Source organism: Candidatus Phytoplasma meliae, assembly GCF_016876135.2.
Window position 1 is genome coordinate 1 of sequence record NZ_JACAOD020000006.1, and the last position, 57,671, is coordinate 57,671.

43 protein-coding genes, 2 tRNA genes and 1 pseudogene (1 of these 46 running past the window's edge) are annotated in these 57,671 nt (G+C 26.7%); 12 read left to right on the top strand and 34 right to left on the bottom strand.

Features of this window, described 5'->3' with window-relative positions; all coding sequences use genetic code 11:
• The 4 genes and pseudogenes from CHTY_RS01530 to CHTY_RS01545 all read right to left on the bottom strand — a co-directional run.
• Positions 1-576, bottom strand: a pseudogene (locus CHTY_RS01530) (hypothetical protein); the annotation flags it as partial.
• Between the two features lie 1,287 nt (positions 577-1,863).
• On the bottom strand, positions 1,864-3,147 hold the full coding sequence (locus CHTY_RS01535) for a glucose-6-phosphate isomerase (protein ID WP_203552169.1): 1,284 nt from the start codon (positions 3,145-3,147) through the stop codon (positions 1,864-1,866).
• A 161-nt stretch (positions 3,148-3,308) separates the two neighbouring features.
• A complete protein-coding gene (locus tag CHTY_RS01540; protein ID WP_203552170.1) occupies positions 3,309-4,766 on the bottom strand; it encodes an MATE family efflux transporter in 1,458 nt (485 codons plus the stop codon).
• Between the two features lie 84 nt (positions 4,767-4,850).
• Positions 4,851-5,831 carry an ATP-dependent 6-phosphofructokinase gene (locus CHTY_RS01545; RefSeq protein WP_203552171.1) on the bottom strand — a complete coding sequence of 327 codons (981 nt, stop codon included), beginning with the start codon at positions 5,829-5,831 and terminating at the stop codon, positions 4,851-4,853.
• A 1,354-nt stretch (positions 5,832-7,185) separates the two neighbouring features.
• Between CHTY_RS01545 and nusA the strand changes: the two genes are divergently transcribed.
• From nusA to pth, 5 genes are all read left to right on the top strand, one after another.
• Positions 7,186-8,259, top strand: coding sequence for a transcription termination factor NusA (nusA, locus tag CHTY_RS01550; RefSeq protein WP_203552172.1), 1,074 nt, complete (start codon positions 7,186-7,188; stop codon positions 8,257-8,259).
• 9 nt (positions 8,260-8,268) lie between these two features.
• Positions 8,269-8,526, top strand: coding sequence for a YlxR family protein (locus CHTY_RS01555; protein WP_203552173.1), 258 nt, complete (start codon positions 8,269-8,271; stop codon positions 8,524-8,526).
• Positions 8,527-8,564: 38 nt separating this feature from the next.
• On the top strand, positions 8,565-10,406 hold the full coding sequence (infB, locus tag CHTY_RS01560) for a translation initiation factor IF-2 (protein WP_203552174.1): 1,842 nt from the start codon (positions 8,565-8,567) through the stop codon (positions 10,404-10,406).
• A 3-nt stretch (positions 10,407-10,409) separates the two neighbouring features.
• Positions 10,410-10,754 carry a 30S ribosome-binding factor RbfA gene (gene rbfA, locus CHTY_RS01565; RefSeq protein WP_203552175.1) on the top strand — a complete coding sequence of 115 codons (345 nt, stop codon included), beginning with the start codon at positions 10,410-10,412 and terminating at the stop codon, positions 10,752-10,754.
• A gap of 199 nt (positions 10,755-10,953) precedes the next feature.
• Positions 10,954-11,520 carry an aminoacyl-tRNA hydrolase gene (gene pth / locus CHTY_RS01570; protein WP_203552176.1) on the top strand — a complete coding sequence of 189 codons (567 nt, stop codon included), beginning with the start codon at positions 10,954-10,956 and terminating at the stop codon, positions 11,518-11,520.
• 85 nt (positions 11,521-11,605) lie between these two features.
• Here pth and CHTY_RS01575 read toward each other — a convergent pair whose 3' ends face one another.
• Together CHTY_RS01575 and priA are read right to left on the bottom strand one after the other, a co-directional pair.
• Positions 11,606-12,919, bottom strand: coding sequence for a hemolysin family protein (locus tag CHTY_RS01575; RefSeq protein ID WP_203552177.1), 1,314 nt, complete (start codon positions 12,917-12,919; stop codon positions 11,606-11,608).
• A 327-nt stretch (positions 12,920-13,246) separates the two neighbouring features.
• Positions 13,247-15,631, bottom strand: coding sequence for a replication restart helicase PriA (priA, locus tag CHTY_RS01580; protein ID WP_203552178.1), 2,385 nt, complete (start codon positions 15,629-15,631; stop codon positions 13,247-13,249).
• 513 nt (positions 15,632-16,144) lie between these two features.
• On the opposite strand from priA, the gene CHTY_RS01585 reads away from it, so the two are divergent.
• A complete protein-coding gene (locus tag CHTY_RS01585) occupies positions 16,145-16,351 on the top strand; it encodes a hypothetical protein (RefSeq protein WP_203552179.1) in 207 nt (68 codons plus the stop codon).
• 160 nt (positions 16,352-16,511) lie between these two features.
• Here CHTY_RS01585 and CHTY_RS01590 read toward each other — a convergent pair.
• From CHTY_RS01590 to glnS, 6 genes are all read right to left on the bottom strand, one after another.
• Positions 16,512-16,600: transfer RNA gene (locus tag CHTY_RS01590), tRNA-Ser, on the bottom strand.
• A gap of 47 nt (positions 16,601-16,647) precedes the next feature.
• Positions 16,648-17,871 (bottom strand): acetate kinase, encoded by a 1,224-nt coding sequence (locus CHTY_RS01595; protein WP_203552180.1) that lies wholly within the window; start codon positions 17,869-17,871, stop codon positions 16,648-16,650.
• 197 nt (positions 17,872-18,068) lie between these two features.
• A complete protein-coding gene (gene trhA, locus CHTY_RS01600; protein ID WP_203552181.1) occupies positions 18,069-18,758 on the bottom strand; it encodes a PAQR family membrane homeostasis protein TrhA in 690 nt (229 codons plus the stop codon).
• Positions 18,759-19,174: 416 nt separating this feature from the next.
• A complete protein-coding gene (locus CHTY_RS01605; RefSeq protein WP_203552182.1) occupies positions 19,175-19,405 on the bottom strand; it encodes a hypothetical protein in 231 nt (76 codons plus the stop codon).
• Positions 19,406-19,434: 29 nt separating this feature from the next.
• Positions 19,435-21,633, bottom strand: a complete 2,199-nt coding sequence (locus CHTY_RS01610) for an ATP-dependent helicase (protein ID WP_203552183.1) — start codon at positions 21,631-21,633, stop codon at positions 19,435-19,437.
• A 57-nt stretch (positions 21,634-21,690) separates the two neighbouring features.
• The gene (glnS, locus tag CHTY_RS01615; protein WP_203552217.1) at positions 21,691-23,292 is read right to left on the bottom strand and encodes a glutamine--tRNA ligase; all 1,602 of its coding nucleotides are present in this window, start codon (positions 23,290-23,292) and stop codon (positions 21,691-21,693) included.
• Between the two features lie 845 nt (positions 23,293-24,137).
• On the opposite strand from glnS, the gene argS reads away from it, so the two are divergent.
• From argS to trpS, 4 genes are all read left to right on the top strand, one after another.
• The gene (gene argS, locus CHTY_RS01620; RefSeq protein WP_203552184.1) at positions 24,138-25,811 is read left to right on the top strand and encodes an arginine--tRNA ligase; all 1,674 of its coding nucleotides are present in this window, start codon (positions 24,138-24,140) and stop codon (positions 25,809-25,811) included.
• A gap of 129 nt (positions 25,812-25,940) precedes the next feature.
• Positions 25,941-26,025, top strand: a tRNA-Leu gene (locus CHTY_RS01625).
• A gap of 161 nt (positions 26,026-26,186) precedes the next feature.
• Positions 26,187-30,827, top strand: a complete 4,641-nt coding sequence (locus tag CHTY_RS01630; RefSeq protein ID WP_203552185.1) for a PolC-type DNA polymerase III — start codon at positions 26,187-26,189, stop codon at positions 30,825-30,827.
• Between the two features lie 114 nt (positions 30,828-30,941).
• Entirely contained in the window at positions 30,942-31,949 is a 1,008-nt protein-coding gene (gene trpS / locus CHTY_RS01635) for a tryptophan--tRNA ligase (protein WP_203552186.1), read from the top strand.
• A gap of 29 nt (positions 31,950-31,978) precedes the next feature.
• On the opposite strand, the gene sufU is transcribed toward trpS, so the two are convergent.
• From sufU to CHTY_RS01695, 12 genes are all read right to left on the bottom strand, one after another.
• Entirely contained in the window at positions 31,979-32,437 is a 459-nt protein-coding gene (sufU, locus tag CHTY_RS01640) for a Fe-S cluster assembly sulfur transfer protein SufU (RefSeq protein WP_203552187.1), read from the bottom strand.
• 11 nt (positions 32,438-32,448) lie between these two features.
• Positions 32,449-33,654: an aminotransferase class V-fold PLP-dependent enzyme gene (locus CHTY_RS01645; RefSeq protein WP_203552188.1), complete on the bottom strand. Its 1,206-nt coding sequence runs from the start codon at positions 33,652-33,654 to the stop codon at positions 32,449-32,451.
• Between the two features lie 33 nt (positions 33,655-33,687).
• Positions 33,688-34,932, bottom strand: a complete 1,245-nt coding sequence (tyrS, locus tag CHTY_RS01650; RefSeq protein ID WP_203552189.1) for a tyrosine--tRNA ligase — start codon at positions 34,930-34,932, stop codon at positions 33,688-33,690.
• A gap of 78 nt (positions 34,933-35,010) precedes the next feature.
• Positions 35,011-35,367, bottom strand: a complete 357-nt coding sequence (gene rplS / locus CHTY_RS01655) for a 50S ribosomal protein L19 (protein WP_203552190.1) — start codon at positions 35,365-35,367, stop codon at positions 35,011-35,013.
• 23 nt (positions 35,368-35,390) lie between these two features.
• Complete coding sequence (gene trmD / locus CHTY_RS01660) at positions 35,391-36,119, bottom strand: tRNA (guanosine(37)-N1)-methyltransferase TrmD (RefSeq protein ID WP_203552191.1); 729 nt, start codon at positions 36,117-36,119, stop codon at positions 35,391-35,393.
• Between the two features lie 71 nt (positions 36,120-36,190).
• Positions 36,191-36,475 carry a 30S ribosomal protein S16 gene (gene rpsP / locus CHTY_RS01665; RefSeq protein ID WP_203552192.1) on the bottom strand — a complete coding sequence of 95 codons (285 nt, stop codon included), beginning with the start codon at positions 36,473-36,475 and terminating at the stop codon, positions 36,191-36,193.
• 179 nt (positions 36,476-36,654) lie between these two features.
• Positions 36,655-37,767: a peptide chain release factor 2 gene (gene prfB, locus CHTY_RS01670; protein WP_203552193.1), complete on the bottom strand. Its 1,113-nt coding sequence runs from the start codon at positions 37,765-37,767 to the stop codon at positions 36,655-36,657.
• A 3-nt stretch (positions 37,768-37,770) separates the two neighbouring features.
• Positions 37,771-40,281, bottom strand: a complete 2,511-nt coding sequence (secA, locus tag CHTY_RS01675; protein ID WP_203552194.1) for a preprotein translocase subunit SecA — start codon at positions 40,279-40,281, stop codon at positions 37,771-37,773.
• Between the two features lie 482 nt (positions 40,282-40,763).
• On the bottom strand, positions 40,764-42,425 hold the full coding sequence (locus tag CHTY_RS01680; RefSeq protein WP_203552195.1) for a hypothetical protein: 1,662 nt from the start codon (positions 42,423-42,425) through the stop codon (positions 40,764-40,766).
• A 368-nt stretch (positions 42,426-42,793) separates the two neighbouring features.
• The gene (locus CHTY_RS01685; RefSeq protein ID WP_203552196.1) at positions 42,794-43,177 is read right to left on the bottom strand and encodes a hypothetical protein; all 384 of its coding nucleotides are present in this window, start codon (positions 43,175-43,177) and stop codon (positions 42,794-42,796) included.
• Complete coding sequence (locus tag CHTY_RS01690) at positions 43,137-43,739, bottom strand: hypothetical protein (RefSeq protein WP_203552197.1); 603 nt, start codon at positions 43,737-43,739, stop codon at positions 43,137-43,139. The genes CHTY_RS01685 and CHTY_RS01690 overlap by 41 nt, the downstream gene beginning before the upstream one ends.
• 344 nt (positions 43,740-44,083) lie before the next feature.
• The gene (locus tag CHTY_RS01695; RefSeq protein ID WP_203552198.1) at positions 44,084-45,316 is read right to left on the bottom strand and encodes a hypothetical protein; all 1,233 of its coding nucleotides are present in this window, start codon (positions 45,314-45,316) and stop codon (positions 44,084-44,086) included.
• Between the two features lie 488 nt (positions 45,317-45,804).
• Between CHTY_RS01695 and uvrA the strand changes: the two genes are divergently transcribed.
• Together uvrA and CHTY_RS01705 are read left to right on the top strand one after the other, a co-directional pair.
• Positions 45,805-48,744 (top strand): excinuclease ABC subunit UvrA, encoded by a 2,940-nt coding sequence (uvrA, locus tag CHTY_RS01700; RefSeq protein ID WP_203552199.1) that lies wholly within the window; start codon positions 45,805-45,807, stop codon positions 48,742-48,744.
• Between the two features lie 128 nt (positions 48,745-48,872).
• Positions 48,873-49,265, top strand: a complete 393-nt coding sequence (locus tag CHTY_RS01705) for a hypothetical protein (RefSeq protein ID WP_203552200.1) — start codon at positions 48,873-48,875, stop codon at positions 49,263-49,265.
• Between the two features lie 136 nt (positions 49,266-49,401).
• Here the strand turns inward: CHTY_RS01705 and CHTY_RS01710 are convergent, their stop codons facing one another.
• The 10 genes from CHTY_RS01710 to CHTY_RS01755 form a co-directional block, all read right to left on the bottom strand.
• A complete protein-coding gene (locus CHTY_RS01710) occupies positions 49,402-50,994 on the bottom strand; it encodes an ABC transporter substrate-binding protein/permease (protein ID WP_203552201.1) in 1,593 nt (530 codons plus the stop codon).
• A gap of 433 nt (positions 50,995-51,427) precedes the next feature.
• Positions 51,428-52,039, bottom strand: coding sequence for a nitroreductase family protein (locus CHTY_RS01715; protein WP_203552202.1), 612 nt, complete (start codon positions 52,037-52,039; stop codon positions 51,428-51,430).
• A gap of 64 nt (positions 52,040-52,103) precedes the next feature.
• Positions 52,104-53,420: a cysteine--tRNA ligase gene (gene cysS / locus CHTY_RS01720; RefSeq protein WP_203552203.1), complete on the bottom strand. Its 1,317-nt coding sequence runs from the start codon at positions 53,418-53,420 to the stop codon at positions 52,104-52,106.
• A 96-nt stretch (positions 53,421-53,516) separates the two neighbouring features.
• Positions 53,517-54,854: a glutamate--tRNA ligase gene (gene gltX, locus CHTY_RS01725; protein ID WP_203552204.1), complete on the bottom strand. Its 1,338-nt coding sequence runs from the start codon at positions 54,852-54,854 to the stop codon at positions 53,517-53,519.
• A gap of 106 nt (positions 54,855-54,960) precedes the next feature.
• The gene (gene rpsI, locus CHTY_RS01730; RefSeq protein ID WP_203552205.1) at positions 54,961-55,353 is read right to left on the bottom strand and encodes a 30S ribosomal protein S9; all 393 of its coding nucleotides are present in this window, start codon (positions 55,351-55,353) and stop codon (positions 54,961-54,963) included.
• A 4-nt stretch (positions 55,354-55,357) separates the two neighbouring features.
• The gene (rplM, locus tag CHTY_RS01735) at positions 55,358-55,825 is read right to left on the bottom strand and encodes a 50S ribosomal protein L13 (protein WP_203552206.1); all 468 of its coding nucleotides are present in this window, start codon (positions 55,823-55,825) and stop codon (positions 55,358-55,360) included.
• Between the two features lie 347 nt (positions 55,826-56,172).
• A complete protein-coding gene (locus tag CHTY_RS01740; RefSeq protein ID WP_203552207.1) occupies positions 56,173-56,724 on the bottom strand; it encodes a DJ-1 family glyoxalase III in 552 nt (183 codons plus the stop codon).
• A gap of 152 nt (positions 56,725-56,876) precedes the next feature.
• On the bottom strand, positions 56,877-57,095 hold the full coding sequence (gene rpsO, locus CHTY_RS01745; RefSeq protein ID WP_203552208.1) for a 30S ribosomal protein S15: 219 nt from the start codon (positions 57,093-57,095) through the stop codon (positions 56,877-56,879).
• A gap of 67 nt (positions 57,096-57,162) precedes the next feature.
• On the bottom strand, positions 57,163-57,486 hold the full coding sequence (locus CHTY_RS01750) for a cyclic-di-AMP receptor (protein WP_203552218.1): 324 nt from the start codon (positions 57,484-57,486) through the stop codon (positions 57,163-57,165).
• 137 nt (positions 57,487-57,623) lie between these two features.
• A protein-coding gene (locus CHTY_RS01755) for an ABC transporter permease subunit (protein WP_203552209.1) crosses the window boundary here: on the bottom strand, positions 57,624-57,671 show its 3' portion. It continues 675 nt past the right edge of the window; 48 of the gene's 723 nt are visible here — the last part of the coding sequence; its start codon lies beyond the right edge, outside the window; it ends in the stop codon at positions 57,624-57,626.

The window sequence follows — 57,671 nt, forward strand, 5'->3', positions numbered from 1 at the left end:
GATTTGCGATTCTTGGTTTAATATTTCTTCACTTTGAGTTTTGATCACATCTGCTTGTTTTTGAAGTTTGTGAGCTTGTTCTAAAATTTGTTTTTCTAGTTTTTTATATTCTTGTTGCAAACTTTGATGTTGGTTGTTTGCGTTTATATTGATTTTTGAATTATTGATTTCTTGTTCTTTTTCTTGTAAAATTGCAAAATTATCAATTAAAAACTGAACATAAGTTTTAGAAACAAAAGAAAAATTAGAAGGGGACCACATGCTCCATGAAAATTCTTTCGGACTGGAAAAATTATTTGCTTTTGCTTGTAAATAATGTTTATAATTTTTGAAATCTGTTGGATTACCAGGAAAAGCAAAAATATATTCATGTGCGTTAAAAACAGTTTGTTGAATAGAACCCTTGAATTCATCTATGATATTGTGAGATTCCATCAATTCTAAATTATATAACAAATCATCTTTCTTTTGGTTATCAAAATCATCGAAATTGCTGATAAATTCTTGAGAAATTAAATTTATGATTTTAATTAATAATTTATCATTGCTTTTTAATTTATTAGGAAAATTATGCATTAATGTGTCGACAACTTTGAATTTTTTTATGATATCTTGATTTTTTGTTATATCTAAAGCAAAAATATTAATTGTGCATGTAGATAAAAATATAAAAAGTATAAAAAAAATAAAAGTATGTTTTACTTTGGTGTTCATTGTGTGTTTATTTGCGAAAACACCTTTCTAATACGAGAAAAATTTAATAGTTTAATGTGAAATATAAAAAATTTAAATATTGTATTTTATAAAAATTAAAATCGAGATAGAATTACTGTGATTGTGTTTAATGTTTATCAGAAGATTTTTAAACTACTGTGTAAGTGATTGTCTGAGATACAGTACTTTGCTTACCTTGATTGGACAAATAATAAGTTAAACAAAAGGGGTGTTATTATTGCTAACTAATTCAAATTATTTATCAAAAAAACTTGTATCTTTTAAAAAAGAATAAAAATCAAGAAAAATAGGGATAACAAAGAAGGGGTGATTATAATAATTGCATAAATTTAAATTAGGTTACATCAAAATGTATGTATGTAATAGTTTATGATAACTTATCAAGGGAAATTGTGCAAAAAAATGTGCATATAAGGAACAAAAAAAGAACAAAATTAACCAGTCAAATGTGAACCATTTCAAAAATACTGCAAGAGTTGCCAATGGCAATTTTGTAAAAAATTTATAAGAATTGTCGTTAATTGCAAACAACTGTCTCCCTTTTTTATTCTAGATGAAAGCCATAACATTTAAATTATTTTTTTGAATTTGAGTTAGAAATTATTTCAAAGAAACGGGATTGATTTGGTGATTATACTTTTCTTTATTATTCTTTTGTGTTATATATTTTTTTTATTATTAAAATTAAAAATGAAGCATATCATTAATTACTGTATGTGTAAATTAAGTTGATTAGTTAGTTAGTTATCAAGGAACTTATTCGCCCTAAATAATTTTATAAAAAAATAATTTTATTGTTTATAAATCGCTAATTAATTATATCATAAATAATTTTATTATTGATGTTTTTTTGAATAATTTTTTCAAATTTGAAAAAATAGAAACAATTTAAGAATTGAATAATTAAAAGTTCAATATTGTTTACTACAAGTAAAACAAAAAAAGAAGCTTAGAAAAGCTTCTTTAAATTTGTTATATTTATTAAATTTTGTATTTTTGGCGTGTTTTAGTTTTTATATGTATTAAAAGTTCGCTTAAAATCAAAAGAAAAGATAAATATGTCTAATATTAAGAACTGTAAAATGTTGGATAAAATTATTGGTAAAAAAATTGAATTGTGTTTTTTAACTATTTTTTAAGCAAAGAAAACATTTTTTGTTTATATATTTCTACACCTGGTTGATTAAAAGGATTAATCCCTAGTAAATAACCAGACATGGCACAAGCTTTTTTAAAGAAATAAACTAAGTATCCAAAATGAAATTCATCCAAAGTAGGAATAATAATTTCTAAATTAGGAACATCTCCTTCAATATGAGCTTGTTTAGTTGCTTGAAGAATTTTTTGATTGATTTCGGAATAAGATTTATTAGCTATATAATTTAAATTATCTAATTCATTTGAAATTTCAGGAATGATGCAATCATCTTTCATAGTTTCTACATTTAAAATAGTTTCAAATAAGATTTTAGAACCTTCTTGAATAAATTGCCCTAAAGAATGAAGGTCAGTAGAATTGTTGATAGCGCCCACAAATAAGCCTTTATCTTCTTTTCCTTCAGATTCTGCAAACAATTGTTTCCACCAATCTGAAAAAGCAAGTAAATGCGGTTCATAAGTTACTAATAATTCCATTTTTTTGTTTAATTTTGTATGCAACAAATTTCTAATTAAAGCATATTGATAAGCTTGATTTTGGTCAATGTCGTCTGAAGAAGCATCATTAAAAGCTTTTAATGCGCCTTGTAACATGGCGTCAACATTTAAATTAGCAAATACAAAAGGGAGCATGCCTACGCTAGTAAAAACACTAAATCTTCCACCAATAGAGTCGGGAATCACAAACATTTGATATCCTTCTTTTTTAGCTAAATGAAACAAAGTTCCTTTTTGTTTATCTGTGGTTGCAAAAATAAAGTTTTTGGAATTATCTTTTCCGTATTTGATTTCTATTTCTTTTTTAAGAATACGAAAAGCTAAAGCGGGTTCTAAAGTGGTTCCTGATTTAGAAATTACATTAATAGCCCAATTTTTATCTTTTAAATATTTTAAAAGATTGGTTAAATAATTACCTGAGACTTGGTGTCCTGCAAAAATTATTTCAGGTTTAGTTTTTTGAAATGGTGTTTGAAGAAATTCTATTCCAGCTTTGGCCCCTAAATAAGAACCGCCGATGCCAATAACTACTAAAACATCTAAATTAGTATGTTTTTGTTTTAATTGTTTAATTTTATCCAATTCTTGGCGGTCATAATGCAACGGCCATTCTAACCAACCTAAAAATTGATTTTTAATGGTTTGATCATGATGTAATTTTTGATGAATGGTTTTTATTTGAGAGATAAAAGTTTTTTTTTGTTCATCCCAATTTAAAAAATTTTCGATTCCATTAAAATTTAGCTTTAAACTCATTTTTGAGCTCCTTAATTTTTTTCATAACTAGAATATAAATTCCTAGTTCTTTATGTTTTAAAATGTATTAAAAAAAGAAATTATAATTGGTTTTGATGATAAAAATTTATATAAATCTTTATTTAAAAAACTTGCGCAAAAATATTTTATTGCGTTTTTATTTAGTTTTCGTTAATTGTATCTTTTTGAGTTTTTGAAATACGTTTGTTTTTTCGTAAAAAAGCAATAAAGATAATGGTAGTTATTGTTAAAACAATTGTATTGCTACCGAAAGTACTTAATCCGAATTGATGAGCAAAGGAAAGAGGATCGCCTTTTGGAGCAAGTTCGTGTAATACAAAAAGAATAGTTCCTCTTGCAAGTACTCTTATAAGGTTCATCCAAAAAATAAGATTAGCTTTCTTTTTATAAGATAAGATATAACCCATCATAATAGAAGCCCAAATGGAAGTAAATAAAGAAGTTCCTTCCCAAAACAAAATGATATTAAAATTATCTTTTTCTGTGTCACTGAAAGTTTTGTTAGGTTTTAACAAGTGAAGGAGTTTTTCTCCTAAAAAATAATTTGATAATAAACCTAAGGTACCAATAATTAAAGTGGCGTAAAAAACAGTTTTAAAAATTTTAAAAGTTTTGCGGTTGCTTTCAACAGCAACACTTCGTGAAACCATTGCAGATTGTGGATCTTCTAAAGATTGAGAAATGGCGTAAAAAATGCCATTAACAACTGCAACTAATCCAGAAATAGCTACTAAATCTGAATAATAATCGGTAACCATATCAAGAATGAATTTTTTACCAATTTCATAAGTTACTTTTCCTATAATTAAAACCCCCGCTAACTTCAACATTGTTTTAACTATATTTTTAGAAAAAGTCAAGTTTTTAAATCTTAATTGAAAAGGATTTTTAGGACTAAGCATGCAATAAAAAGCAATACAAGTAATTAATAAATTAGATAGTAAATCAGCCAAAGCCAAATCAGTTACTTGAACTGTTCCTGGAGCTTTTGAAAATTTATAAATAAAGGAAATAAGGATTCTAACAGTAATTAATAAAATATTTAGAAACAAAATAAATTTATTTTTATTTTTAGCAAGTTCTAAGCCGATAAAAACAGCATTAATGGTGATAAAAACAAAAGTAATCAAAGAATAATGATAATATAGCAATCCACCATCAGAACGATATTCACGTTTTAGAAATATATCTCCTAAAAAACCAGGCAATAAAGCGCCTAATTCTAAAAAAAGTAAACATAAGAAAGAAATGGAAGCAGCCAATAAAAAAGCTAAAGTAGCATATTGTTTTGCTTGTTTCATGTTTTGTTTTTTATATTCGCGCGCTACTAAAACTACTCCAGCTCCTCCTAAAGAAACAGCAATACTTTGAAGGATTTTTTTAATTTGCTTCATGTAAGTAATGGTGCTATCTACATTTTTTGCTTTGCCAGTATCACCAATAATAGCAAAATCAATAGAAGTTCCTAAATGTTGGAACATCAAATAAATAGCAATAGGAATGGTAAGAATAATTAAATTTCTCAAAATAGAACCTTTAAAAATAGTTTCCTGTTTTGCAGGAAGGTTCTCCCCTATATTTATATTGTTGGTAGTCATAAAATAATAAAGAGACCTCTTTAGCTTTCATTTTTTTATTTATATCAAAATAAGCTGTTTGTGATCTGAAAATTAATTGAAAAATTAATTAGGTAATAATTTTGATATTGCATTATACAATCTATATTGTTCTTCTTGATGATGACAAATTTTTTCAAAATCTACATGAACTAAGTGCAGTCCTTGTAGGCCAACTCCACAATTAGAAACATCTTTTTGCAACAATTCAACAGCATAACTACCCATGCGAGTAGCTAATACTAAATCTTCAGAAGTAGGTTTGCCACCTCTTTGAATATGTCCCAAAATTTGAGCTCTCGTTTCAAAATTACTGTGTTGTTCAATTTCTTTAGCCAAAGCATTAATATCAAAAATATGTTCAGTCACCACAATAACGGCACATCTTTGTTTAGCTTCTTTTAAAGATTTAATTTTAGCAAAAATAGCTTCTTTATTTAAAAGATGTTCGCGAGTTACAATTAAATCAGCACTAGTAGCAATTCCGCCATATAAAGCTAAATCACCCTTATCGCGGCCCATAACTTCAATAATACTACATCTATTATGAGAAATCGAAGTATCACGCAATTTTAAAACAGCATCAACTACGTTACTTAAAGCAGTGCTAAAACCAATTGTAAAATCAGTATAATCAATGTCATTATCAATGGTAGCAGGCAATCCCACACATTGAATACCCACTTCTTGTAATTTCATAGCCCCTTTATAAGAACCATCGCCGCCAATAACAATTAATTTATTAATCCCTAATTTTTGCAAATTACGTGCACATTGTTCTCTAATTTCTAAATTTTGTTGAAAAGGAATGAAACGAGAAGTCCCTAAAAAAGTTCCTGATACATTAATATTGTATGGAAGTGTTTTTGGTTCTAAAAGTTCTATTTCATTACGATATAAACCCAAGTATCCATCGCGAACACCATAAACTTGTAACCCTTGTTTACTCCCTTCTAAAACAACAGACCTGATGGCAGCATTCATCCCAGGAGCATCACCACCTGAAGTTAAAACAGCAATTTTTTTACATTCTTTTAAGTTTTTCATTGTTATATATTCAAACCTCTTTTTTATATATTTTTTATAATTTGGCAATTTTGGCAATTATTTGTTAGGATTTAATTCTTCTTTAATTCAAAATAATTTAATTTATTGTTTGCGTTTGCTTATTTAGTTTTCTTATTTATTAATTGCATGTACACAAAATATGTAACAATTATGCAAGAAAAGCGATGCGATATAGAAGTAGGAAATAGGAGGATGGGGGGAATATAAAACAAAAGAAACAAAGGGGATGGAGGAAATAAATAATAAAAATAAATCAACATTATTTCTTAGGGTTTAAAAAATATTGGGATCAAAAAAAGCAAAAACTATTAAAACCTTAAGAAAATGATAAGTTTATTAAAATTTTAAAAAGATAAAAACAAAAAATACAAATAATTAAAAAACATCACAGAAATTATAATAACTATCATATTTTAAAAAACATATGTTTGTTTGAACCTTTCTTAGTCTTAGTTAAATTTAAAGAGGTTATAAATATAACAAAAATATTTTAATTATTGCAGTTATTTTTAAATAATTTCTCCCAATATAATAGTAAATATCTTCAATAATCGTTTATTTTAATAAAACATCATCATAATCATAAAGTTTTATAACTTCACAAAATATTAACGTTTTACCAAAAATTAAAAACTAAATATCAAATATTTGGGAATATTTGAAATTATTTTAATACTAATTATATAAACTGTGATTATTTTAATTTTTCTCATTAACTACATTTTTATTTTATAAAAAAAAGATCAATATTGCAATCAAAATGTATGAAATTATGTTAATTTTGCATAAAAAGATCATTTTACATTCGAAAATTTGATTTTTATCAAACAAACATCTTCATAAAGTATTTATAAAAAACGAATAACCTTTCAATAGTTTAATAGTTTTAAATTATTCATAATTAAGATCTTAAATATCGATCATAATTAAAAAATTAAAAAAGCAAACAAATTACATTTTCCATCTTTAATTATATACAATATTTTAACATCTTTTCCATTATTTTAAATATCAAAATAATTTATTTACTCAGTTAGACCAATAAGGTTAGACTTTTTTTAAAAAATGTCAAAAAAACAGAACACCCCATTAATTGTATAAAATTCTATTTTTCATTATTTTTTGTTCTTTTTAAATGATATAATAAAGTTATGAGTTGTTTTATTTTTCGAAAATAGAAGTGGTACTTATTCAAGTTACTACTTTTTTAATTTTAATATCTCATTTTATTTCAATTTACATTTCAAAGTTATGCTAAGTTTTATATTTTTGTTAAATTATTTCTATAAAGATAAAAAGCATTGGCTATATGATATATTAGGAGGTTTGACATTTGATTAGTAAAAATTTTTTTAAATTTTTGAATAAAATAGTTCAGGAAAGAGATTTACCAAAAAACGATGTTGTTGATGCTTTTATTAAAGGTTTAACTTCTGGTTGCAAAAAAAACCATCGTGTTAAAAGTTGTCGTGTGCATTTAAAAGAAGATAAAAGCGAAATTCTTTTGTATAAACAATTTTTAGTAACCGATGAAACAAACATTCACACCATTAATTTAAAAGAATGGACTCCGATTGATTTAAACGAAGCTCAAAAAATTAAACCACATGCTAAAGTGGGGCAAATAATCGATATTAAAATTGATCCCAAAGATTTTAATTTATACGCCATTAAGGAATTCAAAAATCAATTTAACGAAGAGTTAACCAAGAAAAAAAGAGAAAATATTTATCACTTTTTTAAAACACAAGAGGGAAAATTAATCAGCGCTAAAATTATTTCCGAAAATGAAAAATTTTATAATTTAGAATTGGAAAAAGAAATAACTACTTTGCTGCCTAAAAAAGAAGTTTCTGCTAACAATCTTTTGCATGTTGGCGAAAGAATTCAAGTTTTTTTATCAGAAGTAAGAAAAACAACAAAATGGCCTAAAATTTTTGTAAGTCATAATCACGTAGGTTTAGTTGTAAAAGTATTTGAAGAAAATATTGCAGAAATTCAAGAAGGAATTGTTAAAATAATGGCAATCGCTCGTATTTCTGGAGAACGCACTAAAATAGGATTATCTTCTGAGGATCCTCAAGTAGATCCAATTGGTTCTTGTATTGGTCCTAATAGCAAACGTATTAAACATATTATTAAAATATTAAAAGGAGAAAAAATCGATTTATTTAAATGGAGCAAAGACCCTGAAGAATTAATTAGCAACGCTCTTAAACCTGCTCAATGCATCAACGTTATCATTAAAAACAATATTAATAAATATGCTTTAGCTATTATTCCAGATGACCAATTTTCTTTAGCTATCGGGAAATTAGGAAAAAATGTTAAATTAGCTGTTGAAGTAACTAAGTGGAATATTGATATTAAAACTTTGTCTCAAGCTCAAGAAGAAGGGATTATATAAAATTTATCAATGAAAATTTTAAGAACATGTATAGTTTCTAAAAAACTTCATAACCCGCGCGACATGATTAGAATTAACGCTTCTAAAGACGGCCAGGTTACAATCGATTATCAACAAAAGCTCAAAGGAAGAGGAGCGTATTTGAGTTTTCAAAGTCAATATGTTCTTGTGGCTCAAAAAAGAAAACTTTTGGACCAAAAATTAAAAACTTCAGTTCCTCAAGAAATTTATCAAATACTTTTTCATTTTATGACATCAAAAAATTAATAATTTATCTCAAATACCAATAAAAGGAGGGGCGTTAAATGAATTTAAATGACAAAAAAAATAAATCTGATTCTTCCGAAAATAAATCTACAGTTTCCCAAAAAGAAACTATTTTGCAAAACAATACGACCACAAAAAAATATTTTTTTAACCCTCAAGATACTGTTGCTCAAATTGCTAAATCTTTTAATATTTCTAGCGCTGTTTTAATTAAAAAATTATTAAAATTAGGGGTAGCAACCAATATTAACCAAACTTTAGACAAAGAAATTATCCAAAATTTAGCTAAAGAATGTAATATTCAATTTTTAGATCAAACTGCGCTTAAACCAAATTCTACTATTACAAAAAAAACAACCCCAATTGATGCTAATTTAGAAAAAACACCCCCTATTGTAACTATTATGGGTCATGTTGACCACGGTAAAACAACTTTATTAGATGCTATTCGTAAAACACGTGTTGTTGACCAAGAATATGGCGGAATTACCCAACATATAGGGGCTTATCAAGTTGAATATCAAAAACATAAAATTACTTTTATCGACACTCCCGGTCATGAAGCTTTTGATAAAATGAGAGCTAGAGGAGCTAAAATAACTAATATTTGTATTTTAGTTGTAGCCGCAGATGATTGTGTTAAACCTCAAACTGTTGAAGCTTTAAAGCACGCTCAAAAAGCTAAAATTCCTATTATTGTAGCCCTTAACAAAATAGATAAGCCTCATAATAACAGTAAGCAGATCATGACTGAATTATCTAGTTTTGATTTATTGCCTGAAGAATGGGGTGGAACAACTCCTTATATACCTATTTCTGCTCTTAAAAAAGAAGGGCTTAATAAATTATTAGAGATGATTTTACTTTTAAGCGAATTTCAAGATTTAAAATCTAATTCCCAAAAACAAGCTCAAGGAACAGTTATTGAAGCTAGTTTAGATAAATCTTTAGGTCCTGTCGCTACGTTTATTGTAAGTGATGGTAACTTGAAAATAGGAGATATTGTAGTTGTTGGCAGCACTTATGCTAAAATCCGTTCTATGGAAGATGAATCCAAAAAGCCATTAAAAAAAGTTTTCCCTTCTCAACCTGTTAAAATTTCAGGTTTAAAAGAAGTGCCACAGGCAGGAGATGTTTTTTATGTTGTATCAAATGAAAAACAAGCCCGTCAAATAGTAAACGAAGTAAAAGCTCAAAAAAAAGAATCCTTAATAAAAACAATTATTCCGCAAGATTTAGAAAGTATTTTACAAAATCTAGAAAATGATAAACCTAAAGAGCTAAACATTGTTTTAAAAACCGATACTCAAGGAAGTTTAGAAGCAATTCAGGGCATGATTCAAAAAATTAAAATATCTAATTTGAAAGTTAATCTTTTGCGTGCTTCAGTAGGGTTAATTACCGAAAAAGATATTGCTTTAGCCCAAACATCAGAAAGTCTTTTAATAGGTTTTAACATTAAAACAACAACTTCAATCTTGAAATTAGCACAAATCCAAAAAATTAAAATAACTATTCATAATGTAATTTATCGTATTATTGAAGACATCGAAAACCAATTAAAACAAATGGTGCAACCGACTTTTAAAGAAGTTATCACAGGAAAAGCAGAAGTAAGAAAAATTTTTAGCATTAGCAAAATTGGTAATATTGCTGGTTGTTATGTTATTCAAGGAATTATCAATCATAATGATTTAGCTAAAGTGATTCGCAATGGTGAAACAATATTTCAAGGAAAAATCGCTTCTTTAAAACATTTAAAAGATAACATTAAAGTTTCAAAACAAGGTTATGAATGTGGTATTTTGCTTAATGATTTTAATGATTTTGAAGTTGATGATATCATAGAAACATCTAAGTTAAGTAAAATGGAGGAATAAAAGATGGTTGTAACAACAGCTGAAAGAATGGCTAGTATTATTAAAAAAGAATTAGTTTTAATCAACGAAATTATTCGAGAAGAACAAATAGGTTATATTAATTTAACCGATGTTCAAGTAACTAAAGATTTATCTTTTGCTAATGTTTATTACACTATTTTAAACGATGCTCCAGATGTTTTAAAATTAGCTCAAGAAACCATTAACCAAAATAAAGTTATTATTAGAATGGAATTGGCTAAAAAAATTAAAAATTTTAGAAAAATACCTGATTTAGTATTTAAATATGATCAATCTTTATCTTATGGTCGTCATATAGACAACATTTTAAAAGATATCAATAAATAATTTTGTTATGTTAAAAACGTTTTCAATTGTTGACATCAAATGTAAAAACTTTTCTTATGAGATATTATTTTTTTCATTTTTCTTGCTATTTACATATTATTTGGCCATATGTGTTATTACTAATTTTGTTTACCAAAAAAATGATATTTATGTTAAATTAAAGGTGTTTTCATATAAATTAATATAAAAAAGGTCAAAAATGAAAATTATTATCGGTTTAGGGAATCCAGGAGAAAAATTTAAAAATACGCGTCATAATGTAGGTTTTGATATTTTAGATTTTTTTTTACAACGCAACGAGTATTCTGTTATTCAAAAAAACAATGAATCACATATTTTTCAAACTATCATAGGGACTCAAAAATCTCTTTTAATAAAACCACAAATGTATATGAATTTATCTGGAATAGTAGTTCGCACTATTTTAAAAAAATATTCTATTAAAATAGAAGATATTTTAGTAATTGTTGATGATATTTATTTATCCGAAGGGGAAATCAAATTAAAACCTCAAGGAGGCCATGGAGGACACAATGGCTTAAGAAATATTATTAACTATTGTAACACTAAACAATTTAAAAGGTTAAAAATAGGTGTTGATTATGATCAAAGTATTGCTTTGGATAAATATCTTTTAACTCCGTTGAAATTTTCAAGTCAAAATCATATTTATAAAAAGATTGATAGAATTCTTGATATCATTAAACAATTCATTAAAGGGGTTGATTTTAATATTTTAATGAATTGTTATAATTCTAAAAATTAATATTTACAATTTTAATCATTAAAACAATATATAATATAAACAAAAAGCAAATATTTGTACAAATATTTGCTTTTTGTTTTTTATTTTAATTTGTTGTCTCTGTTTTTGGTAAAAGATTATTTTTACTAATTTTTATTTTAGAAATCACTTTATCCTTATACTGTAAAGTTTCAAATTGATAACCTTTATAATTAATTTTAATTTTTTCATCTTTTTGTGGGAACCTCCCTAATTGTCCTATTAAAAAACCACTTAAAGTATCATAATTTTCAGTATCGAAATCAATTTTAATAACTTCTGCTATTTCTTCTAAATTAGAAAAGCCATTAGCAATATATTCATTTGAAGAGATTTCTTTAATCATCATTTCTTCATCTTTGTCGTATTCATCTGAAATCTCTCCCAATATTTCTTCAATTAAATCTTCAAAAGTAACAATTCCAGCTGTTCCACCATATTCATCAATTACTATTGCCATATGTGTTTTCATTAATTGCATTTCTCGAAATAATTCACTAGTGTTTTTTGATTCAGGAACAAAATAAGGTTTTTGAATAAAATTTTTGATATTAAAAACTTGACTTTTATTAGAAAACATTAAATATTTAAAAACATCTTTAACATGAATTATTCCTATAATATTATCAATATTGTTTTCATAAACAGGAAATCTAGTGTACTTTTCTGTTTTAATGATTTCAAGCATTTCGTCTTTGTTGACTTTCACATTAAGAGCAATCACTTCTGTACGATGTCGCATAACTTCTGAGATAATAGTATGATCAAATTCAAAAATATTTTGAATCATTTTGTTTTCGTTTTTATCAATAACACCTTTGCGATAACTTGATGCCAAGATCAAACGAAGTTCGTCTTCTGACAATTGCACATTATTTTTATGAGGATTTATTCTAAACATCATTAAAAAAAGATTACTTATTTGGGTTAAAATCCAAACCAAAGGAGTAATAATCCAAGCAATAAATGATATCGGAGTAGCAAAAAAATAAGCAGTTTTAGCAGGAGAATGCATAGCTAAACGTTTAGGAATTAATTCTCCAAAAATAATAGAAATTATTATTATTAATATCTCCATTAATGCATATTGTATTTCAGGAGAAACCGTAATAATTCCTAATTGCAATGGATTAACTTTTTTCAAAAAATCCGATGTTACAACATTTCCTTGGAAAAAAGTAATAATATGAATCATTATTTGAATAACAGATAAAAAAGTAGTTGGGTTTTCTTTAATTTTTTTAACTCTTAAAGCTTTTTTATCACCTTTTTTAATATCTAACTCAATTTTGCTTTCATTCGTAGAAATAAAAGATATTTCACTAGCAGCAAAAAAAGAGTTCAATAAAATTAAAATAATCAATAATAATACTATAGGCATATTAAACAAATAACCTTTTTAATCTGCTTTATAATTACCAACAATTTTTGTAAATGAATGCCCCTTTTCAGCAACTTTATATTATCGCTATCGTCCATTTGTTTTAAAAAAACCTCACTTTTTCTTATAATTATATTATAATAACTATTTTAAGTATAGCATAAATAAAGAAAAATGTCAATTGCGTTAAAAAACAACTGCTCGTTGTTTACAAATATAAAAAAATAGTTGTTGTTTTGTGGTTTGAACTTTTTGATTTTTACACCTTTTTATCATCTGTTATGTTTATTTGCGGTTACCAAAGAAATGTTTTTAAAAAATTGATTTTTATAATAAAACAGCAAAACGATCAAAAAAAATAAAAGCGTCTTGATGTATTTTGCGAGATGTAATAAAATTTAAATTTAAAGGCCATTTTTGATATTTAAGAGTTAGCAAACAACGATAATAATTATTTTTTTTAGGTATTAACGATAAAAGAGGTCCTAAAACTTTTATTTTTTGTTGGAAATTGTGTTCTAAAATTTTTTTAATGCGAAACGCTATCTTAAAAGTTTTTTGAAAATTAGAATGAGCAATTAAAATCTTACTAAGATAACCGAAAGGAAAATTTTGTGTGATCTTTCTTTCTTCTAACAGTTGTTTTATAAAGTTGTTTTCATCATAAAGAGCTGCTCTTTTAATTGCAAAGTGCTCTAAATTATAACTTTGAATAATTACTTTTCCTTCTTTTTTCCTAGCACAACGACCAGCGGCTTGAATTAATAATTGAAATGTTTTTTCAGAAGCTTTAAAATTTGGTATTTTTAAAAGAGCATCAGCCATTAAAACACCTACTAAAGTTACTTGATGAAAATCTAAACCTTTAGCTATCATTTGTGTTCCCAGTAAAATATCAGATTTTCTTAATTGGAAATCGCTCCATAATCGCTCATATTGAGAAATTTTTGTTATGTTATCTGAATCAAATTTAATCATTTTGGCTTGAGGAAAGTTCTTTTGCAAATAATGTTCAATATATTCAATCCCTATTCCTACAGCTTTAATTGTATTTTTTTGGCAACAAGAACATTCGGTTGTAAAAAGTGTTTTATAACCACAATAACTACATTTTAACATATTATTTTTGTGATAAAAAGTAAGACTATAATTGCAATTATAACATTTAGGAACATGACCGCAAAAACGACACAAAACAAAAGGAGAAAATCCTTTAGTATTGATAAACAAAATAGCTTGTTCTTTTTTGGCTAATGTTTGTTCTAAAGCTTTTTTTAAAGAATGTGAAAATGGCTCTAAATTACCTTTTTTTAATTCTTCTTTCATGTCGATTAATTGAATTGGTGGAAAAGTTTTAATTAAAGCTCTTTGGGTTAATTTTAAAAGTTGATATTTTTTTTGAGAAACTTGATGGTAACTTTCTAAAGATGGCGTGGCACTTCCTAATATTAAAGGAATTTGATGATATTTAGCTCTAATTTGCGCCAATTCTTTGGCATCATAAGGAGACTTTTCTTTTTCTAACAAAGAATCATCATGTTCTTCGTCAACAATAATGATTCCTAAATAATTAAGAGGGGCGAAAATAGCACTTCTAGTTCCTAAAACAATTTGTACTTTTTGATTTTTAATTTTAGTGAATTGTTCTTGTCTTTGCAAGGGGGTTAAATAACTATGCAAAACGGCAATTTCTGTCATAGTAAATTTACTTTTTAAACGTTGCATTAAAGGAGCTATCAACATAACTTCAGGAACTAAAAATAATACTTGCTGTTTTTGTTTCAAAATTTTAGCTATTAAATTTAAGTAAATTTCTGTCTTTCCGGAACCAGTTTTACCATGCAAAAGATAAGTTTGATGTTTTTTTAAATTAATTTGTTGTAATAATTTTATTTGTTCTTCATTTAAGATAATTTTTTTATTTTCTCCTAAAGGTTCAAAATGATGTTTCAAAACTATATCTATTTTTTGAGCTCCTTTTAAAAGAATTTCTTGTTGAAGTAACTTATTAATAATACTTGGTGAAGTTAAAAGGAGCGCTTCTTTTCTTAATATTGTTATTTTATGTAATGGATCAGATTGATTATAGTCTAAATATTGTTGCAAGGAAAATAATTTAAGAATAAAATCTTTTTGCTTAGGAGTCAAATTTAATTGGCTTAATGATTTTATTTTTGGATTTAAACTATAACAAATAGTTGTTCTCTCTTTTTTAGTTGTTTTTAAAATATTTTGGATTTTAAGAATCCCTTTTTGTGATAATTTTTGCAATTCTTGTAAAATTTTATTATTAGCATTTAACAAAAATTTATCTTGTTGAGGAATCAAAAATTGGATGTTTTCAGGAATCAAAGCTCTTTTAATGATGACAATTTCTTTTAAATAGGTTATTAAAAATTCTTTGGGAATAACTGTATTATAAACTAAAGTTTTCAGGACAAAAGGGGTTTTTAACATTTCTTCTGCCAATAAAAATAATTCTTCATTAAAATAAGGTTGTTCATCTAAAACACTAATCAAATATTTATTAGCAAAATCACTTTTATTTATTATATTAACGATATAACCTAAATGTTGTGAATTGTTGTTTCCAAAAGGAACGATTACTCTCACTCCTTTTTTCGCTAAAGGGATGAATTTTTCAGGGATTAAATAATCAAAGCAGCGATTTAAAGCAGAAGTTGGGAGATCTATAATAACTTGAGCTATCAATTTTAATGGCCCTTCACTTTCTTTTTTTGAAAGTTAATTTCAAAATTGAAATTTATAATAAAAAAAATAAAACTTATCAATTCGCTTCATTGTGTTAAAAACTATTTTTATTTTGTTGTTTTTTCTATGAATTTCTTTTTATAATAAGGGATATATTAAAAATTCTCTCTTATTGCTAAAGAGAGTTTATGACTAATTATAAAAAGATTAAAGTTATTTAAAGAAATTATAATCAATATAAAATCATTTTATTTGCATTTTACATAATTAAATTGATAATAAATTTGTTTACTAAAACTAATTATTAAATTAAATTGGGATTGGTTAAAATATCAAAATAATTTTAATTAAATGGGATTTTCAATATATCAGTTCATGATTGATTAATTGATATATTCATAAATTAATTTTCAAAAACAAATATAAAGTATTTATTATAAATAAGTTTTAATAAAAAAATATATAATAATTTTATAGAGATTTTTTATAAAAAATAAGCAAAGGTTGGAATCAATGTTAAAAAGACAAGTTAAAAAACAAAAAATTCGTAGAATGTTAAAAAAAGTTAATCTACGAAAATTAAAAATTGTAGTTTTAAAAAATTGTAGTAAAAAAACTCATTTTGAAGATAAAAATCATATTCTTTTTGTTAATCCTCAAGTAAAAGTAATTGTAGACCAAATTTTAAAAGAATTGGGGCAAAAAGATATCTTAAAATGATATATTCATCCTTTTGGTGATTAATTAAGATCAAAAAAGTTAAATATTATTTTTGAGAAAAACTTTAAAGGATATTTGTTTGAGTGCTTGATTATTTTTTTGAAAGTTAATGGTGTTTTTTTTGGTTTGATTAATAAATATTATTTAATTATTTTAGTTTTGGCGGAGGAAAAGGGATTCGAACCCTCGCATCTGTTTAGATCTACACGCTTTCCAAGCGTGCCTCTTCAGCCACTTGAGTATTCCTCCAAAAAAGTCTTTGAAAGACTTTAAGACTTAATTTTATTAACAAAAAATTAACAACAATAAGGGCAATCATCACTTTTTTTATCATTATTTAAACTTTTTTGTAATCGCAAAACATCTTGAGCAATTGCAAGTTCTTCGTTAGTAGGGATTACAAAAACTTTAATAAGAGATGCAGGAGTTGTAATAAGGGTTTCTTTTCCTTGGATTTTATTCTTTTCTTCATCTAATTTAATTCCTAAAACTTCTAAACGATTAATTACTTCTGATCTAAAAAACACAGAATTTTCACCGATACCAGCAGTAAAAACTAAAGCATCAATTCCTTTTAATAAAACATAATAACTAGCAATATAATCAACTATACGCTTTACTTGAATATCATGAGATAAACGAGCTTGAGGATTCCCTTTTTGGATTTCTGCTAAAATATCTCTAGAATCATTTGAAATCCCTGAAACACCAAGATAACCAGACTTTTTATTTAAATCATCGATAATATCGTCAATGCTTTTATTTTCTTTATCTGCGATAAATTTAATCACTGCAGGATCAATATTACCACTTCTAGTACCCATTGGAACCCCTTCTAAAGGAGTGAAACCCATAGAAGTATCCAAAGATTTCCCAGCATTAACGGCACACAAAGAAACTCCATTACCAACATGACAAATAATTATTTTGGCATCTTTTTTACCTAAAATAGACTGCATTTTGGCAGTTACATATTTATAAGATGTTCCATGAGCCCCATATTTTCTAACTTGATATTTTTGATACCAATAATAAGGAGTGGCATATAAAAAATTAACTGCGGGAATAGTTTGATGAAAAGTTGTATCAAAAACTCCAACTTGTAAAACTTGAGGTAATACTTTTTTAAAAGCTTTAATGCTGATGACATTAGATGGATTATGCAAAGGAGCTAAATCATTAAGGCTTTCAACTTGAGCAATCGTTTTATCAGTTAAAATAGTTGCATCTGTAAATAATTCTCCCCCTTGAACAATGCGATGCCCAACTCCTTCAATTTCTTCTAATTGACTAATAATTTTTTTTTGAATTAAAATATTTAACAATAATTCAACTGCTTTTTGATGATCAGGAATAGGTAATTTTTGAGTTTCTTTATGAATATTTGTTTTAATAGTTAAAGAAGCATTTGTAGAGCCAATTTTTTCGATTACACCTAAAACAATAACTTGCTCTTCTGGCATTTCTAATAATTGAAATTTTAAAGACGAACTACCTGAATTTACCGACATAATTTTCATATATTTTTTCTCTTTTCTGTTTTTTTCTGTTTTGGTGCTTTAATTTTCTATTTTAAAACTTATTATTTTTTTATGTATTGGTTTTTAAATTTGATTCATAAATTCTAATTCATTAAAATTGTTGTAATAAGGGTTAAATTGTGAAATATTGAATTTAAATCATATTATTGTGTATTTGGGGATTTTATCAAACATCTTCATTTAATGCTATTTAATAAAAAATATATTCCCAAAGCATGAAATAAAGTTCCTAACATAACAAAAATATGCCAAATGAAATGAAAATATTTTTTATTATCTTTGACATAAAAAAAGACGCCTAAGCTATAAAAAGCTCCTCCTAAAAGAATAAAAAGCAAAATTTGTTTATTATGTGGTTTCATTAATTCTGGTAAAAAAAGTAGTCCGCTCCACCCTAATAAAACATAAAATACAACGTGAAGATGCTTTCCTTTGTTAAACCAAAATATTTTTCCAAGAATGCCGCAAAATACTAAAATGCATTGGGAAATAAAAAAAAATTGTCCTTTTGTAATAGATAAATCAAAAAACGGTTGTTGCAATTCTTTTAAAAGCAATAAAATAGGAGCAAAAGTTCCCCAAATCAATAAATAAATACTGATATGATCGGTTTTTTGAAAAAATTTTTGTGCTTTGGTAAAGGCTAAAGCGTGAAATAAAGTGCTCATTAAATAAAGAATAATCATTGATATACTAAAAATTAACACAATAAAATTAGTCGTGAGCGCCCCTTGTTTAGTAGAGGCTTTAATGCTAAAAAAAACAAGGATAAAAATCCCTAAAGGGATCATTAAACCGTGAGAAATAGTATTAGCAATTTCCTCACCTAATGTTTGTTGATCGCTTGATTTGGTAGGCCATTTCAAAATAATTTATCAACCTCCTTACCTAATAATTTTTAATTATATTGACTGAATTAATAATGAATCAATAATTGTTTGAATTTGAATATATCATTTCAAAAAAAATAAAATGTAAAAAACAAAACTCTCCTATATTTTAGCATATAATAAAACTTTAAGATAACATTTTTTAATATAAAAAAATAAAAAATATATTGATTTTCAAAGTTAATACAACAAAATCAAAGGAAATGAAATGAAAAATATCACAAATATGATGATTAATAACAAAAGAGCCTCTCTGAGACTCTTGTTAGAATAAAACAAAAATTGAAAAAAGAAAAATATCAAATAATCAAATAAAAGGTTTCTTTTTTGTTTTTTATTTTGTACAAGATAATAAAAAGAATCAATCTAATTTAATCTTTTTTATAGTATGATTATGCCGCAAGATGATACTTATTATAAAAGGAAATCCCAAAATAAGCAATTGTTAAAAGAGTCAGCATACAACTTAAAAAAAAATGTTCTCCTTTAATTTTACGACTTTGGTTTGTTCCAAAAGAACTGCTTGAAAAAGAAACCGAATCATTACTATCGGATAAAAACAAAATACTTAAAATAATTAAAATAGAAATAATTATCATTGCTGATGTTTGTAGTGTATTCATAAATTATATTCTCCTTTTTTTAATATGTTTTAAAACGATATTTTTTGTAAATATTTGTTAGAATTTTCAAATTTTTTAATATTCCATGGTTTTAAAAATTGAACAATTATTATTTTTTCTTGTAATGAAGTAACAACACCTAAACCAAAAAGATAATGTTTTACTTGGTCGCCTTTTTGAAATGGATATCGAACGTTAGAATTATTTTTGGTAAAACAAAAACCCATTTCTTTCAAAAAGATAGATGGTAAATGATCTAAATTTTTACCATATAAGTTTCTTTGATAAGCTCCTGTTAAAAATAATTTCTCTCGCGCTCTTGTAATAGCCACATAAACTAATCGCCTTGATTCTTCTAATTCTTCTAACTTATGAAAATCAAAAATATTATTTTCTAAACCCGCAAGAAAAACAACTTTAAATTCTAATCCTTTAACTTTGTGAATAGTAGCTAATTTCACATAATTATTGATTTGCTTATTTTGAGTAATTTCTTCATTTGTTTCGTTATATAAAGAGATTTGTTCTAAAAAATTAGTTAATTTTTCAAAATGATTACCTTTTGCATTTTGCTCAAATTGTTCTAAAACATTTTTTAATTCTTCAATATAAAAAACAGATGAATTATCTGCTTTTAGTTTTCCATCAATATCTTGATCTTTTGCTTGAGTTTGGTTTAAATTAGAAGAGTAACAAATTATTTGATCAACATAAGTAATTATATCACTAAGACTATGAAATTGATTTTTAATTAATTTAATGTTGCTTTCTTTAATCAATTCTTGGAACTGCTTTAATTGTTTTTTAGCCCCTTGAGTAATCTTAATTTGTTCTAAATGCTGTAAAGTTTCAAAAAAAGATAAATTTTGAGTTTTAGCAAATGTTTCTAAATGCTGTAAAGCTACTTTTCCAATTTGTCTTTTAGGGACATTAATAATCCTTTTGAAATAAAAATCTTGAAAGGGATTGATAATCATTTGCAAATAAGCTAAAAAATCTTTGATGATTTTACTTTGATAAAAAGATAAATTGCCAAAAACAATATAAGGGATATTAGCAGCCAGAAAGGCTTTTTCTAAAGTTTTACCGATGGCATTATTGCGGTATAAAATAGCAAAATCTTGATAACAATATTTTTTGTTTTTCACTAAAGCTTGAATTTTGTCAACTATATATTGCATTTCTAGATAATAATTTTCAAAAAATTGAGCAACAACTTGTATCTCTTCTTTTTGTTCGTGTTGTGTGCTGGTTAAAATTTTTTTAAAAGGATGTTCTTGATTAAAACTAATTAAAAGATTTGCTTTGGTTAAAATATTGGGTAAAGAACGATAATTTTGTTCTAAAAAAGATATTTGTGGGTCAAAATGTTTTAAAAATAACTGACTATTTTCGAAACAAGCTCCTCTAAAAGAATAAATATTTTGATCAGGATCACCAACTACAAAAATACAACGATGCTTTTCTGCCAAAAAAGTTAAAATTTGATATTGAAAAAAATCAGTATCTTGAAATTCATCTACCAAAAGGTATTGAAATTGTAATTGATAAAATTGCTTTACTTGTGGATAATCTTTCAATAAATTATAAGTATGTAAAATTAAATCGTCAAAATCAATTAAATTATGACTTTGTAAATGTTTTTGATATTTATCTTTAATTTTTTCGTCTAAATTAGGCTTAAAAGTAAGATCAAGGGGATTAGCAGATTCGGTTTGAAAAGGTTTTTTAAAAAAAGATTCTGCATCTTTTGGTTGAACTTTTCTTTTAATAAGTGAAATACGTCGTCTTAATTGAGAAATATCATAAAGTTTAAGATCTAACTTAAGCTCTTTTAAAATAATTTTAAGAATTTTATTGCTATCGTGGTGATCTATAATAATGAAATTTTTTTGATATCCAAAAGGTAAAAGATGAATAAATTTCCTTAAAACTTGATGTCCTAAAGCATGAAAGGTACAAATATTAATTTCTTGATTAGGGCAATTAATTATTTGTAATATTTTGTTTTGCATTTGATTAGCCGCTTTGTTAGTAAAAGTAAGAGCTAAAATATTTTTTCCAGGAACATTTTCTTTCTTAATTAAATAAGCTATTTTCATGATTAAAGTAGTAGTTTTTCCGGTTCCTGCTCCAGCTACTAAATAAAAACTTGGCTCTTTTGAAGTTACTGCTTGCATTTGCTTTTGATTTAATTTTTTTAACCAATTATCTATTTGAGAAAACATATTTATCCCTTTGATTTTTTGTTAACATAAAAAAATATAAAAACTAATTGCTAACTATTATTTTTTTAAACTAACTATTTCATTAAAAATAAGTTTTTGTTCTTTTGCTTGCGTCAACATAAAAAAACCTTGTCTTAAAAATTGTAATTTAATATCTAAAACCATTTTTTGTAAGCTTTTTTCGACAAAACCTTGCTTGATTTGCCAAGAGTTATCATTAAAATCACCATTTTCTGTTAAAAGAGGAGTAAAAAAATTAAAAGTACTTGGAAAAGCAGTAGTTGCTTCTACAAAATGAATAGTACCATTAGGTTTTCTTTCTTTAAAGCCGCTACCACTTTGAGTTTTGAAATCATATGTTGCCAAAACTTCAATCACTTCTCCTTGATCATTTTTAATAACATCACAAGCTTTAATAAAATAAGCATGAAAAAGACGAACTTCTTCTCCTAAAGTTAATTTTTTATATTTTAAATCAGGTTTAACAACCGCAAAATCATCTTTTTCAATATATAAATGACGAGAAAAATAAATAATTCTTGTTTGAAGATGATTGGAATTTTTAGGATAAAAAGGGGCTTTTAATTTTTCTATTTTATTTTCAGGATAATTGATAATTGTTACTTTTAAAGGGTTAATAACTGCCATTCTTGGTAAAGCTTGAGAATATAAATCATTGCGAATAAAAGATTCTAACATTTCCTTTTTCATTTGTGAATTAACTTTGGATAATCCTGTTTCTAAAACAAAATTTTTAATTGCTTGAGGAGGATAACCTCTTTTGCTAATCCCCGATAAAGTAGGCATTCTAGGATCATCCCAACCAGTAACTATTTCCTTGTCCACCAATTCTTTTAAGTATCTTTTACTCATTAAAGTTTGGGTTAAATTAAGACGTCCGAATTCAATTTGACGTGGAACATGCTTTACTTGCGTTTCTTTGATAACCCAATCATATAAAGGACGATGATCTTCAAATTCTAAAGAACACAAAGAATGAGAAATATTTTCAAAAGAATCTTCTAAAGGGTGAGCATAATCGTAAGTAGGGAAAATATGCCAACGTTCTTGTTTCAAAGTAACAGCTGAAAGAATGCGGTAAAGGACTGGATCTCTTAAATTAAGATTTGGGCTTCCCATATCAATTTTAGCTCGCAAAACTTTACTACCATCGTAAAATTGCCCTGCTACCATTTTTTCAAAAAGAGTTATATTTTCTTCAATGCTACGATTACGATAAGGGGAATCGGTTCCTTTTTCCAACAAAGTACCTCTTGATTTGGTAATTTGTTCAGCAGTAAGGTCATCAACATAAGCCTTACCTTGTTTAATCAAAAAAAGAGCTTTTTGATACATTAACGCAAAATAATCAGAAGCAAAGGAAATACGATCAGGTTGATACCCTAACCATTGAATATCTTTTAAAATAGCATCTACATAAATTTGTTTTTCTTTAGAGGGGTTAGTATCATCATAACGTAAAAGGGTTTTGCCTTGAAAATATTTGGCTAATTCGAAATTAATAATAATGGCGCGCGCATGTCCTAAATGTAAAAATCCATTTGGTTCAGGAGGAAAACGGGTAATAATTTTAGTATATTTCCTTTGTTCCAAATCTTTTTGAATAATGGTCTTGATAAAATTAGAAGTTTGTTTCATTTTTGCTGTCTTTAACATTGCTTTTGTATCCTTATCTTATTTTTTAATTTGATATTATTTGATATTGTTTCTTATCAACATATATGAACATAATATATGTACATATATTTAGCTATTTTAATGTTTTTATTATTATTGCTTATTATTTTATTTCATTTTATTTCATTTACAAATAAACTTTTTGGCTGTAAATCAACTTGGCTTTTTTGATAAATGAACTTCATACACTTCACTTTGGAAGTAAAAAGCACAACAATTACAACAAATTACACCAAAACATGAAATAAATTTTAATTATTTGATTATTTAACCATTGAATTGTTTCTTAATTATTAACTTTTATTAATTTTGTACAGTTCATTTTTGTATACATGAACCATCAACTTTTATGTGCTTTTCAAATATGCGATAAAGAGTTTTTATTTTACTTTTTTTACTAATTGCATAATTTTAAACAATTGCGCTCATATAACAGCAAAATCAAAAATTTAAAATCACTCTAATAAAGATTTTATCAAAAGAACCAAACGAAAGTAAAAAATTATCTAATTATTGAAAAAAATAAACGAAAAAACCTCACTCAGTTAGGCCAAAAAGTTAGACTTTTAGACAAGTTAATTAGACAAGTTAAAGAAAAAGCAAAGAAAATGAAAAAAGCCAAACCGTTTTTAGCAGTTTGGCTTATTTTTTTAAAGTTTAAAATTAATTGTATGTTTTTTATCGTTCTCTTTAACTTTCATATTAAAAAACAAAAAACAATCTTAAAAACATTAAAAAAATGCTATAATACTTTTATAATCTTTTAAAAGGTTAAACAAAAAAACAAAATAAGGAGAACTATCAAATTGTTTTTGGAAGCTATCAAAATTAAAATAGAAAATGTTATTGAAACAACTTTAAACCAAAAAGTTAATTTAAAAGAGCAAATCGAGAATTTGGACTTTGATTTCTCCCTTCCTTTATTTATGTATGCCAAAAAACAACAAACTAATCTTTTTCTTATTTTTCAAAATATTAAAAAAACATTAACTACTATTTTAGAAATAGAAAAAATAATGTTTTTAAATGGGTTTTTAAATATTAAACTTCAAAGAATGCTTTTATCACAAAAGATTTTATTACATATTAACCAATTAAAACATAATTATGGTAATCAAAAAACTAATCATCAAACAGTAGTTATTGATTATTCTTCTCCCAATATTGCTAAAAATTTTTCTGTTGGTCACCTTCGTTCTACTGTTATCGGTAATGCTTTAAAAAATCTTTATCAAAAATTAGGTTTTAAAGTAATAGGGGTTAATCATTTAGGAGATTGGGGAACTCAATTTGGAAAAATGATTGTAGCATATCAGCTATGGGGAGATAAAAAAAAAATCACCAAAGACCCCATTAATGAATTGCAAAAACTTTATGTTTTATTTCACGAAAAAGCCCAAGAAGATAAAACTTTAAATGATCAAGCCAATGATGCTTTTTTACAATTGGAAAAACAAAATCCCAAGTATTTAGCATTATGGAGTTGGTTTCGCAAAGTTTCTTTGCAAGAATTTTATAAAATATATAATATTTTAGGTATTTCTTTTGATTTTTGCTTAGGAGAATCATTTTATAATGATAAAATTGATGATCTTTTCAAAGAGTTGCAACAAAAAAAACTTTTAAAACAAGAAGATCAAGTACTTTTAATAGAATTAGACCGATTACCTCCTGGATTAGTTAAAAAAACTAATGGTAGTACTTTATATTTAACCCGCGACTTAACTGCTTTTAAATATCGTTATGATGTTTATAATTGTCAAAGTATTTTATATGTTGTAGGAAATGAACAAAAACTTTATTTTAAACAATTGGATCAAGTTATTAAAAAAATGGGATATCGAGATATTGCAATTGAAAATATTAATTTTGGTTTAGTTTTGATGAATGGTAAAAAAATTTCAACTAGACATCATCAATTTACTCCTTTAATTAAGGTCATTCAAGAAGCAACTATTTTAGCTAAAAAAATTATTCAAGAAAAAAATCCTAATTTAGTTAATATTGATGAAATTGCTCAAAAAATAGCTGTTGGAGCCATTATTTTTAATGATCTTAAAAATGATCGTCATTTAGATATTGATTTTAATCTTCAAAATATTTTACAATTTAAGGGACAAACAGGGCCTTATTTACAATATACAGCTACTCGTTTAAATTCACTTTTGCAAAAAGAAACCATTGATCTTAATCTAATTAATCCAAGTATCTATCAACAAGATCATTATTTTATATTAATTAAGTTATTAGATCATTTCCCTATTATTTTGAAAAAAAGTCAACAAGAAAAAATGCCTAGTATTTTAGCAAGGTATATTATTAAATTAACTCAAAATGTTAATTTTTTATATTCGCAAGAAAAAATTTTAACTACTAACGAAAATATTAAAAATACTAACCTTTTATTAATTAGGGATGTTTTAGTTGTTATTCAAGAAAGTTTAAATATTTTAGGAGTTCCTTTTTTAGAAAACATGTAGTTATTATATTAGATAATATCGCTTTGTTTCTAAAAAAGCAAAAAATATTTTTTTATTTAAATAAAAAAATATTCTATAAATTAAAATTCTTGATATAATATATGAGTATGATTTTTTATTATTTTTGAAGCTGATGTGGCGGAATGGTAGACGCACTTGACTCAAAATCAAGCGAGTAACCCTCATGTCGGTTCAAGTCCGACCATCAGTACCATAATTTTAATTATTATCTCTATATATCCCTATAAAATAACAAATAAAAAACCACGTGAGGTTTCCATGTGGTTTTTTATTTGTTTTATTTCTTTTAAAACAAATATTCTTTTAACTTTATCTTTAACATTTTTTTATCCAATTAATTAGGTGGTATTTGATATGTTTATCAACGCATTCGAACAATTTATAAAAGAAAAAGGATTTGATAAAAATTATTTTCAAAAACCTCAATTAAAAAAAGTTTTCATCTTGGCTAATGAAAATACATGGAGATTACACATTACTTTTCAACATTTACTTTTAATTTCTGATTTATCAACTTTTTTAGAAAAATTAACTCAATTTTTACAAACAAAATATCAAAAAAAAGCACAAGAAATAGTTGGTGTTAAAAGCATTGATATTAAAAATATTAATATTGAATATTATCTAAATTTTGAAAAATTAGATTATTTAACATCTTTAGGACCTAGTTATTATCGTTATATGATATCACAAGCTAAATTAAAAGAAAAATATTTAGATTTAGATTTTTTTGATTATGACAATTATCAAATTAGTTTTTGTGATGAACAGTTTATCATTACTGTTGATTCTGAGTCTTTTTGGGTTGCCAAAGAAAAAATACCTTTTTTAAAAGATTTTTTGGCGCGTTTTTACGGATTAAAAAATAAGGTGGTAATAAAAAAAAATGATCAAATTACACCAATTTCTAAAAATCAATTATCATATCATATCAATAAACTAAAAGATAATCAGCAAGAAACTTTTGCATCACCAAAAGAAGCAAAAAATGAATTTAACATGGAATCACCAAATAAATATCAAAAATCTTTTAATAATGCTAAAAATTATCAAATCAAAGACCTTCCTAAAAATGAACAAGAATTGAAAGAATTTAAAGAACAAAATCCTAATACTAATATTATTTTGCAAGGATATTTATCACAAGATATTAAAGAAATTAATTTTCGTAAATATTCTAAATACAAAGAAAATCAATATTTTTTTTTCAGTTGTGTTTTAGAAGAAAATCACGGCTTTTCAATAGAAGATAGAGATGCTATTTTAGTTAAAAAAATAGTTACGAAACCAGAAAAAGAGCATTTGCTTCATCAAAATTTACAAACTGGACAATTATTTAAAATAAAAGCTAAAATGAAACATAGTGTTTGGGATGATGTTCATTTAATGATTCAAGAATATGAAATTTTATCTTCCAATAAAACTTTATTCCCTATTAGACAAGATCATGGCATCCAAGGCGAAAAAAGAATTGAATTTCACGTTCACACTAAGATGTCTAATCTAGATGCTATTAATAGCGCTAAAGAATATTTACAAATAGCTGAATCATGGGGCCATAAGGCTATTGCTTTTACAGATCATAGTGGTATTTATGCTTATCCTGAGATTTATAAATTTTCAAAAAATAAAAAAATAAAACCTGTTTATGGTTTAGAAATTGATTTTATCGAAGAAAAACCCCTTTATATCACTAATCAAGTAGAAGATAATTTAACTTATGATTTTAATTTACAAGAAGCTACTTATGTGGTGTTTGACTTGGAAACAACTGGTTTTTCTAGTATTCGTGATAAAATAATTGAGATCGCTGGAGTCAAAATACATCGAGGACAAAAAATAGCAGAATTCGAAGCTTTTATTGATCCACAAGAAAAATTAACTCCTACTATTATCAATATCACCAATATTACAGACGAAATGTTAGCAGGGCAACAAACTATTGATCAAGTGCTCCCTAATTTTTTAAAATTCATTGAAAATTGTGTTTTAGTTGCTCATAATAGTAAGTTTGATATGACTTTTTTAAAAGAAAAAATGAAAGAATTGAATTTAGCATTTAAACCTCAGCCAGTAATTGATACTATGGGGTTATCACAAAGCTATTTTAGTAAATTTTTAAAATATTTTACTTTAAAAAGATTAGCTCAAGTTTTCAAAGTTAAAATGGAAAGTCATCACCGAGCTTTGTCTGATGCTAAAGCTACGGCTGAAGTTTTTATTAAAATGATTGACCAATTGAGCGATCCTAAAAAAGACCCTCAAAATTTAGTAATTACTAATTTTTTTGATTTACAAGATCCTGTTGATCCTAAATATGAAAGACCTTATCATATTAATATTTTAGTAGCTAATCAAAAAGGTTATCGCCATTTATTTGAATTGTTAAGCAATGCTTTAACTGATAATTTTCATAAAATCCCTCGCGTTTCAAAGTCTGTTTTAGCAAAATATCGTGAAGGGCTTTTAGTAGGTAGTGGTTGTTATAATAGTAATATTTTCGAAATTGCTTTAAATTCTAATATTGATAATTTAAAACAAGCTATTTCTTTTTATGATTATATCGAAGTGCAACCTCCGCAAGCCTATAAACATTTAATTCATGAATTAGGCCTTAAAGGTCAACAAATTATCGAAACAACTTTAATTAAAATTATTGAAGAAACTAAAAAACAAGGAAAATTAATTATTGCCACAGGAGATGTTCATTATCTTCATCCTTGGGAAAAAGATTATCGCGAAATTTATATTAGTGCTAAATTAGTAGGTGGCGGTTTACACAAATTATCTAAATATAGTAATCATTATTTGCCCGACAATCACCTTTTAACTACTGCTGAAATGTTTGATGCTTTTAAGTTTTTGCAAAATAATGATTTAGCTTATGAAATTACTATTGGCAATACTCATTTGCTTAACGATAAAATTGAAAGAGTTGAAGCCTTTAATGACAAGCTTCTTTCTTTGCAAGATAACACTTTTGAGCACACTTTAAAAATACCAAGCATTAAAAAAGAAATTAAAAAGTTAGTAATGGCAAAAGTTAAACAATTATACGGTCGCAAACCTCATCCTTTGATTAAAAAAAGATTACAACAAGAATTAAAAAGTATTTTAGGAGATGATAATAATCCTACAAGTAATCAAAAAATTGCTCCAATTTACTATTTGTCTCATTTATTAGTGAAGAAATCTTTAGAAGATGGTTATTTAGTAGGATCTCGAGGTTCTATTGGCTCTTCTTTAGTAGCAACTATGTTAGAAATAACCGAAATTAACCCCTTAAAGCCTCATTATCGTTGTCCTCGATGTTGTTATACCATTATGAAAATGAAACCAGAAGAAAAAACCAAATATGGAAACCCTAAAGATCAAAGTTATTATGAATCTTTAGACAAAGTTTTTTCAGGATATGATTTAGAAAACAGAGAATGCCCTGAATGCCAAACCGTGTTTCAAAAAGATGGCCATGATATCCCTTTTGAAACCTTTTTAGGTTTTGAAGGAAATAAAACTCCTGATATTGATCTAAATTTTGCAGGAGATTATCAAAGCCAAGCTCATAATTATATTAAATATTTAATTGGCGAAAATTATGCTTTCCGAGCTGGAACAATCCAAACTATTGCTAATCGAAATGCTTATGGTTATGTAATGGGATTTTTAGAAAATAAATCTTTTAAATGGCGTAAACATAAAATATCTCAAATTGCTAATAAAATTGAAGGTGTAAAACGCTCAACAGGACAACATCCAGGGGGGATAGTGATTGTGCCACCTGGACATAGCATTTATGAAATTACACCAATCCAGTATCCAGCTAATGATACTTCTTCCCAATGGAAAACTACTCATTTTGATTATCATTCTTTTGAACAAAATCTTTTTAAATTAGATATTTTAGGACACGATGATCCTATGATGATTAAATTTTTAATGGATTATGTCAAACAAGATCCCAACGATTTCCCCTTTCGAAAAGCCCAAGATATTCCTTTAGATGATCCTCAAGTATATGAATTATTTTCTAATGATTTTAAAGACAACAACATTATTGTTGATTCTTTAGGGATTCCTGAATTTGGAACTTTTTTTGTTAAGCAGATGTTAAAAGATATCAAAAGCATCAAAAACAATGACGAGACACCTATTAAAATTAATTTTGCTGCTTTAGTTAAAATTTCAGGACTTTCTCATGGAACTGATGTTTGGCATCAAAATGCAAAAGATGCTATCAATAAAACAGGTGATTTTAAGAAATACCAAGATGAAAATATTTCCTTTAATGATATTATTGGTTGTCGTGATGATATTATGTTGCAATTACAAGAAAAAGGGATCAAACCTTTAAAAGCTTTTAATATTATGGAATTTATCCGCAAAGGACAACCACAAAATGATTTTAAAACATGGCAAATTTATCAAAAAGAAATGCAAGGTATCATTGAAGATTGGTATATGGAATCAGCTTTTAGAATTAAATATTTATTCCCTAAAGCTCACGCCACCGCTTATGTGATTATGGCCTTAAGAATTGCTTGGTTTAAAGTTCATAAACCTTTGCTTTTTTATAGTGGCTATTTTTCTAAACGCACTGAACACTTTGATCATCAAACCATGGTTAGCAATGATGTTTCCTTAATTGAAGAAGAAATAGAAAAATTAAATAAATTAAAAACTAGCAAAAAAATAAAAGCTAAAGATGAAATTTTAATCAATACATTAAAAATAACTAAAGAAATGTTACAACGCGGTTTTAAATTTTTAAGTGTTGATTTTAATAAATCCGATATTAGTATTTTTAAAATAGAAAATAATAACTATTTAAGAATGCCTTTGCTTGCCCTTGATGGTTTAGGGAAGATCGCAGCTAATAAAATTATCGAAGCGCGAAAAGAAAAGCCTTTTACCAAAGATGATTTCCGCATTCGTTCTAAAATCAATAAAACTATTTTTGAACAAATCACTAAAGAGCATCTTTTAGATTCCTTGTAATATGGTAGTTCAAAAAAGGGCTGCTCTTGTTGATTTATTTAATGAAAAAACGAAAAATTCCAGATGAAAAAACATCATAACATTTTTTCAAAAACCTTAAAAGGAGAATAAAAGTTGACCCTAAAAAAAAGATTAGTTACAGGGATTAAACCAACAGGAGATTTAACTTTAGGTAATTATATTGGCGTGTTACAACCTTTGCTTGATTTGCAAAAAAATTTAAAAAATTTTGATTTTTATCTTTTTATAGCTGATTTACACGCTCTTACTTTTTACCAAGATCCGCAAAAACTTAAAAAAACAATTAAAGAAGTAGCTGCTCTTTATTTAGCAACAGGGTTAAATGTTGATAAAATCAACTTATTTATTCAATCAGAAGTTATTGAGCATTCATATTTAGGTTATCTTTTAGAATGTCAATCTTACTTTAACGAACTTCAAAGAATGATTCAATATAAAGAAAAAAGTCAAATAAATCCAGATGGAATTAGAACATCGTTATTCACTTATCCTACATTAATGGCAGCAGATATTTTAATTTATGATGCCAACTTAGTTGCTATTGGCAAAGATCAAAAACAACATTTAGAATTAACCAAAAAAATAGCTACTAGATTTAATAATTTATATGGCAATACTTTTGCCATTCCAGAAGCTTTTTTTAATCCTTTAGGTGGAAAAATTAAATCTTTACAAAATCCTTTAAAAAAAATGAGTAAAAGCGATACAAACAATAATAAAAATTATATTTTACTTTTAGATAAACCTGAAATAATCAAGAAAAAAATAGATCAATCTGTGACTGATTCTGAAAAGGTTATCAAATATGATCCCCAAAATAAACCAGGTATTTCAAATCTTTTAAACATTTACGCTTCTTTAAAACAAATTAGCATTTTTGAAAGTGAAAAAAAATTCCAATTATTATCTTATAAAAATTTAAAAAATGAAGTTTATGAAGCAATAATGAATATTATCATTCCTTTGCAACAAAAATTTTATCAATTAATAAACAATCCACAATTAGATTTGATTTTAAATCAAGGTGCTCAAAAAGCTCGTTTTATAGCAATTCAAAAAATTAAAGAAGTTCAAAAAAAATTAGGAATTTCAAGGTTATAAATTTAATGAATATATAAAAAAAGACCAATTTAAATTGGTCTTTTTTTATATATATTAATCGTGTTTTTTTTAATTATTTTTTTTAAAGCTTGCCATGGAAGGGCAATACAAACTATTCTTCCTGGAAAATTAGTAAAATGTTTAAACAATAACAAATCTTCTTCTATTTTTGCTTCATTTAAAGATTGATTATTGATCATAGCTAAAAAAGTGTCTATTTTATCTAAACTTTCAGAGATTTCAAGATGCTTAAGATAAATAGACATCAAACTTGCTGAAGCACGACAAATAGCGCAAGATTGGGTTTCATATCTAATATCTTGTATTTTGTGGCCGATGATTTTAATTTGCAAAACAATAGAATCTCCACAAGAAGTGTTTTTATGAGTTAAACTAATAAAATCGTTATCTTCAGATAAACCCCAATTTTGTGGATTTTGATAATGTTTCATAACGATATCGCGATATAATTGATTTATTTCCAACACCTTAATACCTTTTATTTTTGGGAAAATGACGTAAAAAATTCTTGTACTTTTTTCAAATTTTCTATTAATAAATCCACATCTTTTTCATTGTTATGCATCCCTATTGAAATTCTTATTATGCTTATTTGTTTTAATTTTTCGGTGATTAAAAAAGCGCAACATTTTCCTGTTCTAACATAAATATTTCTTTGAGCTAAAAAAGATTCAACATCGTGTGCATGAATGTTATTAAAATTAAAAGCAATAATGTTGACAGCTTGAGGATTATAAATAGTTATTTGATCAAATTTTTTTAATTCTTTCATAATTTTTTGATAAATTTTTTGTTCTTGTTGTTCGATATTATTAAAACCAATTTCTTCAATAAATTCTAAAGCTTTTTTGAATCCGATAATATCAGCAATATTCAATGTTCCGGGTTCAAATTTATAAGGAGAATCGTTAAAACAAAGATGTTTAGTTGAAAATTCTTTAATTGAACTGCCGCCAAAAAAAGTCGGGTTTAATTTTTGTAAAAGATGGTTTTTACCGAATAAAACACCAACTCCAAAAGGACCATATAATTTATGCGAAGAAAAAGCTAAAAAATCAATATCTAAAGCTTTCACATCTATAGGCAAATGTCCTACAGATTGAGCGGCGTCTAAAATAACTAAAGCGTTTTTTTGATGCGCTAGAGCGGTTATTTCTTTAATAGGAGTCTGGTATCCTAATACATTAGAAATATGAGTTAAAGCCACTACTTTTGTCTTAGCGGTTAATACTTTAGCGAAATTTTCAACAGTTATCTTATTATTTTCATTTAAAGGGATAAAAATGATTTTGGCTTTTTTAATTTTTGCTTGTTGCAACCAAGGCAATACAGAAGAATTATGTTCTAATTGTGATGTAATGATTTCATCCCCTTCTTCTAAAATATCACTTAAACTTTGGGCTAAAAGATTTAAAGAATCAGTTGTTCCCTTGGTAAAAATAATTTCTTCTGGTAAAGCATTAATGAAATGAGCTGTTTTATTCCTAGTTTCATTTAATAATAAATCATTTTGAGAAGTTAAAGGGGCTAAAGATTTATTTCCGACGCCATTATTGTTATAAAATGAATTTAATTCATTGATGACTTTTTGAGGTTTTAAGGAAGTGGAAGCTGTATCAAAATAGACAAGTTCGGAATTTGTTTTAAAAATAGGAAAAAAACAACGAAAAGATTTTTTTGGCATTTTTGGAACCTTCTTTTGCAAAAGCATGAGAAATTAAAAAATAATTAAAGCGTTATTTTTTTTACCTTTTTTCAAAAGTACATATTTATTAAATAAAGCGTTATTTTTAGTGATTGTATAATCTACTTGTTTTATTTTTTGGTCAAAAATTTGAATCACCCCTTTATGAATAAATTCACGTGCTTCGCTTTTAGAAGATGTTAATTTGGTGTTTACTAAAGCATCAGCTAAGCAGATGGAATCTACTGTTTGAAGATGGTGGCAAAATAAAGTTTTTTGCAATAAGGTGAAATCTTGTTCTTGCCAAGTGTTTTTTTTGTTTAAAAATAAAATTTTATTTGTTTGTAAGCATTCTGGCAAAACATTAGGAGGATAGATCAAATTAAAAATATGCTGGGCTAAAGCTTTTTGAGCTAATCTTTGTTGAGGTTGATTTAGAGTATGCTGTTCTAAATTTAAAATTTCTTTTTTAGGAATTAAAGTAAGGGTTTTTAAATAATTAATAATTTCTTGGTCACCGATATTTAAAAAATATTGATAAACTTCATAAGGAGGAGTTTTTTTAGGGTTTAACCATAGAACTCCTTGCTCACTTTTTCCAAATTTAGTGCCATTAGCGTTTAATAAAAGAGGAGTGCTAATACCAAAAGCATTATGATTTGTTTCTAATTTACGAATTAGTTCCAAACCGCTTGTGATGTTTCCCCATTGATCGGAGCCGCCTAATTGTAACTGAACATTATGTTTCTTATATAAATGATAAAAATCTAAGGATTGCAAAATCATATAAGTAAATTCGGTAAAAGAAATTCCTGAAGCTAATCTTTTGGCTACCGTTTGTTTAGAAAGCATATAATTAATATTAAAAAATTTACCATATTTTCTTAAAAAAGAAATAATATCTAATGAAGGCAACCACTCATAATTATTAACAAATTCTATGTTTTTATTAAATAAAATGGATTTAAATTGTGATTCGATTCTTTTGGCATTTTTTAAGAAGTGTTTTAAAGATAATAATTTTCTTTCTTCTGTTTCTTTGGGGTCGCCAATTAAACCAGTCCCACCTCCTACTAAAATTACAGGCAAATGTCCTTGTTGTTGCATTAACAAAATCATTGTAATTTGAACTAAATGTCCTACAGTTAAAGAATCAGCAGTTGGATCAAAACCACAATAAAACTTAATTTTACCGTTGTCTAAAAGTTCTTTAACTTGATTTTCGTTGCTACAATCTTTAATTAAATTACGCCATTTTAATTCTTCATAAAAAGACATTTCAAAACTCCTATTTTTTTAGAAAGTATTATTGTTTGTGAAACAGATAATATTAAATTATTTTTTATTTTAAAAAAATTATTTTCGTTCTTTAATGCGTGAAGCTTTAGAAGAAAGAGTGCGTACATAATGTAGTTTAGCACGGCGCACAATTCCACGACGCACAACTTCTATTTTTTCGTTAGAAGGGGAATGTATTGGAAAAGTTAATTCTATCCCTATTCCAACAAACATTTTTCTAACGGTGAAAGTTTCTGAAAGCAATCTTCCTTGGCGTTTAATTACTAAACCTTCAAAAATTTGAACTCTTTTACGGTTACCTTCATCAATTTTAATAGAAACTTTAACAGTGTCACCAGGTTTGAAAATAGGAATTTCTTTAAGTTGATGTTGATTAACTGATTCTATTAAATTTTGTCCTTTTAATTGAGACATATTAATTACTCCTTTATTTTTTATTATTTTTCTAATTCTTGCTTAATTTCTTGCAAAAGTTTTTGTTGGATTGAGGTTAGTTTCTTATTGACTAAAAGATCAGGTCTTTTTTGCCAAGTGATTTTTAAACTTTCTTTTTGGCGCCAATGATTGATCTTTTCGTGATGTCCAGATAACAAAATTGAAGGGACTTCTTGATTTTGATAACTTTGCGGTCTAGTGTATTGAGGAAATTTTAATAATCCTTGTTGATGTGAATCTTGAAGATAAGATTCCTTTTTGATAACTTCAGGAATGATTCTTACAATAGCATCAATTAAAACTGTAGCAGCGATTTCTCCTCCAGTTAAAATATAATCACCTATAGAAACTTCTTGATCTACATATTTTAATATTCTAGCATCAATGCCCTCGTAATTACCACATAAAATAATTAAATGAGATTCTTTTTGGGCATAATCAGTTGCTTGCGATTGATTAAATAATTTCCCTTGAGGAGATAACAAAATAACTTTGCTGTGAGGTTTTTTGATGTCTTTTAAACAATTAAAAAAAGGAGGAAAGGAAAGTAACATTCCAACCCCTCCTCCATAAACAGAGTCGTCTACTTGATTGTGTTTATTAATGCTGTATTTTCTTAAATCATGAATTTTAATTTGAACTTTTTTTTGTTCTAAAGCTCTTTTTATAATTGAATTATTACAAAAACTTTGAAAAAAAAGAGGAAAAATAGTTATAACTTCAATTATCATATTTTTTTCTTTTTAACCTAGAATATTATTTTCTTGAATAATTAAATTTGATATTGTGTTTTTTTAAAAAATTATTGTTTACTGTTTTTTGTGTTATATGCAGTATTATTTGCAGTTTTAACAATAAAATTACTTTTTTTAAAAATCTTTTTTACTGTTTTAGTAGGTTGTGCTCCATCTGATAACCATTTTTGGATTTTATCATGATCTAACTTAACAATATCTAAAATAGTATCATAAGTTCCTAAAATTTCTAAAAATTTACCATCGCGAGCATTTTTAGATTCGCTTGCAACTAATCTATAAAAAGGTCTTTTATGCACTCCAAAACGTTGTAAACGCATTTTGATTGCCATAAATGATTCCTACTTTCTTTTTTTAATTAATTTAATTTGACTAATTTTTTTGAAATTAAAAATTCCATCCTAATTATTATTACATAAAAGGCTTGAATTGTCAAGATTTCAAATGTAATAAATATTTTACTAATTAACGTTGTAGGAGAAAATATTTTTAATATTGATTTGAATGTTTTTTAATCATTTATTGAATTAAAAGGTAAATTAGTTAAAAAACCATTAATGAATTCATCAATATTGCCATCCATTACCTGTTCTAATTGAAATATTTCTTGATTAGTGCGGTGATCTTTCGCCATTTTATAAGGATGAAAAACATAACTTCTAATTTGTGAACCCCAACCAATTTCTTTTTGATCATTTTGAAATTGTTTAGCGTTTTTTTCTTTTTGCTGTTTCGTTGCTAATTGGAATAGTTTTGTTTTTAACAATTGTAAAGCTTTTTCGCGGTTTTTGATTTGACTACGTTCATTTTGACAACCAACTACTATTCCTGTTGGTAAATGAGTTATTCTAACAGCAGAATCAGTAGTATTCACGTGTTGACCTCCTGCACCACTACTGCGAAAAAAATCCATTTTTAAATCTTCTGTTTTTAAATTAATTTTAATTTCATCTTTGATTTCCGGCAAAACATCACAAGAAACAAAAGAAGTGTGTCTTTTGGAATTAGCATCAAAAGGAGAAATTCTGACTAAACGATGAACTCCTTTTTCAGCTTTTAAATAACCATAAGCATAAGGGCCTTTTACTAACAAAGTAGCTGATTTAAGTCCTGCTTCTTCCCCTGATTGACAATCTAAGATTTCGGTTTTAAAATTCTTTTTCTGAGCATATTTTTGATACATTCGAAAAAGCATTTCACACCAATCTTGAGATTCGGTGCCTCCTGCTCCAGGGTGAAAAATTAAAATAGCGTTGTTTTTATCATAAGGTTGGTTTAAAAAGATTTTAATTTTAAAATCAAAAACAGATTTTGTCAATTCTTTTAATTCTTCTTCTAAGAAATCAGCTTCATCTTGCTTGCTATATTCTAAATTAAAAAAAGTTAGCAAATCTTGATAATTGTTTTCTAATGTTTTAAAAATAGTTTTTTTTTCTTGTAATTCGTTAAAATTTTGACTTACAACAATAGCTTTTTGAGGGTCGTCCCAAAAATCTTCTTTTTGCATTTTAATTTTCATTTTTTCAAGTAATTCACTAGTTTTAGCAAAATTAAGGGCTTTTTTTAAATCTTGGAGATTTTGAGAAAGATTTTCTAAATGTTGATTAATTTCATATTTTTCCATAACTTAATTCCAAGGTTTTTTAACAACACGAATTTTTCTTCTTTTTTTGGTAGCGTTATCATCGTTTGAACTCTTATCATTTAAGATATTTTGTTTTTGTTGAGGGGCGTTTTGGAAACTTTCAACAAAAGGGAATTTTAAAATAGTAGCAGCAATATTCAAAGACATTTGATAAATCATTTTATTAAATAAGCGTTGTCCTTCTTTTTGATATTCAATAAAAGAATCTTGTTGGCCGTAACCCACAAATCCAATCCCTTGTCTTAAAAAACTCATATCATTAATATGATGTTTGTAATGAGTATCAATTATTTTTAACATAATCCATCTTAAGGCATTAGTAAAGTGTTGTATTTCAAGGGATTCTTTTTCCAAAACAGTTTTTTGACTGTCTAAAATAGTTGTTATTTTTTGCGATAAATGGTTTTTAAAAGAGGATAAAGTGTTATTTTTATTTTTAAGGTTTTCGTATATTGTTTGTATTTCTTTGATATCAAAAGTATTTTTGGGGAAAAAGTTTTTTTCCAAAAAAAGAATTAATGATTCGGTTTGATTTTTATTTTTTGAATTATTATTAAAATAAGGTAAAATTTCTTGATTAAGGGTTTTTTGAATCAACGTTAAAGCTATTTTTTCAGGATCAGAACTATTTAAAATTTCTTTTCTTTGGTCATAAATCATTTCTCTTTGCGTTCTTAAAATATCATCATATTTTAAAAGATATTTGCGATAATCAAAATTAGAAGATTCTACTTTTTTTTGAATTTTAGTAAAAAAATTAGTAATCATTTTAGATGATGTTTTGGCTTCAGTGGCGTTTATTTTTTGTAATAAAGAAATAATTTTTTCTATTTTAGTGCCACCAAATCTTTGAGCTAATTCATCTTCACTGGAAATGAAAAAACGTGAATATCCTGGATCTCCTTGACGACCAGAACGACCTCTTAATTGGTTATCGATTCTTCTTGATTCATGTCGTTCAGTTCCTAAAACAACTAATCCACCTAATTCAACAACTCCTTCTCCTAAACGAATATCAGTTCCTCTTCCGGCCATATTAGTTGCTATAGTGATGGCATTTTTTATTCCTGCTTTAGCAATAATTTCGGCCTCTTTAGAGTGATTTTTGGCGTTTAGAATTTCGTGTTTAATTAATTTTTTTTTTAATTTTTTAGAAATAATTTCTGAAACCTCAACTGTAGTTGTTCCTATTAAAATAGGTTGTCCTTTTTTATTGCGTTCTAACACTTCTTCTATTAAAGCATCATATTTTTCTTTTAAAGAAACAAAAATAAAATCTGGTTCATCAATTCTAATCATTGGTAAATTAGTAGGGATTTCAATTACTTCCATGTTATAAATATCTCTAAATTCATCTTCTTCGGTTTTAGCAGTTCCTGTCATCCCTGATAATTTGTGATAAAGGCGGAAGAAATTTTGATAAGTAATGGTTGCTCCAATGGAAGTTTCTTCTTTGATTAAAACCCTTTCCTTAGCTTCTAAGGCTTGATGCAAGCCGTCGCTAAATTGACGCCCTTTTAAAACCCTTCCTGTAAATTGATCGATAATTAAAACTTGATTTTGGTCTACCAAATAATCTTTGTTTTTATGCATAGTAAAATAAGCTTTTAGGGCATTTTTGATGTGATGAAGTAGTGAGGTATGTTCAACATTATATAAATTTTCAATTTGAAAAAATTTTTCAGCTTTGTTGATTCCTTCTTCAGTTAATTCAATTGTTTTAGTTTCTAATTCAATAAGATAATGTTGATTTTTTAAAGTTCTTACAAAACGTTGAGCTTCTTTGTATAAATTTTTACCCTCTTTCATACTTTGAGAAATAATCAAAGGTGTTCTAGCTTCATCAATTAAAATAGAATCCACTTCATCAACGATAGCATAACTATAAGGACGTTTCATAACTAAATTTTGAGAATCAATTTTCATATTATCTCTTAAATAATCAAAACCAAGTTCACTATTGGTAGTATAAAGGATGTCGCATAAATAAGCTGCTTGTTTTTCTTCGGTGGTATTTTCTTTAACATTAAGTCCCACTTGCAAACCTAAAAAACGATAAACTTCTCCAATATTGCCTTCAAATTCTCTTTTAGCTAAATATTCATTAACTGTAACAATATGGACGGGATTTCCGCTTAAAGCATTAAGATAAGCAGGCATAATGGCTGTTAAGGTTTTCCCTTCGCCTGTTTTCATTTCAGCAATATTACCTTGATGCAAAATAATAGCTCCTAAAATTTGCACATAATAAGGAGTTAGTCCTGTTACTCTTTTAGTAGCTTCTCTAGCCAAAGCATAGGCTTCTGGCAATAATTGATTCAGAGTTTCTCCTTTTTGATATCTTTGTTTTAATTCATCAGTTTTAAGCGCAAATTGGGAATCTTGCAATAAACTCATCGTTTCGCTTAGTTTTTCTATTTTATTAGCAATAACTCTAGCTTTTCTTAAAGCTTTTCTAGAAGAATTAAATATTTTTTTTAAAAAATTAAACATAATGGTTTTAATCCTTTTTTTGTTTTTTCTTTAATCTATAAATTAAAAAAATTAAAATATTTTGCTCATTTTATCTTACGCGTGGCGTGGTACACATTATTTACTTATTTTGATCATAGTTATCTTAATTTTAATTGATTTTTCAACTATTTTTTTATTGTCGCCTCCCTTTTTAAAAGCAAATATGAAACTACAATCAATAAAAAAATTAAAAATGAAAAAAAGTAAACATCAACAACATTATACCTTTTTTAAACAGAAAAATAAAGATTATTTTGAAAAAATATTAAAAATATAATATCAAGATTTTTAATTGGTTTTAAATAATTGTTAAATATTGTTTGTAATGCTTTTTTGATAAAAAAATAGAGCAACTTTATAGATCATATCTGTTTTTAAAAATAAAAAGAGATTGCACAAATCATGAAACAATCACTTTGTTATCTTTTGGCGCTTTGGCGCAATTTTTGGAGTCATTTTAATTATTCTTCTAAATGAGGTTTGCAAGTTTTAAAAAGTCGACCATGAACATCATAAAGGTTAATTAAGCAAGTTTTAATTGATGTTCCAAAAAAATTAGTTCTAATTTTAAACCCTGTTAAGGGATTAAATTGAGTAATACTTTGAATAAAACCATTGGGAGTCGTTTTAATTAAAAGACCCATTTTTTTTAATTCTTGCATTGAATAACCAAATTCTTTAATTAAATCAGAAGAGCAATTGAGATTTAAACATTGTTGAGGAGTTATTTTAAGGTTTCTTAATTCTAAGCCAATATTTGATAATTTAATTAATTCTTTTAATTTATATCCAGCTTTCAATAATTCTTGAATAGTCAATCCAGCATTTTTTAACTCTTGAAGGGTATAACCTGCTTCTTTTAAATCATGAATGCTAACCTTCGCAAAAACTAATTGTTGAATGGAAAAGCCTTGCTCCTTTAATTCTTTGACTGTATGCCCTAATTCGCGTAATTCTTGGGCTGTTAATTGTAATTTTTGAAGTTGTTCCAAAGAATAACCAGCATCTCTTAATTGCGGGATTGAAATTCCATTTTGGTTTAATTCCTCAGCACTAAAGAAAGCATCTTTTAATTCTTGTGGAGTATAATAAGCTTCCTGAAATAATTGCTTTATTGAGTATGAAGCTTTTTTAATTTCTTCTAAAGAATAACCATAGTCTTTTAAATTTTTAGCACTAAAGCCAGCATCTTTTAATTCTTGTGGAGTATAACCTACTAATTTTAAATCATATAAATTTAACCCTGAATATCTTAATTGAACTGCACTAAAGCCAGCATCTTTTAATTCTTTCGTTGTGACCCCTAAATAAAGCATTAATTCTTTAGCACTAAAGCCAGCTTGTTTTAATTGTAAAACAGTATATCCGCTTTCTATTTTGATTTTATTAACAGTATATTTAAAAGCTAATTCTAAAGGATTATAACCAATTTGGAGCAAATTAAAGACATTATATCCCTTTTTTTCTAATTCATCTAAAGTAACAAAATGTTTTTTAAAATCTTTAGCTTTAAAACCTATTTGCTGAAAAATCTTATTATCGAGTCCCCAATTGATTAATTCTTTTGGGTTGTAACCAGCTTGTTTTAAATCTTGGGGTAAATAACCAACTGCTATAAGTTCTTGAGGTAGATAACCAGCATTTTTTAAACTTTGCAAGGAATAATGTGCTAATTTTAATTCTTGCAGAGATAAACCTCCTGCTTTTAACTCTTTGGCGCTAAAGCCTGATTTTTTTAATTGTACAAGAGTATATCCTTTTTTAATTAATTCTTGAATATTGATCCCTTGTTCTTTTAAGATTTTAATACAATTAGTTATTTTTTGCATTTTTTGTAATTGATTAATAGTGTATCCAAGATTTGTTAAAGTTTGAAGAGTAAATCCTAATTTTTTAAATTGTTCTAATTGTGCTTTTTCTATTTCCGAGTTTTCATCAATTTTATTATCAATAAAAATTTCTTCTTTTTTAGGTACATCAGAATCAATATTTACTAATTCTTTGTTATTTACCTTAGGAAAATTAAGGAATTCGGTAAGATCAAAAAATAAAATCATAAAAAACAATAAAATTATTAAAATAATGGCAATCCAACGTTTTTTTAAAAATAAATTAATATTCATTATCAAAACATTTCTATTTTTAATTTCTATTTTAAAGTAACTAATATTTAAAATCTTTTTTTGATTTATTTGGGTTTAACTGTTTCTTTTTTGCTTCTTTTTTAAAGAGGTGAGAGAAAAAGAGTTAAAAGGGGGGAGGATAAAAGAAAATTAAAATATTAAAACAACAAGAAAGTAATAAATACACTTATATTATAACTTATTTAAATCATCATTAAAACATTAATTATTGATAAAAATTTGGATTCTTAATTTGATATTTGTTGATAAATTTTATTTTTTTGGTACTTTAAATGTTAAAAAAAGGCCAATCTGAAGATTAGTCTGGGGTATAAAAAAAGAACTAATCTTTCAAGATTAGTTCTGAGTTAATTGTAGTCTGGGGAGACTTGGAGTATTTTACCATGCGGATGGTAATATGGGTTTCCATCAAAGGGAGTGGGTTTGATGTATACATATTTATTTCGGTTATAAACGAAATCTGATTCTTTGCAGGATAGATATTTTTTTGAACGTTCATTAACGAGATTGTATTTTTTTAAAACATTTTCTACTTCGGTTTTGTTGGCGCAAGTTTTGATGTCGTTGTCGAGGTTTATTTCGTATTCCGAGTTTTTTATGACTTCGAATATATTGATTTTTTTGATGGGTTTTGCGTGGAATTCTATGGTTGTTGAAGCGATATTGTTGTGATATGGGAAACTGGGGGCATTATTCAACAAGTTCAATTGGTATGTTAATTTTAACTCCATTTTGATGCCATTCGTTGCGAAAAGTGTTTAAGTCAGTTTCTGTGAAACCTGATAATTCTTCCTCCTTTAAGGTTATTTTGATAGTTACGTCTTTAGCTTCTCCGGGTTTCATTGTTGGTTGATCTGAATTGTTATATTCTGTCTCTGTTCCGTTTTGGTTGTAGTAATATTTAATGTTTAACAATCTGTTTACTTGTTCTTTTAAGATTGCGTTATCGTTTTTTATTTTGATTTCGTGTTTACCTATTTTTAGGTGTAATTTTCCTGTTTTTGATTGATTGGTTATTTTTGCTTGGTGATATATTTCTTTGGTTTCCTTTGTGTTGTCAAAGAGGATGGCATCTTTAGGGGTTAATGATAGGTTAGAGTTTGTTCCAACATTATCTAGTTTGATGATGTCTTGTTTGGAGGTTAATTTTACTGTAGTTTCGGTTGATTCTTTGGTTTTGTGATATTGACTAATGGCGAATACTCCACCGAATAATGCTCCCGTAGTTAGGGTAATAATTGAAATGAAGATAATTGGTTTTTTTAATGTGTTTTTAATTTTAATAAAATTCATGTTTTTATTTCTCCTTTATTTAGTATTTAATCATACATTTTCTATTATACTCTTTTTTTTTTTTTTGCAAGAGTATTGCTTGGCTTTGGGTTTTTTAGTGGAGGTTGTTACGTGTGTGTTGTGTGTATTGTTGATACGCCTAATCTGAAGATTAGTCTGGGGTATAAAAAAAGAACTAATCTTTTCAAGATTAGTTCTGGGGAGTTAGAGTGGATTGTTTATTTTGTTTTAAATATTTTATTTATTTTTTTAAGTTTAAAATTAATTGTATGTAAAATCGTTCTTTTCAGTTTTCACATTTCTTCACTTTTATTATGTACAAGAGAGAACGTTTTTTGTTATTTTTATGAATTTAACTTGTTTTTCCTTTTAATGATAATAATAGCAATTAGAAAGATTAAAAGAAGGAAGAAAAAAAAGAAGAGGAAAAAGAAAAGATAAGTATAAAACGTTCTTATTTTAAATGTAACTGTTGTATGATAGTTATCATAGGAAATTAAAGCCTTATTTGTTTCTATCTTAATTACTTTAATACTCTCTTTAATTAAACCTTGATTTTCTTCATATAAAGCGTTAATAATAGTATTTTGATGATTATTCTTTAATTTCTTTTTAATTGAAGGTTTAATATAGATAAAAGTGACTGCTTGTTCTTTTTGTTGCTTAATAGTAATAAAAGCTTTATTGGTTTCTATCTTCAACACCCTAAGATTATCTTTCTCTTTTAATAAATCAGGATTATTAATAAGAAGAGCATCGATAATAGTAGTATCTTGTATGTTATCTACAATCCCTAAATTAGTCTTGGTAATAATAATAAGAGGTTGTATTGTAAAGGTTACTATAATAGTATCTTCACATCCTTGGTATTCTACTTGTGCTTGATTATTTCTTATCTTAGTAACTGTCAGATTATCTTTTAATAAAGCAGGATTCTTCTGGCAAATAGCATTTATAATGGTGTCTTCTTTGTTATCATCTATTATACCCAATTCTTTATTATTAAGTAATTCTTCTAATAAAACCTTAGTATCAATATAATTAAAGATAACTTCTTCTTGGCTTACTACTCTTTTAGCATCATTTTCTGATCTTACTTTAAGATGATTAGAACGAGTCTTTACAAGTATACATTCATCAAGAGTTAATGTATCTTCTATCTGTAATAATTTATTTAATAATAATTGCTTATTAGGGTTCTTCCTTTCTTCTAAAGATAAAGTTATTTTAGTTGCTAATGGTTTTAAGTATTTTTCTAACTTCAAAGGTTTACTATCTTTGATATAGTATCTTACTATAACACTTCCCAAGCAATCATCATGGCATACCTTTGCTGCAGGAATTCTAATAGTATTTATCATCAAAGGAGTAATCTTAAAACCATCTTTACTTAAAGTAATTCCTTTAGATAATATTTGATTAATAATAGTATCATTACTATCATCTTGGATTCCTAATAAATCCCTTTGTAAAGGAAGTATCTTATCTTCTATCTTATCCTTATCTCCTTGATTAATGGAGTTATCTAAGGGATAAACATTAACTAATAAAAACATAATAAAACTAATTAATATCATTAAGATATATACTTTATTCTTTATAATTAATTGCTTATTATGACTACCAAAATAAGTCATATCAAAAAAAACTATTTATTTTACCTTTCTATTTCTAATTTCTAATTTTATAGTATGTATGTATATTATTTATATATATGTTTGCATATATAAACATGTACGTATGTATTTATATATTTATATGTATTTATATAGGGGTTTAAATGGTTTTTTATATATTGTTTGTAACTATTTACATACTATTCATATATATAATAATATCTAATACTTATATATACTTAGTAACTATTATATGCTTTATATATAAGCGTTTAATATATACATTTATACTTGATATACTATAATTTAACTATTTAATATTCAACAATACTGACTCTCTATTTCCTTATTATCAAATGATAATAATGATGTTATTAATTATATTATACACGGAAACTATCTTTTTTGTTATAATGATTGGTACACATTAAAAAAGGGAACAAAGAGGAATGAAGAAAACAAAAGAGTATCATCAATTCATTAAAATCCGCGGTGCACGCGAAAATAATTTAAAAAACATTAATCTTGATATTCCTAAAAATAAACTAGTTGTCATTACTGGATTATCTGGTTCTGGTAAATCCTCTTTAGCTTTTGATACCCTATATCAAGAAGGTAAAAGAAGATATGTTGAATCATTAAGTGCTTATGCTAGACAATTTTTAGGTAATTTTGAAAAACCAGATGTTGATAGCATTGAAGGTTTAAGCCCTTCTATTAGCATTGACCAAAAAACTACTTCTCATAATCCCCGTTCTACTGTAGGAACTATTACTGAAATTTATGATTATTTAAGATTAATTTATGCTAATATTAGTATCCCTTATCATCCTCTTAAAAAGATAGCTTTAGAAAAACAAACTATTGAACAAATGATCACTAAAATTGAAGAAACATGCAATCAAACTATGGTTATCATTTTAGCCCCTATCATTGAAAGACAAAAGGGGAGCCATAGAAAAACTTTGGACAAATTATTACAAGATGGTTTTTTAAGAGTACGGATTAATGAAGAAATAAGTTTAATTAATGAAGCCAAACCTTTAATCAAAAATCAATATCATAGCATTGAAGTTGTCGTTGACCGTATCTTAATTAATGCAGATAATCAAACAAGACTTTATGAAGCCTTAGAGCAAGCCTTAAAATTAACTCAAGGAAAAGTCTTTGTTATGCCTTATCACAAGGAAAATCACAAGGGAAATAATGATAACAAGGGGGGTAAGGAAAATCATATTTTAAAATTAAACAGTCATTATCATCTAGAAGGAATGGATTATGATGTTCCTTTAAAAGAAGCACGTATCTTTTCCTTTAATACTCCCTTAGGAGCATGTAGCAATTGTAAAGGAATAGGAGTTAAAGGACGTATTAATTATGAAAAGATCATTGATATCAACAAATCTTTAAACGATGGTGCTATTTTAATCAACCAAGAAATGAAGCAAAAAGATAAAATTAAACAAATATGTAAACATTATCAAATTGATATGAATATCCCTTTAAAGTACTTAGAAACATCTAAGTTAGAAATATTACTTTATGGTTCTTTAGAACAACAAGAATATTTTTATACTAATCAAAAAGATTTAACTAAGCAAGCTCAAAAATCAAGTCAAACTAATTTCTTTGAAGGAATATTCAATCATGCTCTTCTTCAATTTGTAAATTCCTTAGATCATCAAAATCAAACTTATCATCAAATAAGTTATTATAACTATTTAGATAATCTTATGATGGAAAAAAAATGCCCTATTTGTCAAGGACAAAAATTAAATCAAGGAGCTTTACTCTTTAAAATTAATAATCTTAATATTTATGAATTAACTACTTTATCAATTGATGAACTAATTACCTTTTTAAAAGAATTAACCCTAACCCCTGAAGAAACTAAAATTATTAATTTAGCTTTTTTAGAAGTGATCCAACGTTTAACCTTTTTACAAGAAATTGGACTTGGTTATTTAACCTTAGCACGCAGTGGTAACACTTTATCAGGAGGAGAAGCTCAAAGAATTCGTTTAGCTACTCAAATTGGTTCTAAATTATCAGGAGTATTATATGTGCTAGATGAACCTTCAATTGGTTTACATCAAAAAGATAATGATTTATTAATTAATTCTTTAAAAAAAATGTGTCATTTAGGGAATTCTTTAATTGTAGTAGAACATGATCATGATACTATGTTAGCAGCTGATTATTTAATTGATATTGGCCCTAAAGCAGGTCTTTTAGGAGGAGAAGTGCAAGCTGCAGGAACACCACAAGAAGTAATGCGAAATCCTAATAGTTTAACAGGAAAATATTTAGCTGGTACTCTTACTATTAATATTCCTCAACAAAGAAGACCTTTTAATGAAAGATATTTATTAGTTACTAATGCTTGTAAAAATAATTTAAAAAACATTGATGTTGCTTTCCCCATGGAAAATTTAACAGTAGTAACAGGAGTATCTGGTTCTGGTAAATCTACTTTAGTCAATGATGTTTTATTAAAGGGGTTGCAACTGGGAATTCAAAATCAACATCATTTTCACAATAGTGTCTTACAAGAAAAAGAAGAAAAACAAACAATAGAACCAAATAAAGTTAACGATTTTAACCATATCACCAAAATAGTAGAAATATCACAATCACCTATCGGCAAAACCCCTAGAAGCAATCCTGTTACTTATACAGGCGTTTTTGACGAAATTAGAGATTTATATACTCAAATCCCCGAAGCTCAAATCAAAGGTTATCAAAAAGGACGCTTTTCTTTCAATGTCAAAGGAGGAAGATGCGAAGCTTGTTCTGGTGACGGAGTCAAAAAGATTTCTATGAATTTCTTACCTGATGTTTATGTCAAATGTGAAAGTTGCCAAGGAACAAGATATCAAAAAGAAACTTTAAAAATTAAATACAAAGGCAAAAGCATTGCAGATATCCTCAATATGAATATTGATGAAGGAGTAACTTTTTTCAAAAACCATCCCAAAATTAAACATCCCTTAGAAATATTACAAAAAGTAGGATTAGGATATATTAAATTAGGACAATCATCTCCTACTTTATCAGGAGGAGAATCACAAAGAGTCAAATTAGCTAGTGAATTAAATAAAAGTATTGTTAAAGGGGCTTTATATATCCTAGATGAACCGACTACTGGTTTGCATTCAGAAGATGTCAAACAATTAATTGATGTCTTACAACATATGGTAGATCAAAATGCTACTATTATCGTCATTGAACATAATTTAGATATTATTAAAAATGCTGATTATATTATTGATTTAGGACCTGAAGGAGGAGCTAAAGGAGGTTATTTAGTAGCAACAGGAACCCCTGAAGAAATCAGCAAACACAAAAGTAGTTATACAGGCAAATATTTAAAAAAGATCCTCAGTTAGACTAAAAGGTTAGACTTTTTAGTTGAACTGAGCTTTCAAAAAAATAGATATTATTTGAATTTGAAAAACGATATCTTCTCTTTTGAGAAAACAAAATAGCAAATTAATATAAAGGAATTTTTATAAGATTGATAAAATTAAAAAAAGAAATAATGAAGATTATTTTAATCATGTTAATAGGATTAGTGTTAACTACTAAAAACTATGTCATGGGAATGGAAAATAAGCCAGATAAACAAGTATATCAAGAAGAAGAAATAAAATTACTACAACTTTTATTAGATAAAAAAGCATTATTAGAAGAAATTGTTAAACTTCGTAAAAAAATTTTAAAAGAAGGGACCATTAACGAAAGAAGAAAGATTACAATATTAGAACAACAAAATTATCAATTACATTTAGCAATATCACAAATTCAAGCTTTAAAGAAGCCTTCTATTTTAAAAAATAATATCATTCAAAAACAAGGTCATAATAAAAAAGTAAGGTTTAATTTAGTCCCTCAAGTTAAAATAATATAAAAAAAGTTAAGGAATAATCACAAGACTCTCTTAGGAGAGTCTTTTTTCTTTTTTTAATTAGTTTGTTAGTTGTTTGGAGACCAAAAAGACCAACTTTGAATTAAAGTTGGTCTTAATAATGAATTTTAAAATATTATTATTTGTTTTTATTAAATTTAATACGGCTTAACAAAGAAGTAATAAAGGTTAATACTAAATAAAAAACACTTACAACTAAAAAAGGAGTAATAGTATCATAATTTACTGATGCATTTCTTTGAGCCGACCATAAAAGACTTGCTAAACCAATTACTGAAAACAAAGCAGTATCTTTGATGTTGATAATAAATTGATTCCATAAAGAAGGAACAGTTCTTGTCAAAGTTTGTGCAAAAATAATATATTTGAAAACTTGTTTATCGTTCATACCCAAAGCATGACCTGCTCTAGTTTGTTCTTTATCTAAGAATTGAGCATGATTGATCATAATAAAAGCTAAATTAAACCCAGTATTTAAAACAATAATAATTAATCCAACAGCAAAAGTACCTAAATTACCTTTAAATAAAGGTATATTAGTTCTTATGAATAAATTATAAATTAAGAAAGTTTGAAGTATAACAGGAATTGATTTAAACAAACAAACTATTCCATCTATTAATAAAGCAAGCATTTTGGTCATACGAGTTTGTTTGCCTGTAACCAAGGATAAAGTTTTTAGCTTCAAACATAATAAAGCTAAAACAAATCCCACAATTAAACCATAAAAAGATAGCAGCAAAGAGTAATATAATCCTTTTTCATATGTCAATAATTTTCTCCAAATAGTAGGTTTGGATTGTTCCATGTTACAAGCTATATCAAAATAATAATCATATCCATCTTTATATTCGTTGTTACTCTTGGCTTTGACTTTTTTAATACAATCGTCTAATGATTTCTTTAATTCAGATTTATTTTTTTGGAGATAAATCCCTAATGGCAAAACGTCTCCTGACATTTTAGCTGATTGATAATCATTTTGATATTTTGGTTGTTTTGTTGCAGCATCTATGATAAGGTTATCACTTATATAAACTGCCACTTCATCTTGTTCTAATTTATTCAAACAACCATTGTGATCATCGCTTGATCGGATATTTTCTTGATGTCCTTCTTTTTCTAATTGGCGATAATATTCACTGCCACTTATGACAGTTGCCTTAACTTTTTCTTGGATAATCAAATCCCACGTAATTTTATCTTTATTGGCAGCAAACAAATTTGATGCCTGAGAATTTTTTTTAAATAAAATTTTCGTACTTGCAGGATAATATGCAACTGCATCAAACTTTTCTTTTCTGTCATCAGTTACATTCATCATGCCCATAGCACAATCAATAATACCTTGGTCAAGATCATTTAAAACCCCTTGAACCCCACTATATGCTTTGACTTGTAATTCTTTTCCCATTTCTTTAGCTACTTCTTTGAAGAAAATAACATCAGAACCACTTACATATTCACCATTGGTAGTTTGTACTTTGTAATCTGGTTTTACAACATTGGAACCATCAAAAGCTACAGGAGGAGAGCAATTGACAACACCTAAAATAATTGCATTTTCCCTAGATGCTTGATTCTTAGCAGCAGGAGACATATAATGTAATCTTACATGAATCGCTGTGACAAATAATAAACTAATGACAATAATTAATATTTTTTTAAAATGACTCCTAAACTTTTCTTTAATTAAATTTACATTTATCATATTGTTTTAAATTAACCTTTCTATTTCCTTGTTGTTTAAATAATTTACCAAAACATAAATAGCAACATCATCAAATAATAAACATAAAGTAATCCTAACCTCTTTTCATAATATTAATTATCTCATTGGATCGAGAAAACCCCAAATGATATAACAAAATATTTAGAACAAGGGTAAGCAATTAAATATACTAATAATCATTAAACATAAAAGAATGATTTAGAAAAAGGGAAATGATTGTTTAATTGATTGTTTCTAGTATATCATGGATTAAAAACTTTGTCAATAAGTTAAGTGAAAATATTATCGAGATTATCATTAAAAATAAAATGAGGATATAAACAATAAAAACTTACAAAAAAGATGAATTCTTTTTTGTAAGTGTATAAAAATAAATCAGCTAAAAGTCATTTCAAAGAGTAAATGGTAATATTTATAAATAAGTAGTTATTTGATTAAATGGTAATCTAAAAGTATCTGATGTTTGATGTGAAGAAAGAGGTTTTCCTATAGCAACAATTAAAGTGGGGATGTATTTAGGATCAATACTTAGGATTTGATTGATAATCTTATGATTAAACCCTCCTATAGGACAAGTATCATAACCATAGCTTTGAGCTGCTAACATCAATTGTAAAGCCACTATGCCACATTCTAAAAAAAGTTCATTTTGTAATTCTGTTTTAGTTTGATTAGAATAGACAAGGTGAATCCGTTTTAATAATTGATTTTGAATATCTGTTGGTATTTTTTGAAGAGCAAAAGATGGTCTTAAGATGGCTTCTTTAGTCTCGTTTTTTTGGGTATTACCTAAAATCAAAATCATAGCGGAACTAGTTTCTAATTGACTTTGATTGCCGTATAAACAAGGTTGCAATTTTTTCTTACCAGCAATCGTTTCAATAACTACAAAATGCCAAGGTTGTAAGTTGAAGGAGGAAGGGGCTTTCATCGTATCTGTTAAAATTTGATTTAAGATATGACGTGATATTTGATGATTTTTTTGAAACACTTTAACAGCTTTTCTAGTTGTTAATATACTCATATGATGATTTTCCTTTAAACTTTGAATTATTTTAATTGTATTTTATGAGAAAATTAACGCTTTTTTAGATTAAACCTTTATCGAGCAAGGTTTGTCGCAAAAGGTCTGCTTGAGCAAAATCTTTGTTTTGTCTTGCTTGTTGCCACAAATGATAAGTTTGACAATCACTTAAAGTAGCTTGCAAAAAATCTATACGGATTCCTAAAATATCAAAAATTAATAACAAAGTATTATGATATTGAGATAAAAGGGTGATTTCTTTACTTTGATAAGCTTTTTTAATAGTTTGTTCAATTAAATCAATCACTTTGTGAGTGGCAAAATCATCTTGCATTAACTGATGAAAATCATTAAGAATAGTAGTTTGGTGGAGGGAGGATAAACCATGATGTAATTTCAAATAAAAATAGTTTTTGGTGAAGAAAGTAATAATTTTATGATATTTGATGCGAAATTGCTCCATTAAAGAATAATTAAAATTAATAGGTTTTCGATAATGAGTGTTTAAAAGAAAAAGCTTGATAATAGAGGGGTTAAATTGTTGCAATAAGTCGCGACACCAAACAACATTCCCTAAAGATTTAGACATTTTTTGATTTTGATAATCTAATCTGGCTACATGCATAAAAAAATTAGCTAAAGGGCGACCACTATGCGCTTGAGCTTGAGCTATTTCATTTTCATGATGAGGGAATTTTAAATCAGTCCCACCACCATGAATATCTAAAACAGTGGCAAAAATTTGATCAATCATAGCAACACATTCAGTATGCCACCCAGGTCTTCCTAAAAACCAAGGACTTTCATATTGAATCCCTTGAGTGGTTTTTTTCCACAAAATAAAATCACCAGGATGCTCTTTTTGAGGATCTAACTGTTTACGGGCGTTTTGCTTTAATTGAGACAAATCTTGATATTTTAATTTACCATAATCAGAAATTTTAGATATACGAAAATATATTCCTTGATCTGTGAAGTAAGCAAAACCTTTATTCAATAATTCTTGAATATAGGCAATCATAGATGTAATATACTTGGTTGCTTGAGGTTGAAAATTAATAGGTTGCAAATCTAATGAATTTAGAAGTTCCCGAAAAGCTTGAATATATTTTTGAGTTAAAAGATGTTCTGAAATCTGTGTTTTTGAAGCAGAGGCAATAATTTTATCATCAATATCAGTAATATTGACGGCATAGCGAACTTCAAACCCTAATATTTGTAAATACCTTTTAACAATATCAAAAAAGATTAAAGGTCTAGTGTTTCCCAAATGGAGATGATTATAAACAGTGGGTCCACATACATACATATTCACCAAAAAAGGATGTAAAGATTGAAAAAGTTGTTTTTTTTTTGTTAAAGAATTATAAATTTTTAACATGTTAGCAGTCCTTTTGATTTTAGAAAAATATACCAAAACTGTTGCCAAAACAAAAAACAAAAGAAGAGGAAATGTTTAACTAAAAATAAAATAATCTTATTGTTTTAATAATTGAGATAAATTATTAAGAACTTGTTTTTTTCCTAATAATGTTAAAAGAGGTGGTAAACTAGGACCTTGCATTTGATAAGTAGTACCAATGCGCAAAGCCATAAAAAGGTTTTTCTTGGGGAAATTACTTTCTTGAGCGACTTTTTTAATAAGTGTTGCAATAGTATCTTTTTCAAAATCAATTGCTTTAAAAGCCTGTTGAAACTTTTCTAAAATAAGGATGGTTTGAGGATTGCTTTTTAAATAATCTTGTGCTTCTTGGGATAAAGAAGGGGTTTTTGAAAAAAACAAATGATAAAAATCCTTTACTTGCTTGATATAATGCATGCGATCCTTGAATAAAGCTACAAATTGAGATAACCATTCTTTATTAGTTGCTTGTGCACAGGTATTTTGTAAGTAATTTTTATTGATAATAAAAGAAACTAAATTATCAAGAGGTAACTGCTTTAAATAATGATTATTTAAAAAATCTAATTTAGTTTTATCAAACATAGCAGGAGCTTTATTTAAACGAGTGGTATCAAAAAGGGCAATTAGTTCTTCAGGGGTTAAAATTTCTTGATTACCTGAAGGAGAGAAGCCTAAAAGTGCTAAAAAATTAAATAAAGATTGTGGAAGATAACCTAAATCATCATAAGATTCAATAAATTGCAAGACATCATAATCTCTTTTGCTAAGCTTTTTTTTCTGTTGATTCAAAATTAAAGTCATATGAGCAAATACTGGAATTGACCAATTAAAAACTTGATAAACCATAATTTGCTTAGGAGTATTGGTGATATGTTCTTCTCCTCGGAAAATATGAGAAATTTGCATTAAATGATCATCAACAGCGGCGGCAAAGTTATAAGAAGGATAACCATTGGATTTAAGAATAACCCAATCTTCAATCTCTTTACTTAAAAAAGTTAAGGGACCTCGAATTAAATCATGAAAAGTAAAAGTTTGATTTTCAGGAACACGAAATCTAATAGCAAAGGATTTTTTATCTGGGGTTAACTCTTGATAAGCTAAATTTTGTTGTACTAATTGTAAAGCATAATTGCGATAAATAGCTAATCTTTCTGATTGACGATAAGGACCAAAAGGGCCTTTAATATCAGGGCCTTCGTCCCAATTAATCCCTAACCAACGTAAATTTTTTAACTGTGAAGCTTCACCATTAGGAACATTGCGTAAAAGATCAGTGTCTTCTATTCTAATAATAAAATCGCCTTGATGATGTTTAGCGAATAAATAATTAAATAAAGCGGTTCGAGCATTACCGATATGTAAAAACCCAGTAGGACTGGGAGCATAACGAACTCTTATTTTAGTCATAGGCCAGACTTTCTCTTTTGGAAGATGATAATTTGCAAACAAAAATAAGTGTCATATTTATAAAAAAAAGAGCTTTTTAGCAAAGTTCTTTTTCATATTAACTATATTAACGTTTTGAGAATTGTGGAGCACGACGAGCTTTTTTCAAACCGTATTTTTTACGTTCCACACAACGAGCATCGCGGGTTAACAAACCGGCTTTTTTAAGGATAGTTCTTAATTCTGGTATATTTTCTAATAAAGCACGGGCGATGCCTAAACGAATAGCTCCGGCTTGAGCAGAAAGGCCACCGCCATTGACGTTAACGCGAACATCATATGCTTCTCTTTTTTCAGTTATGTGCAAAGGTTGCAACATTTCTAAACGCGTTGCAGGCGATGGTAAATATTTTTGAAAATCTTTAGTATTTATAGTTATTTTCCCAGTTCCACTAGTTAAAATAACTCTTGCCACAGCACTCTTGCGACGTCCTGTGCCACAATAATTTAGTTTTTGCATGAAATTAAACCTCTAAGATTTCTGGTTTTTGAGCTTGATGATTATGATTTGCTTGGGGATAAACAAATAATTTTTTACCAATTTGAGAACCTAATTTAGTGTGCGGGATCATCCCTAAAATAGCTTTTTCAACCATTCTAATAGGGAATTTACGCATCATTTCTGAAGCAGTCACTTTAGTTAATCCTCCTGGATATCCTGAATGCTTATAATAATTTTTTTGAGCCCATTTTTTACCAGTTAAATGTATTTGAGAAGCATTGATAACAATAACATAATCACCATTATCCACATGTGGAGTATAATGGGTTTTATTTTTGCCCTTTAAAACAGCAGCTACTTGAGTAGCTAATCGACCTAAGGTTTTACCTTTCGCATCGACTAAATGCCATTTACGTGTAATTGTGGAGTTATTGGCCATTAAAGTTTTATGACTGTTTTGAGATTGTGCTTGTGATTTTGGTATAATCATGAAATTTTCTCCTTATTTGTTCCAAAAAAATATGATATGAAATTAGATTAGATTAGATATTTTTAATTTGAAATAATTACAATAGAAAAAATATTTTTAAAAATTGATAATGCGAAATAATTTGAATGTATTGTCAACTACAATTTCTTCTTTTCTCAATGTTCTTTAATATTTTACTATAAAAAGAAGATTAAGTCAAGATATATGAACAACAAAACATGGTATATTATGGTTTTGTATAACAATTTATCAAAAAAATAAATTAGATTGATCGTATTGACAAGTTTAAATCTGTTTTGTTTTACTGGTGAAAAAATAAAATGTTTGTTGACGCAATTGATAATCAGCTACACATTAAGGGATTTTTGAAAAGCTAAAGCAGTATTTTTTCCGCGAAGGGATTCTACCAAAGCAAAAACAAAATCAAAAACAGTAATAGGAGAACGAGAAGTAACAAAATTACCACTAATCACAGCTTTTTTAGAAGGTAAATAATCTCCTGAAATAAAATTTTGACAACCAGGAAAACAAGTAAAAGAATGTTTAATTAATAAATCTAATTTTCCTAAAAACATCGGTGCTGCACAAATAGCTCCAATGATTTTGTCTGCTTTAACAAATTTTTTAATTACTTGAAGCAAGAAAGTTTCTTTTTCAATTAATGCAACTACATAAGGTCCACCTGGAATGACTAAAAAGTCAAAAACTTCAACTTCTTGATTCCTTAAATTACAATCTGCTTTCACACTAAGTCCACTAGAAGAAGTAACTTCTAACGATTCATTTAAAGTAGCGGCAGTAAGAGGCAAAGAAGCACGTTTTAATAAAGCTCTAGTCACTAAAGCTTCGCAATCTTCAAAACCATCATATAAAACTAATAATCCTTTTAACCCTTTCATATATCTCCTTTTAATTTTTGATGTTCTTATTTGATAATTATAATTATTTTTTAACTTAAAAAGATAAATTCTTAAAATATTTTAATGAAATGATAATCAAATAGAAAAATACCACAAAAAAACAATTTTTTGTGGTATTAGAATAAATGCATTTATTTTCCTGAATATTTTAATAAATTACGTCTTTTGCTAGTTTTCATAAAAAGACCTCTTTTAGAATGAAAATCATGAGGGTGCTTTTTAAGATGTTCACTTAATTGCTTAATTTCTTCTGCTAAAATGGCAATTTGAACTTTAGAAGAACCTGTATTTTTTGCAAAACTAGCGTTTTTTTCAATAATTTCTTTTTTTTGTTGTTTTGTTAACGCCATGAAAAAACCTCCTTATTTATTAAATTTAATAAGTTATGAGTTTGATAATTAAAATAGTAATTTGTTCTTAAACTTTACAAAATTGATCAACATTTAATACAAAAATAGTAGCACCACCAATAGAAACTTCTGTAGGTAAAGAACTATAAGCTGAAAATTGGTTCATAATGTTATTAGGAATCATCTGTGTCTTTTTGTGAGAATGTTTACCTATAATATCTAAAACCTTACTTACTTGATCTTCTCTTACACCCAATATAAAAGTAGCATTGGCCTTTTTTAAAAAACCACCTTGAGTAACTAAACGAGTAGTAAAAAAACTATTTTCTATTAAAACTGTTTGTACTTTGTTCGCATCGTTACTATTAACGATAGCTATAATTAATTTCATATGATCCACAAAAATATTATACCTTATTTTTTGAATTTTGATAAAAAAATGTTAAAAAAGAATGAAAAATTAAATTAAAGGGGGGGATAGATATTGGGAAGAAGGAAGTTATTGATTAAATTAGTAATTATGATAACTCAACGTTTATCTAATTTTAAAGCGATAAAATGGGTGATTAATTGAAC

Bases quoted from the DNA above. Each gene is read 5' to 3' on its own strand.
- CHTY_RS01680 (WP_203552195.1), bottom strand. From the start codon at position 42,425: ATGAATATTAATTTATTTTTAAAAAAACGTTGGATTGCCATTATTTTA.
- CHTY_RS01610 (WP_203552183.1), bottom strand. From the start codon at position 21,633: ATGTTTTCTCAAATAGATAATTGGTTAAAAAAATTAAATCAAAAGCAA.
- CHTY_RS01555 (WP_203552173.1), top strand. From the start codon at position 8,269: ATGAAAATTTTAAGAACATGTATAGTTTCTAAAAAACTTCATAACCCG.
- uvrA (WP_203552199.1), top strand. From the start codon at position 45,805: ATGAAGAAAACAAAAGAGTATCATCAATTCATTAAAATCCGCGGTGCA.
- rplS (WP_203552190.1), bottom strand. From the start codon at position 35,367: ATGTCTCAATTAAAAGGACAAAATTTAATAGAATCAGTTAATCAACAT.
- CHTY_RS01630 (WP_203552185.1), top strand. From the start codon at position 26,187: ATGTTTATCAACGCATTCGAACAATTTATAAAAGAAAAAGGATTTGAT.
- rpsP (WP_203552192.1), bottom strand. From the start codon at position 36,475: ATGGCAATCAAAATGCGTTTACAACGTTTTGGAGTGCATAAAAGACCT.
- CHTY_RS01645 (WP_203552188.1), bottom strand. From the start codon at position 33,654: ATGCCAAAAAAATCTTTTCGTTGTTTTTTTCCTATTTTTAAAACAAAT.
- glnS (WP_203552217.1), bottom strand. From the start codon at position 23,292: ATGAAACAAACTTCTAATTTTATCAAGACCATTATTCAAAAAGATTTG.
- trmD (WP_203552191.1), bottom strand. From the start codon at position 36,119: ATGATAATTGAAGTTATAACTATTTTTCCTCTTTTTTTTCAAAGTTTT.
- CHTY_RS01740 (WP_203552207.1), bottom strand. From the start codon at position 56,724: ATGAAAGGGTTAAAAGGATTATTAGTTTTATATGATGGTTTTGAAGAT.
- infB (WP_203552174.1), top strand. From the start codon at position 8,565: ATGAATTTAAATGACAAAAAAAATAAATCTGATTCTTCCGAAAATAAA.
- CHTY_RS01605 (WP_203552182.1), bottom strand. From the start codon at position 19,405: ATGAATACACTACAAACATCAGCAATGATAATTATTTCTATTTTAATT.
- pth (WP_203552176.1), top strand. From the start codon at position 10,954: ATGAAAATTATTATCGGTTTAGGGAATCCAGGAGAAAAATTTAAAAAT.
- tyrS (WP_203552189.1), bottom strand. From the start codon at position 34,932: ATGTCTTTTTATGAAGAATTAAAATGGCGTAATTTAATTAAAGATTGT.
- secA (WP_203552194.1), bottom strand. From the start codon at position 40,281: ATGTTTAATTTTTTAAAAAAAATATTTAATTCTTCTAGAAAAGCTTTA.
- rbfA (WP_203552175.1), top strand. From the start codon at position 10,410: ATGGTTGTAACAACAGCTGAAAGAATGGCTAGTATTATTAAAAAAGAA.
- CHTY_RS01585 (WP_203552179.1), top strand. From the start codon at position 16,145: ATGTTAAAAAGACAAGTTAAAAAACAAAAAATTCGTAGAATGTTAAAA.
- gltX (WP_203552204.1), bottom strand. From the start codon at position 54,854: ATGACTAAAATAAGAGTTCGTTATGCTCCCAGTCCTACTGGGTTTTTA.
- rpsO (WP_203552208.1), bottom strand. From the start codon at position 57,095: ATGGCGTTAACAAAACAACAAAAAAAAGAAATTATTGAAAAAAACGCT.
- CHTY_RS01545 (WP_203552171.1), bottom strand. From the start codon at position 5,831: ATGAAAAACTTAAAAGAATGTAAAAAAATTGCTGTTTTAACTTCAGGT.
- CHTY_RS01595 (WP_203552180.1), bottom strand. From the start codon at position 17,871: ATGAAAATTATGTCGGTAAATTCAGGTAGTTCGTCTTTAAAATTTCAA.
- CHTY_RS01535 (WP_203552169.1), bottom strand. From the start codon at position 3,147: ATGAGTTTAAAGCTAAATTTTAATGGAATCGAAAATTTTTTAAATTGG.
- CHTY_RS01575 (WP_203552177.1), bottom strand. From the start codon at position 12,919: ATGCCTATAGTATTATTATTGATTATTTTAATTTTATTGAACTCTTTT.
- CHTY_RS01695 (WP_203552198.1), bottom strand. From the start codon at position 45,316: ATGATATTAATTAGTTTTATTATGTTTTTATTAGTTAATGTTTATCCC.
- CHTY_RS01690 (WP_203552197.1), bottom strand. From the start codon at position 43,739: ATGAATTTTATTAAAATTAAAAACACATTAAAAAAACCAATTATCTTC.
- CHTY_RS01685 (WP_203552196.1), bottom strand. From the start codon at position 43,177: ATGGAGTTAAAATTAACATACCAATTGAACTTGTTGAATAATGCCCCC.
- CHTY_RS01710 (WP_203552201.1), bottom strand. From the start codon at position 50,994: ATGATAAATGTAAATTTAATTAAAGAAAAGTTTAGGAGTCATTTTAAA.
- CHTY_RS01540 (WP_203552170.1), bottom strand. From the start codon at position 4,766: ATGACTACCAACAATATAAATATAGGGGAGAACCTTCCTGCAAAACAG.
- CHTY_RS01750 (WP_203552218.1), bottom strand. From the start codon at position 57,486: ATGAAATTAATTATAGCTATCGTTAATAGTAACGATGCGAACAAAGTA.
- CHTY_RS01715 (WP_203552202.1), bottom strand. From the start codon at position 52,039: ATGAGTATATTAACAACTAGAAAAGCTGTTAAAGTGTTTCAAAAAAAT.
- prfB (WP_203552193.1), bottom strand. From the start codon at position 37,767: ATGGAAAAATATGAAATTAATCAACATTTAGAAAATCTTTCTCAAAAT.
- rplM (WP_203552206.1), bottom strand. From the start codon at position 55,825: ATGATTATACCAAAATCACAAGCACAATCTCAAAACAGTCATAAAACT.
- cysS (WP_203552203.1), bottom strand. From the start codon at position 53,420: ATGTTAAAAATTTATAATTCTTTAACAAAAAAAAAACAACTTTTTCAA.
- rpsI (WP_203552205.1), bottom strand. From the start codon at position 55,353: ATGCAAAAACTAAATTATTGTGGCACAGGACGTCGCAAGAGTGCTGTG.